35 protein-coding genes, 1 tRNA gene and 3 pseudogenes (2 of these 39 running past the window's edge) are annotated in these 57,671 nt (G+C 71.7%); 23 read left to right on the top strand and 16 right to left on the bottom strand.

Annotation, left to right across the window (positions count from 1 at the left end; all coding sequences use genetic code 11):
• A protein-coding gene (locus ACLJOU_RS27410) for an amino acid adenylation domain-containing protein (RefSeq protein WP_410571114.1) crosses the window boundary here: on the bottom strand, window positions 1-15,708 show its 5' portion. It extends 2,481 nt beyond the left edge of the window; the window shows 15,708 of its 18,189 coding nt (coding positions 1-15,708); its start codon is at window positions 15,706-15,708; the stop codon falls past the left edge of the window.
• Between the two features lie 135 nt (window positions 15,709-15,843).
• Between ACLJOU_RS27410 and ACLJOU_RS27405 the strand changes: the two genes are divergently transcribed.
• The 4 genes from ACLJOU_RS27405 (at window position 15,844) to ACLJOU_RS27390 (ending at window position 19,477) form a co-directional block, all read left to right on the top strand.
• On the top strand, window positions 15,844-16,881 hold the full coding sequence (locus tag ACLJOU_RS27405; RefSeq protein WP_410571113.1) for a FecCD family ABC transporter permease: 1,038 nt from the start codon (window positions 15,844-15,846) through the stop codon (window positions 16,879-16,881).
• A complete protein-coding gene (locus ACLJOU_RS27400; RefSeq protein ID WP_410571111.1) occupies window positions 16,881-17,939 on the top strand; it encodes a FecCD family ABC transporter permease in 1,059 nt (352 codons plus the stop codon). The genes ACLJOU_RS27405 and ACLJOU_RS27400 overlap by 1 nt, the downstream gene beginning before the upstream one ends.
• 4 nt (window positions 17,940-17,943) lie before the next feature.
• Window positions 17,944-18,747, top strand: a complete 804-nt coding sequence (locus ACLJOU_RS27395; protein WP_410571110.1) for an ABC transporter ATP-binding protein — start codon at window positions 17,944-17,946, stop codon at window positions 18,745-18,747.
• Window positions 18,748-18,991: 244 nt separating this feature from the next.
• A complete protein-coding gene (locus tag ACLJOU_RS27390) occupies window positions 18,992-19,477 on the top strand; it encodes a DinB family protein (protein WP_410571108.1) in 486 nt (161 codons plus the stop codon).
• Here the strand turns inward: ACLJOU_RS27390 and ACLJOU_RS27385 are convergent.
• Window positions 19,464-20,762, bottom strand: coding sequence for a lysine N(6)-hydroxylase/L-ornithine N(5)-oxygenase family protein (locus tag ACLJOU_RS27385; RefSeq protein ID WP_410571107.1), 1,299 nt, complete (start codon window positions 20,760-20,762; stop codon window positions 19,464-19,466). The two genes, ACLJOU_RS27390 and ACLJOU_RS27385, sit on opposite strands and share 14 nt — an antisense overlap.
• A 113-nt stretch (window positions 20,763-20,875) precedes the next feature.
• Between ACLJOU_RS27385 and ACLJOU_RS27380 the strand changes: the two genes are divergently transcribed.
• From ACLJOU_RS27380 to ACLJOU_RS27360, 5 genes are all read left to right on the top strand, one after another.
• A complete protein-coding gene (locus ACLJOU_RS27380) occupies window positions 20,876-21,820 on the top strand; it encodes a methionyl-tRNA formyltransferase (protein ID WP_410571105.1) in 945 nt (314 codons plus the stop codon).
• Between the two features lie 55 nt (window positions 21,821-21,875).
• The gene (locus ACLJOU_RS27375) at window positions 21,876-23,966 is read left to right on the top strand and encodes an alpha-galactosidase (protein ID WP_410571103.1); all 2,091 of its coding nucleotides are present in this window, start codon (window positions 21,876-21,878) and stop codon (window positions 23,964-23,966) included.
• A gap of 112 nt (window positions 23,967-24,078) precedes the next feature.
• Window positions 24,079-25,347: an extracellular solute-binding protein gene (locus tag ACLJOU_RS27370; RefSeq protein ID WP_410571102.1), complete on the top strand. Its 1,269-nt coding sequence runs from the start codon at window positions 24,079-24,081 to the stop codon at window positions 25,345-25,347.
• Window positions 25,329-26,285 (top strand): carbohydrate ABC transporter permease, encoded by a 957-nt coding sequence (locus ACLJOU_RS27365; RefSeq protein WP_410571100.1) that lies wholly within the window; start codon window positions 25,329-25,331, stop codon window positions 26,283-26,285. The genes ACLJOU_RS27370 and ACLJOU_RS27365 overlap by 19 nt, the downstream gene beginning before the upstream one ends.
• Window positions 26,282-27,103, top strand: coding sequence for a carbohydrate ABC transporter permease (locus ACLJOU_RS27360; RefSeq protein WP_410571098.1), 822 nt, complete (start codon window positions 26,282-26,284; stop codon window positions 27,101-27,103). The genes ACLJOU_RS27365 and ACLJOU_RS27360 overlap by 4 nt, the downstream gene beginning before the upstream one ends.
• Before the next feature lie 268 nt (window positions 27,104-27,371).
• Here ACLJOU_RS27360 and ACLJOU_RS27355 read toward each other — a convergent pair whose 3' ends face one another.
• Both ACLJOU_RS27355 and ACLJOU_RS27350 read right to left on the bottom strand, forming a co-directional pair.
• Window positions 27,372-27,854: a GNAT family N-acetyltransferase gene (locus ACLJOU_RS27355; protein WP_410571096.1), complete on the bottom strand. Its 483-nt coding sequence runs from the start codon at window positions 27,852-27,854 to the stop codon at window positions 27,372-27,374.
• Window positions 27,851-29,488 carry an ABC-F family ATP-binding cassette domain-containing protein gene (locus ACLJOU_RS27350; protein ID WP_410571094.1) on the bottom strand — a complete coding sequence of 546 codons (1,638 nt, stop codon included), beginning with the start codon at window positions 29,486-29,488 and terminating at the stop codon, window positions 27,851-27,853. The genes ACLJOU_RS27355 and ACLJOU_RS27350 overlap by 4 nt, the downstream gene beginning before the upstream one ends.
• 146 nt (window positions 29,489-29,634) lie before the next feature.
• On the opposite strand from ACLJOU_RS27350, the gene ACLJOU_RS27345 reads away from it, so the two are divergent.
• The 5 genes and pseudogenes from ACLJOU_RS27345 to ACLJOU_RS27325 all read left to right on the top strand — a co-directional run bounded on the left by ACLJOU_RS27345 (window position 29,635) and on the right by ACLJOU_RS27325 (window position 34,717).
• Window positions 29,635-30,546 carry a PaaX family transcriptional regulator C-terminal domain-containing protein gene (locus ACLJOU_RS27345; protein ID WP_410571092.1) on the top strand — a complete coding sequence of 304 codons (912 nt, stop codon included), beginning with the start codon at window positions 29,635-29,637 and terminating at the stop codon, window positions 30,544-30,546.
• Window positions 30,547-30,548: 2 nt separating this feature from the next.
• On the top strand, window positions 30,549-31,328 hold the full coding sequence (locus tag ACLJOU_RS27340) for an enoyl-CoA hydratase/isomerase family protein (protein ID WP_410571090.1): 780 nt from the start codon (window positions 30,549-30,551) through the stop codon (window positions 31,326-31,328).
• A 160-nt stretch (window positions 31,329-31,488) separates the two neighbouring features.
• A pseudogene (locus ACLJOU_RS27335) lies at window positions 31,489-33,701 on the top strand (glycosyl hydrolase family 18 protein).
• 120 nt (window positions 33,702-33,821) lie between these two features.
• A tRNA-Pro gene (locus tag ACLJOU_RS27330) sits at window positions 33,822-33,895 on the top strand.
• Between the two features lie 243 nt (window positions 33,896-34,138).
• Window positions 34,139-34,717, top strand: coding sequence for a type II toxin-antitoxin system HicA family toxin (locus ACLJOU_RS27325; protein WP_410571088.1), 579 nt, complete (start codon window positions 34,139-34,141; stop codon window positions 34,715-34,717).
• A gap of 407 nt (window positions 34,718-35,124) precedes the next feature.
• On the opposite strand, the gene ACLJOU_RS27320 is transcribed toward ACLJOU_RS27325, so the two are convergent.
• Entirely contained in the window at window positions 35,125-35,871 is a 747-nt protein-coding gene (locus ACLJOU_RS27320; protein WP_410571086.1) for a pentapeptide repeat-containing protein, read from the bottom strand.
• 913 nt (window positions 35,872-36,784) lie between these two features.
• On the opposite strand from ACLJOU_RS27320, the gene ACLJOU_RS27315 reads away from it, so the two are divergent.
• From ACLJOU_RS27315 to ACLJOU_RS27295, 5 genes are all read left to right on the top strand, one after another.
• Window positions 36,785-38,182, top strand: a complete 1,398-nt coding sequence (locus tag ACLJOU_RS27315) for a pentapeptide repeat-containing protein (RefSeq protein WP_410571084.1) — start codon at window positions 36,785-36,787, stop codon at window positions 38,180-38,182.
• 527 nt (window positions 38,183-38,709) lie between these two features.
• A complete protein-coding gene (locus tag ACLJOU_RS27310; protein WP_410571083.1) occupies window positions 38,710-39,183 on the top strand; it encodes a nuclear transport factor 2 family protein in 474 nt (157 codons plus the stop codon).
• A 27-nt stretch (window positions 39,184-39,210) separates the two neighbouring features.
• Window positions 39,211-39,831, top strand: coding sequence for a TetR/AcrR family transcriptional regulator (locus ACLJOU_RS27305; protein ID WP_410571081.1), 621 nt, complete (start codon window positions 39,211-39,213; stop codon window positions 39,829-39,831).
• Window positions 39,832-40,257: 426 nt separating this feature from the next.
• Window positions 40,258-40,662, top strand: coding sequence for an STAS domain-containing protein (locus ACLJOU_RS27300; RefSeq protein WP_410571079.1), 405 nt, complete (start codon window positions 40,258-40,260; stop codon window positions 40,660-40,662).
• 97 nt (window positions 40,663-40,759) lie between these two features.
• Window positions 40,760-41,200: an ATP-binding protein gene (locus ACLJOU_RS27295; protein ID WP_410571077.1), complete on the top strand. Its 441-nt coding sequence runs from the start codon at window positions 40,760-40,762 to the stop codon at window positions 41,198-41,200.
• On the opposite strand, the gene ACLJOU_RS27290 is transcribed toward ACLJOU_RS27295, so the two are convergent.
• Window positions 41,161-41,988 (bottom strand): NAD(P)H-binding protein, encoded by an 828-nt coding sequence (locus ACLJOU_RS27290; protein WP_410571075.1) that lies wholly within the window; start codon window positions 41,986-41,988, stop codon window positions 41,161-41,163. The genes ACLJOU_RS27295 and ACLJOU_RS27290 overlap by 40 nt on opposite strands.
• Window positions 41,989-42,070: 82 nt before the next feature.
• Here ACLJOU_RS27290 and ACLJOU_RS27285 point away from each other — a divergent pair, with 82 nt between their 5' ends.
• A complete protein-coding gene (locus ACLJOU_RS27285) occupies window positions 42,071-43,048 on the top strand; it encodes an AraC family transcriptional regulator (protein WP_410571074.1) in 978 nt (325 codons plus the stop codon).
• Window positions 43,049-43,171: 123 nt separating this feature from the next.
• On the opposite strand, the gene ACLJOU_RS27280 is transcribed toward ACLJOU_RS27285, so the two are convergent.
• From ACLJOU_RS27280 to ACLJOU_RS27270, 3 genes and pseudogenes are all read right to left on the bottom strand, one after another.
• Window positions 43,172-44,623, bottom strand: a complete 1,452-nt coding sequence (locus tag ACLJOU_RS27280) for a DUF6351 family protein (RefSeq protein ID WP_410571146.1) — start codon at window positions 44,621-44,623, stop codon at window positions 43,172-43,174.
• 97 nt (window positions 44,624-44,720) lie between these two features.
• Window positions 44,721-45,461, bottom strand: a pseudogene (locus ACLJOU_RS27275) (DUF6351 family protein); the annotation flags it as partial.
• 74 nt (window positions 45,462-45,535) lie between these two features.
• A complete protein-coding gene (locus ACLJOU_RS27270; RefSeq protein WP_410571072.1) occupies window positions 45,536-46,408 on the bottom strand; it encodes an AraC family transcriptional regulator in 873 nt (290 codons plus the stop codon).
• Between the two features lie 88 nt (window positions 46,409-46,496).
• On the opposite strand from ACLJOU_RS27270, the gene ACLJOU_RS27265 reads away from it, so the two are divergent.
• Complete coding sequence (locus ACLJOU_RS27265; RefSeq protein WP_410571070.1) at window positions 46,497-47,402, top strand: MBL fold metallo-hydrolase; 906 nt, start codon at window positions 46,497-46,499, stop codon at window positions 47,400-47,402.
• 91 nt (window positions 47,403-47,493) lie between these two features.
• Here the strand turns inward: ACLJOU_RS27265 and ACLJOU_RS27260 are convergent, their stop codons facing one another.
• The 5 genes from ACLJOU_RS27260 to ACLJOU_RS27240 form a co-directional block, all read right to left on the bottom strand.
• Window positions 47,494-47,880: a hypothetical protein gene (locus tag ACLJOU_RS27260; protein WP_410571069.1), complete on the bottom strand. Its 387-nt coding sequence runs from the start codon at window positions 47,878-47,880 to the stop codon at window positions 47,494-47,496.
• Window positions 47,881-47,937: 57 nt separating this feature from the next.
• Window positions 47,938-49,185: a GDSL-type esterase/lipase family protein gene (locus tag ACLJOU_RS27255; protein WP_410571068.1), complete on the bottom strand. Its 1,248-nt coding sequence runs from the start codon at window positions 49,183-49,185 to the stop codon at window positions 47,938-47,940.
• Between the two features lie 124 nt (window positions 49,186-49,309).
• Window positions 49,310-50,137, bottom strand: coding sequence for a GH25 family lysozyme (locus ACLJOU_RS27250; RefSeq protein ID WP_410571066.1), 828 nt, complete (start codon window positions 50,135-50,137; stop codon window positions 49,310-49,312).
• Window positions 50,138-50,228: 91 nt separating this feature from the next.
• Window positions 50,229-51,677: a radical SAM protein gene (locus ACLJOU_RS27245; RefSeq protein ID WP_410571064.1), complete on the bottom strand. Its 1,449-nt coding sequence runs from the start codon at window positions 51,675-51,677 to the stop codon at window positions 50,229-50,231.
• Window positions 51,677-54,262, bottom strand: coding sequence for a glycosyltransferase (locus tag ACLJOU_RS27240; protein ID WP_410571063.1), 2,586 nt, complete (start codon window positions 54,260-54,262; stop codon window positions 51,677-51,679). Before ACLJOU_RS27240 ends, ACLJOU_RS27245 begins: the two co-directional genes overlap by 1 nt.
• Window positions 54,263-54,264: 2 nt before the next feature.
• Here ACLJOU_RS27240 and ACLJOU_RS27235 point away from each other — a divergent pair.
• Window positions 54,265-55,065, top strand: a pseudogene (locus tag ACLJOU_RS27235) (sensor histidine kinase); the annotation flags it as partial.
• A gap of 146 nt (window positions 55,066-55,211) precedes the next feature.
• Here ACLJOU_RS27235 and ACLJOU_RS27230 read toward each other — a convergent pair.
• Window positions 55,212-56,519 (bottom strand): cytochrome P450, encoded by a 1,308-nt coding sequence (locus ACLJOU_RS27230; protein WP_410571062.1) that lies wholly within the window; start codon window positions 56,517-56,519, stop codon window positions 55,212-55,214.
• A 38-nt stretch (window positions 56,520-56,557) separates the two neighbouring features.
• Window positions 56,558-56,893, bottom strand: coding sequence for a hypothetical protein (locus ACLJOU_RS27225; RefSeq protein WP_410571145.1), 336 nt, complete (start codon window positions 56,891-56,893; stop codon window positions 56,558-56,560).
• A 195-nt stretch (window positions 56,894-57,088) separates the two neighbouring features.
• Between ACLJOU_RS27225 and ACLJOU_RS27220 the strand changes: the two genes are divergently transcribed.
• Window positions 57,089-57,671, top strand: partial view of a cation:proton antiporter gene (locus ACLJOU_RS27220; RefSeq protein ID WP_410571061.1) — the 5' end (the start) only. It continues 683 nt past the right edge of the window; the window shows 583 of its 1,266 coding nt (coding positions 1-583); the start codon lies at window positions 57,089-57,091; the stop codon falls past the right edge of the window.

Raw genomic sequence — 57,671 nt, 5'->3', positions numbered from 1 at the left:
CGGGAGCGCCAGCTCGTCGGGGAGTCCGGCGAGGGTGTCCCGCCAGAACGCCGCCTGGCGGCCGAGGAGGCTGGCCGGGTCGTCGGCGCGGCCGAACATCTCCCGCTGCCACAGCGTGTAGTCCGCGTACTGAACCGGCAACGGCGTCCACTCTGGACGCCGGCCGTGCAGCCGGGCCGCGTACGCGGTGTCGAGATCCCGCTTCAGCGGCGGCAGCGACCAGCCGTCGCCCGCGATGTGGTGCACCAGCAGCACCAACACGTGCCGGTCGGGCCCGGCCGAGACGAGCGTCGCCCGGATCGGGATCTCCGCGTCGAGGGTGAAGCAGTACGACGCGGCGGCGGTGACACGCTCGTCGAGGCCGGCCGCGGTCACGGTCTCGGTGACCAGCACCGGCTCGGCGTGGCCGAGCACGACCTGCCGCGGCGTGCCCTCCTCTTCGACCAGCAGGGTCCGGAGGACGTCGTGGCGCGCCACGACGTCACCCAGCGCGGCCCGCAACGCGCCGGCGTCGACCGGCCCGGTCAGGTCCCAGGCCCACGGGATGTTGTAGGTCGCGGACGGCCCGTCGAGGCGGTCGAGGAACCACAGCCGCTGCTGCGCGAACGACAGCGGCACCACCTCGGGGCGCGCCGCCGGGACCAGCGCCGGGCGGCGGCCCCGGCCCGGGTCCAGCGCGTCGGCGAGCCCGGCCGGGGTCGGCGCGTCGAACACCGCCCGGATCGGCACCTCGACGCCGAGCAGCGCGCGGATCCGGCTGACCAGCCGCGTCGCCAGCAGCGAGTGCCCGCCGAGAGCGAAGAACCCGTCGTCCGGGCCGACCGCCGGAACCCCGAGGACGTCGGCGAACAGCTCGCACAACGCCTGTTCGGCCGGGGTCCGGGCGAGCCGTCCGGCCGCGCGCCCCCGCGGGTCGGGCAGGGCGGCGCGATCGAGCTTGCCGTTGGCGTTGACCGGCAGCTCGGGCAGCAGGACGATCGCCGACGGCACCAGGTACTCCGGCAGCCGCGCCGCGAGCGACGCGCGCAGCGCGACCGGGTCACCCGACGGCGCCACGTAAGCGATCAGCCGGTTCTCCCGGGCGATCACGGCCGCGCGGGCCACGGAAGCTTCCGCCGTCAGCGCGGCTTCCACCTCGCCCGGTTCGATCCGGAACCCGCGGATCTTGATCTGCTGGTCGGCGCGGCCGAGGAACTCGAGCGCCCCGTCGGCGCGGCGGCGGACGAGGTCGCCGGTGCGGTACAGCCGCCGGCCCGGCTCGAACGGCGAGGCGACGAACCGCTCGGCGGTGAGCGCCGGCCGGCCGAGATAGCCCCGGGCGAGCCCGGCGCCGGCCAGGTAGAGCTCTCCGCGGACCCCCGGCGGCACCGGCCGCAACGCGGCGTCGAGGACGTGGGCGCGGGTGTTCGCGATCGGCCGCCCGATCGCGACCGGGCCGCAGACCTGCGCCAGGCTGTCGCCGGCGACCTCCGAACAGCCGTAGAGGTTGACCAGCTTCGCCGACGGCCAGCGGGCCGCGACCTTCCCGGCGACGCCGGCGGAAAGCGGCTCCCCGCTGGTGATCCACGTGGTCACCGAGGCGAACGCCCCGGCCGGAGCGTCCTGCGCGAAGGTCTCGAGGAGGCTCGGGACGACGGTGAGCACCTGCGCGCCGGACTCGCGCACCAGTGCGGCGAGCGCCACCGGGTCGGTGGCCGTGGCGTCGTCGGCGAGGACCACCGGATCGCCCGCGACGAGGCCGCCGAGCAGCTCGGTCGAGCCGTCGATGAACGTCAGAGCGCTCTTCGCGACGCGCACGCCCCGGGCGAGGTCCCGGCCCCAGTGCAGGCGGTTGGCCAGCGCGCGCTGGGTGCCGGCGATGGCCTTCGGGCGCCCGGTGGAACCGGACGTGAAGATCACGTACGCCGGGTGGTCCGGACTGACCGAGGGCCAGGCCGGTTCGGTCCCGGTCTCGCCGGGCCGGACCAGCCGGTCCCCGAAGCCGGCTTCCGCGACGACCAGGTGCGGGGCCGCGTCGGTGAGCATCAGCTCGAGGCGGTCCGCCGGGTGGTTCAGGTCGAGGGGCAGGTAGGCGGCGCCCGACTTGAGCACCGCCAAGAGGGCGACGACGAGGTCCGCCGACCGCGGCAGCGCGACCGCCACCACCCGTTCCGGCCCGGCGCCTCGCGCGAGCAGGGCCCGGGCGAGGGCCGTGGCCCGCGTGTCCAGTTCGGCGTAGGTGAGCCGCTCGGCGCCGGACACCAGCGCCGGGGCGTCCGGGGTCCGGGCGACCTGGGCGGCGAACAGTTCCGCGGCCGTCTCGGCGGGCAGCGGTGTCGCGGGTGCCGGGGCGAGCTGGTCGCGCTCGGCGGCGGTGAGCAGGTCGACGGCACCGATCCGGGTGTCCGGCTCGGCGACGACGGCGGCCAGGAACGTCCGGAGCCGCTCGAGGATCGCCTCGACGCTCCCGCGGTCGAAGACGTCGCTGTTGTACTCGGCCGTGCCCCGGATCCCGGCCTGGTGCCCGGGCCGCTCACCGACGAAGAACGTCAGGTCCGCCCGCGCGGTGCCGGTGCGGACCGGCTCCTCCGCGACGGTCAGCCCCGGCAGGGCGAGGTCGGCGACGGCGTTGTTCTGCCAGGCCAGCATCGTCTGGAACAGCGGGTGGTAGGCCGGCGACCGGACCGGGTTCAGCGCCTCGACCAGCCGCTCGAAGGGCACGTCCTGGTGGGCGTAGGCGTCGAGGCTGCGCTCGCGCACCCGGGCGACGAGGTCCCGGAACGACGGGTCGCCGCCGGTGTCGACGCGCAGGACGAGCGTGTTGACGAAGAACCCGACGAGGTCGTCGAGCGCGGCGTCGGTGCGGCCGGCGATGGACGTGCCGAGCGGGATGTCGGTGCCCGCGCCGAGCCGGGTGAGCACCGCGGTGAGCCCGGCGTGCACGACCATGAACACGCTGGCGCCACACGCGCGGGCGAGCTCGAGCAGTCCACTGTGGAGCCCGGGGTCCCAGCCGAAGGCGAACTGCTCGCCGCGGTAGGACGCCTGAGCCGGGTGCGGCCGGTCGGTCGGCAGCTCGATCCGCTCGGGCAGGCCGGCGAGGGCTTCGCGCCAGTAGGCCAGCTGCGGTTCGATCACCGGCTCGCCGAGGGAGTTCCGCTGCCACAGCGTGTAGTCCGCGTACTGCACCGGCAACGGCGTCCACTGTGGAGCGTCACCGGCCCGGCGGGCGGTGTAGGCGGTCGCGAGGTCCCGCCACAGCGGCGCGGTCGACCAGCCGTCCGAGGCGATGTGGTGGAACACCAGCACCAGGACGTGCTCGCGGGCGCCGAGCCGGAGCAGCTGCGCCCGCAGCGGGATCTCCGACTCGAGCTCGAACACCGTGCCCGCCGCCGCGGAGACGGCGTCGGCGAGCGCGTCTTCGGTGACCGGCTCCACCGGCAGCGGGACGGTGACGTCGTCGAGGACGAGCTGCCGGGCCTCCCCGTCGACCTCCGGGAACACCGTGCGCAGGGCTTCGTGCCGCTCGACGACGTCGGACAGCGCCGTGCGCAGCGCTTCGACGTCGAGGGCGCCGGTCAGCCGGACCGCCGTCGGCATGGTGTAGGTCGCCGACGGGCCGTCCAGGCGGTGCAGGAACCACAGCCGCTGCTGCGCGAACGACAGCGGCAGCACGTCCGGCCGCGGATCGGCGCGCACCAGCGCGGGCCGGGCGGGCGAAGCGCCGGAGGTGGCCAGCAGCGCGGCCAGCCCGGCGACCGTCGGCGTCTCGAACACCGACCGCACCGGCAGTTCGACGCCGAACACCGCGCGCAGCCGCGCGACCAGCCGCGTGGCCATCAGCGAATGTCCGCCGAGGGCGAAGAAGTCGTCGTCGACCCCGACGGAGGTGTCGAGGACCTCGGCGAAGAGCCCGCAGAGGACCTCTTCGACCGGGGTTCGCGGGGCCCGGCCGGCGGTGGCCGCCTGCCTGTCCGGGCTCGGCAGCGCACGCCGGTCCAGCTTGCCGGACGCCAGCAGCGGCAACCGGTCGAGGAGCACGAACGCCGAGGGCACCATGTACTGCGGCAGCCGGTCGCGGACGTGCGCCCGCAGCGACGCCACCAGCGCGCTCGCGTCCCGTTGCCCGGCCGGGTGGTTGCCCAGCGCGTCGAGGGCGGCCCGGACCGGCCCGGCGCGGTGGATGCCGGTCGGCTCGCCGGTCGTGAACACGGCTTCCAGGACGCCCTCCTCCGCGGTGAGGGTCGCGTACACGCGGTAACCGTGCCGCTCGCCGAGGTCGTGCAGGGTCTCGGGATCCACTCCGTCGCGCCGCTCCAAATAGGACAGTGCTGCCTCGGCGTCGCCCTGGGCGAGCGCGGTCACGGCGGCGAGTTCGCCGGACAGCCGGGCGTCGGGCACGCCGGTCACCCGCAGCCGGGCCGGGCGGGCGGCCAAGGCCTCTTCCAGGTCGTCCGGTGCGACGACCAGTTCTTCGGCGGGTTCGGGTCGCGGCGCCTTCCGCAGCACGACGTCGTAGCGGTGCCGGGTCAGCTCGTTGTGGGCGTGGCCGCGCTTGACCCACAGATCCACGTCGTCGAAGCCGTCGAGTTCCCGTGCCCGGAAGAAGTCCGGGTCGAGCACCAGCTCACCCTCGCGGGCGATGGCCTGGTCCACCGCGGCGGGGTCCCGGCGGCCGTGGCGCAGCTCGGTCGCGGTCCGGAACGCCCGCAGCGAGCGGAGGTTGCGGATGTCGCCGAGGAAGATGACGCCGCCGGGCCGGACGTGCGCCGCGGCCGTGCGGAGGACTTCGGCGAGGTAGCCGACGCTCGGGAAGTACTGGGCGACGGAGTTGATGATCACCGTGTCGAACTGCGGCAGCTCCCCGAGATCGTGCGCCGGGCGCGCGGCCAGGTGGACCTTGCTCGCGAACGGCGTCGCCGCCAGTCCACGCCGCAGGTTGGCGATGGCCCGCTCGGAGAGGTCGACGCCCCAGTACTCCTCGGCGTCCGGCGCGATCCGCGACAGGATCAGCCCGCTCCCGACCCCGATCTCCAGCACCCGCCCGAACGGGGCACCTTCACGTGGAAGTGCCCTCCGGGTGGCCACGGAACGGAGGCGGTCGATCGTCGCCGCGTGCCACTCGCGCATCTCGTCGAGGGGGATCGCCGAGCCGTCGTAGCTGGAGTTCCAGCCGGTGAAGTTCTCCTCCAGCCCGCCGGACGCCGCCTCGGTGAAGACGTTCTCGTGCAGTTCGCGCCACTCGCCGACGTGGTCCAGCTCCGCTTCTTCGTCCCGTCCCGCCGACGGCACGGCGTAGGCGATCAGCCGCCCGTCCCGGGCGACGACGACGGACTGCCCGACGGCCGGGTGTTCGGCCAGCACGGACTCGATCTCGCCGAGCTCGATCCGGTACCCGCGGATCTTGACCTGGTCGTCGGCCCGGCCGAGGAACACCAACCGGCCGTCCGGCAGCCACCTGACCAGGTCACCGGTGCGGTAGAGGCGGCCACCGGAACCGAACGGGTCGGCCACGAACCGCTCGGCCGTCAGGCCCGGCCGCCCGAGGTAGCCGCGGGCCAGGCCGCTTCCGGCGAGGTACAGCTCCCCCACCACCCCGGGCGGCACCGGCCGCAACCGGGCGTCGAGCACGTACGCGCGGGTCCCGGGGTCGGGGATGCCGATCGGGACGACCGTCGCGTCCGCCAGTTCGCCGGGGTCGCTTTCGCCGAGGGTCGAGTTCGTGGTCGCCTCGGTCGGGCCGTAGGCGTTGAACATCCGCCGCCCCGGCGCCCAGCGGCGCACCAGCTCCGGCGACACCCGCTCGGTCCCCGCCAGCAGCACGCTGTCCCGCGGCAGGTCGAGGTCCGCCGGCAGCGCGTCGAGCAGGGCCGGCGGCAGGATCATGAAGTCGACGGCGTGCCGGTGCGCGTACTCGGTCAGCGCCGGGCCCGCGACCCGCCGCTCGGCCGGGACGACGACCAGGCGGCCGCCGGAGAGCAGGCCGAGGCACAGGTCCCAGAAGGCGACGTCGAAGCTCGGCGACGCGAACTGCAGCACCCGGCTGTGCGGCCCCACGCCGAAGCGTTCGACCTGGGTGGCGACCAGCTTCGCGACGCCCGAGTGCTGCAGCACGACCCCCTTGGGCCGCCCGGACGAGCCGGACGTGTAGATCACGTACGCCGCGTTCTCCGGGGTGATCGTGACGTCCGGGTCCTCCGTGGACATCCCGGCGAGCGCCGCGTCCGCCAGGAGCACCCGGGGCAGGGCCGGCGGCAGCTTCGCCTCGATGTCCGCGGTGGTCACCACGCACACCGGCGCTGCGTCTTCGACCATGTAGGCGATGCGGTCGCCCGGGTAGTCGACGTCGATCGGCAGGTAGGCGGCGCCCGCCTTGAGCACCGCCAGCTCGGCGATGATCATGTCCACCGACCGCGGCACGGCCAGCGCGACGACCCGCTCCGGCCCGGCGCCGCGGTCGAGCAGCAGGTGCGCGAGCCGGTTGGCGCGGGTGTTCACCTCGGCGTAGGTGAGTTCGAGGTCTTCGAACACGAGCGCCACCGCGTCGGGCGCCTCGGCGACGCGGCGGCCGAACAGCCCCGGGAACGTCTCGGTGCCCGCCGGTTCGAGGGACCCGGCCCACTCGGTGAGCACCCGCTCGCGCTCGTCGCCGTCGAGGAGGTCCAGGGCGCCGACGGGACGGTCGGGCTCGGCCACGGCTGCGCCAAGCAGCACTTCGAGGCGGCGCAGGATCGCGTGCGCGCCGGCGTGGTCGAAGACGTCGGCGTTGAACTCCAGCACGCCGTCGATCCCGGCGGCGCGCTCGGTCAGCGAAATCGACAGGTCGAACTTCGACGTCCCGGTGGTGACCGGGATTTCGGTGACGGACAGGCCGGGCAGGGTCACCTCGGCGCGGGCGGTGTTCTGCCCGGCGATCATGACCTGGAACAGCGGGTGGTACGACAGCGACCGCGCCGGGTTGAGCACCTCGACCAGCCGCTCGAACGGGACGTCCTGGTGGGCGTAGGCGTCCAGGTTGCGCTCGCGGACGCGGGCGAGCAGCTCGCGGAACGTCGGCTCGCCGCCGGTGTCCACGCGCAGGACCAGGGTGTTGACGAAGAACCCGACGAGGTCGTCGAGCGCGGGGTCGGTGCGCCCGGCGATGGGAGAGCCGATCGGCACGTCGGTGCCGGCGCCCAGCCGGGTGAGCAGCGCGGCGAGGGCCGCGTGCACCACCATGAACACGCTGGCGCCGCTGTCGCGGGCCAGCTCGGCCAGGCGCGCGTGGAGGCCGGCGTCCCAGGTGAAGGTGTGCAGCTCGCCGCGGAAGGTCGCGGTGGCCGGGTGCGGCCGGTCCAGGGGCAGCTCGATCCGGTCGGGCAGGCCGTCGAGCGCCGTGCGCCAGTAGTCCAGCTGGGCGCTCAGCAGGCTGTCCGGGTCGTCTTCGCGGCCGAGCAGGTCCTGCTGCCAAAGCGTGTAGTCGGCGTACTGCACCGGCAGCGGCGTCCACTGTGGAGCGTCACCGGCGCGGCGGGCGGCGTAGGCGGTGGCGATGTCGCGCCACAGCGGGGCCATCGACCAGCCGTCGGAGGCGATGTGGTGGAACACCAGCGCGAAGACGTGCTCGCGGGCACCCAGGCGCAGCAGTTCCGCGCGCATCGGCACCTCGCGCTCGAGGTCGAACGAGCCGCGGACCAGCCCGGTCAGCGCGTCGTCGAGGGCGGTGACCTCGCGGACCGGCAGTTCGAGTTCCCCGGGCGGGAGGATGTCCTGGTACGGCAGGCCGTCCCGCTGCGGGAACCGCGTGCGCAGCGCTTCGTGCCGGGCGACGACGTCCGACAGCGCCCGGCGCAGCGCTTCGACGTCGAGTTCGCCGTCGAGGCGCATGATCAGCGGGACGTTGTAGGTGGCCGAGGGTCCTTCGAGGTGGTGCAGGAACCACAGCCGCTGCTGGGCGCCGGACAGCGGGACGAGGTCCGGACGGCGCGCGGCGACCAGCGGTGGCCGCGCGGTGCCGCGCGCGGTGGCCAGCACCGCGGCCAGGCCCGCCGGGGTCGGCGTCTCGAAGACCGCCCGCACTTCGAGCTCGGCGTGCAGCGCGGTGCGGACGCGGGCGATCAGCCGGGTGGCCAGCAGCGAATGGCCGCCGAGGGCGAAGAAGCTGTCGTCCGGGCCGACCCGCGGCAGGCCGAGGACGTCGGCGAACAGCTCGCACAGCCGGCGTTCGACCGGCGTGCGCGGCTCGCGGTCCGACACCGGCGCGGTCAGCTCCGGCGCCGGGAGCGCGCGGCGGTCGAGCTTGCCGTTCGCCGTCACCGGCAGCGCGTCGAGGACGACGATCGCCGAGGGCACCATGTGCTCGGGCAGCCGTCCGGCGGCGAAGGTCCGCAGCTCCGCCGGCAGGGCCGCGCTCCGGCGCGATCGCCGGGGGTTACCGGTGTAGGCCAGGATCGGGTCCGGGCCGGGCCGGAAGGCGCCGGCCGGGTCGCCGCTGGTGAACAGGACGTCGACCGAGCCGTCGCCGGCCGCCGACCAGGTGACGACCGCACCCAGTGCGTACCAGTCCTCGGGGTCGACGCCGTCGGTGATCCGTCCGTTCGGGACACCCTCGACGCGCAGGCCGTCGCGCACCCGGGCGAGCACTTCGTCCACCGAGGACACATCGGTGCCCCAGGTCAGCGTCTCGACCGGCCGTGGCTGGGCGGTGCCGGGGCGCAGCACGACGTCGTAGCGGTACCGGGTGAGCTCGTTGACCGCCCGGCCGCGCTTGACCCGGATGTCCGCGGCCACCCCGTCGAGGCCGGCGAAGAACTCCGGCGCGACGAGCAGCTCCTTCTCCCGCAGCAGCCGCTGCTCGACGTCACCACCGCGCGCCTGGGCCACGGCGGTGTGGAACGCCCGGACCTGCCGCAGGTCCCGGACGTCCCCGACGAAGAGCGAGCCACCCGGCGCCAGCAGCGCCAGGGCCTTGCGCACGACGTCGAGGAGGTAGGTCCCGCTCGGGAAGTACTGGACGACGGAGTTGAGCACGATCGTGTCGAAGAACTCCGGCGGCAGGCCGGTGAAGTCGGCGGCGTCACCGGTGCGCAGTTCGACGCGCCCGGCGAGCGCGGGATCCGCCGCGACCCGCTCGCCCAGCGAAGCGATGACCTCGGCGGAGAAGTCGGTACCCCAATACGCCTCGCAGTCCGGGGCCAGCTCGGTCAGCAGCAGGCCGCGGCCGACGCCGATCTCGAGCACCCGCCGCGGCCGCAGCTCGCGGAGGCGGGTGACGATGGCGTCACGCCACTCCCGCATCTCCGCACGCGGGATCGGCTCGCCGGTGTAGCTGGAGTCCCAGCCGGCGAATTCGGCACTGTCGTCGGCGTACACCGAGTCGTACAGCTCGCGCCACTCGCCGACCTGCTCGGTCTCCTCCTCGGCCGAGCCGGCGCCGTCGGCGGGGACGACGTACCCGACCAGGCGGACGTCACCGGGCCGGTCTTCGCGGGCGACGACGACGGCGTGGGCGACGTCGTCGTGCGCGGACAGGGTCGCGGCGATCTCACCGGGCTCCACGCGGAACCCGCGGATCTTGATCTGCTCGTCGCCGCGGCCGAGGAACTCGAGGACGCCGTCGGTGCGGAAGCGGGCGAGGTCGCCGGTGCGGTACATCCTCGTGCCGGGCGCGCCGAACGGGTCGGCGACGAACCGCTCCGCGGTCAGCCCCGCCCGGCCGAGGTAGCCGCGGGCGAGCTGGACACCGGCGAGGTACAGCTCGCCGGGGGTACCCGGCGGCACCGGGCGCAGGGCGGCGTCGAGGACGTAGGTGCGGGTGTTCCACACCGGACGTCCGATCGGGACGGAACTGTCCTCTGTGGACGTACGCCACGACGTGACGTCGACCGAGGCCTCGGTCGGGCCGTAGAGGTTGTGCAGCTCGGCGTCGAGGACCCGCCCGAACTGCGCGACGGCGTCGAGGGGCAGGGCTTCACCGCTGCAGAGCACGCGGCGCAGGCTCGTGCACTCCCCCGCCGCCGGTTCCTGGAGGAAGACCTGCAGCATGGACGGGACGAAGTGGACGGTCGTGACGGCGCGGTCGCGGATCAGCCGGGCCAGGTAGGCCGGGTCCTTGTGCCCGTCCGGGCGGGCAAGCACCTCGGTGGCGCCGGTGAGCAGCGGCCAGAGGAACTCCCACACCGACACGTCGAAGCTCGACGGCGTCTTCTGCAGCACGCGGTCGTCGCCGGTGAGGCCGTATTCGCGCTGCATCCAGAGCAGCCGGTTGACGATCCCGGCGTGCGGGACGACGACACCCTTGGGGCGGCCGGTCGACCCGGACGTGTAGATGACGTACGCGGGGTTCTCCGGCCGGAGCACGACGTCGAGGGGCGCGTCGGGGACGCCGGCGAGGGTGGCCGGGTCGTCCAGCAGCAGCGCGCCCGGGACGGCGGTGTCCGCGACGGCCAGCACCAGGGCCGGATCGGCGTCTTCGAGCATGAACGCGATCCGGTCGGCGGGGTAGCCGGGGTCGAGCGGCAGGTAGGCCGCGCCCGTCTTCAGCACGGCCAGGATCGCCGTGACCAGGTGCGTCGAGCGGGGCAGCGCCAACGCGACCACGCGCTCGGGCCCCGCGCCCCGCGCAGCCAGCACCCGCGCGAGGCGATCCGAGACGGCGTCGAGTTCGGCGTAGCTGAGTTCTTCGTCCTCGAAGACCAGCGCCGGGTGCTCCGGCGTCCGCGCGACCTGGGCGGCGAACAGCTCGGGCACGGTCACCGCGGGCACGTCCTCGATCGCCCCGGACCAGGTCTCGCCGAGGCCGTCGCGCTCGGCCGGGGTGAGCACGTCGAGCGAGCCGAGGCGCCGGTCCGGGGCGGCGACGACCTGCCGCAGCAGCGTTTCGAGGCGGTCGAGCAGGCCGGTCACGGTGGCCCGGTCGAAGACCTCGGCGTTGAACTCGGCCTGGCCGTGCAGGCCGTCCAGACGCTCGGTGAAGGAGAACCAGAGGTCGAACTTGGCCGTGCCGGTGCCGACCGGCTGCCCGGTCACGGTCAGGCCGGGCAGCTCGACGCCGGCGCCGGGGGTGTTCTGCCAGGCGAGCATGGTCTGGAACAGCGGGTGGTACGACAGCGACCGCGCCGGGTTGAGCGCTTCGACCAGGCGCTCGAACGGGACGTCCTGGTGGGCGTAGGCGTCGAGGCTGCGCTCGCGCACCCGGGCGACGAGGTCCCGGAAGGACGGATCGCCACCGGCGTCCACCCGCAGGACCAGGGTGTTGACGAAAAACCCGACGAGGTCGTCCAGCGCCGGGTCGGTGCGCCCGGCGATCGGCGTGCCGATCGGGATGTCCGTGCCCGCCCCGAGGCGCACCAGCAGGGCCGTCAGTGCCGCGTGCACGACCATGAACGGGCTGGCCCCGCAGGCGCGCGCGAGGTCGGTGAGCGCGGTCCGGAGCCCGGCGTCCCAGGTGAAGGTGAGGAAGCCGCCGCGGTAGGCCGACACGGGCGGGTGCGGCCGGTCGAGCGGGAGCGGGATCCGGTCGGGCAGGCCGTCGAGGGCGTCCCGCCAGTAGGCGAGCTGGGCCGCCTCTTCGGTGACCAGGAGTTCTCGTTGCCAGAGCGTGTAGTCCGCGTACTGCACCGGCAGCGGCGTCCACTGTGGAGCAGCACCGCGCAGGCGGGCGCGGTAGGCCGTGGCGATGTCCTGCCACAGCGGGGTCAGCGACCAGCCGTCGGCGGCGATGTGGTGCACGACGAGGACCAGCACGTACCGCCGCGGGCCGACGGCGAGCAGCTCCGCACGCACCGGCACCCCGGCACCGAGGTCGAACACCGCACGCACGAGCGCAGCCACCTCGGCGTCCGCGTCGGACACCGTTCGGACGGCGAGCTCCACCGTCCCTTCCGGCAGGATCCGCTGGTACGGGACGCCGTCCACGACCGGGAAGACGGTCCGCAGGGCCTCGTGCCGGGCCACGACGTCGTTGAGCGCCGACCGCAGCGCGTCGACGTCGAGCTCCCCGGCCAGCCGCATGACGAGCGGGACGTTGTAGGTCGCGGAGCCGCCTTCCAGCCCGTGCAGGAACCACAGGCGCTGCTGGGCGAACGACAGCGGCAGCCGGTCCGGTCGCTCGGTGACGCGGACGAGCGGAGGCCGCCCGGTCGCGGTGACGGCCCCGGCGAGGAGGTCCGCGAGCGCGGCCGGCGTCGGGGCGTCGAACACCGCCCGCACTCCCACCTCGGCGCCGACGGCCGCGCGGATCCGCTGGATCAGCCGGGTGGCGAGCAGCGAGTGGCCGCCGAGGGCGAAGAAGTCGCCGTCCGGCCCGGCCTGCGGCACGTCGAGGACGTCGGCGAACAGCTCGCACAGCAGCTGCTCGACGGGGTTGCGCGGCGCCCGGCCCGGCCCGGCGGCGAACCGCTCCGGGCTCGGCAGGGCCTTCCGGTCGAGCTTGCCGGACGCGAGCACCGGCAGCTTGTCGAGCACGACGAACGCCGACGGCACCATGTACTGCGGCAGCCGGTCCCGCACGTGCGCGCGCAGCGACGCCACGAGCGCCCCGGTCTCCCGCCGGGCCGCGGGGTTGTTGGCGTACGAGCCGGGTGCGCCCGTCGGACGGACCGGCCGGTACGCAGCGCCCCCCAAGCGCCCCAATGTGGCCTTCGGTGCGTCTGACGCACCGAAGGCCGCCTTGGGTGCGTCAGACGCAACCAAGGCCACATTGGGGCGTGTGAAGACGGCGTCGAGCTCACCGGCTTCGGCCGCCGGGGTGACCGCCACGCGGTAGCCGGCGCGCTCGCCCAGGTGGTACAGCGCTTCCGGGTCGACGCCGTCGCGGTGGCCGAGGGCGGCCAGGGCCGCTTCGGCGTCGCCGGTGTCCAGCGCGCGGACCGCGGCCAGCTCAGCGGCGAGCCGCGCGTCCGGGATCGCCGTGACGCGCAGCCGTTCCGGCGCCTCGGCGGCCAGGAACCGTTCCACCGCGGCGAAATCGCCGAACGCGACGACCTGTTCGGCGGCCGCGTCGGGCGCGGGCGCCTTCCGCAGCACGACGTCGTAGCGGTGCCGGGTCAGCTCGTTGTGCGCCTCGCCGCGCTTGACCCACAGGTCGACGTCGCCGAAGCCGTCGAGGCCACGGGCCAGGGCCGGGAAGAAGTCCGGGTCGAGGACCAGCTCGCCTTCGCGGGCGATCGCCTGGTCGACCGCGGCGACGTCGGTCCGGCCGCGGTGGAGCTCGACGGCGGTCCGGAACGCCCGCAGCGACCGCAGGTTGCGGATGTCGCCGAGGAAGATCGTCCCGCCCGGCCGCACGGCACCCGCGACCGTCTTGACGACTTCGGCGAGGTAGTCCGCGCTCGGGAAGTACTGGGCGACGGAGTTGATGATCACCGTGTCGAACTCCGGCAGCTCGCCCAGGTCGTGGGCGGGCCGGGCGGCCAGGTGGACCTTGCCCGCCAGCTCCGGCACGGCGGCGACCTCGCGCCGGACGTTCTCGATGGCGCTCTCGGAAAGGTCGACGCCCCAGTAGGTTTCGGCGTCCGGGGCGATTCGCGACAGGATCAGCCCGCTGCCGACGCCGATCTCCAGGACGTGCTTCGGGCGCAGCGCCCGGATCCGCTCGATCGTCGCCGCGTGCCACTCGCGCATTTCGCCGAGGGGGATCTCGGAGCCGTCGTAGCTGGAGTTCCAGCCCGCGAAGTTCTCCTCGATGCCGTGGGAGCCGGCGAGCATCTCCTCGTGGACGGCGTGCCATTCGTCGACGTGGCCCTGCTCGGCCGCCGGGTCGCGGTCGGGCACCGGCACGGCGTAGGCGATCAGCTCCCCGTCCCGGGCGACGACGACCGACTGCCCGACACGCGGGTGTTCGGCCAGCACGGCCTCGATTTCGCCCGGCTCGATCCGGTAGCCGCGGATCTTGACCTGGTCGTCGGCCCGGCCGACGAACACCAGCCGCCCGTCCGCCAGCCACCTGACGAGGTCGCCCGTGCGGTAGAGCCGTCCGCCGGAGCCGAACGGGTCGGCCACGAACCGCTCCGCCGTCAACCCGGGCCGCCCCAGATACCCGCGCGCCAGGCCGCTTCCCGCCAGGTACAGCTCGCCGACGACGCCGACCGGCACCGGCGCCAGGTGCGCGTCGAGGACGTACGCGCGGGTGCCGGGGTCCGGCACGCCGATCGGGACGGCCGAGCCGGGGGCGATCTCCGGGTCGCAGCGGCCGAGCGTCGAGTTGGTCGTGGCCTCGGTCGGGCCGTAGGCGTTGAACATCCGCCGTCCCGGCGCCCACCGCCGGACCAGCTCGGGCGACACGCGCTCGGTGCCCGCGAGCAGCACGCTGTCGCGCGGGAGGTCGCAGTCCTCGGGGAACTCGGCGAGCAGGGCGGGCGGCAGGATCATGAAGTCGACGCCGTGCGCGTGCGCGTATCCGGCCAGTTCCGGGCCGGGCACCCGCCGCTCGGCCGGGACGATCACCAGGCGCCCGCCCGAGAGCAGGCCGAGGCACAGGTCCCAGAACGCGACGTCGAAACTCGGCGAGGCGAACTGCAGGACCCGGCTCTGCGGGCCCACGCCGAACCGCTGCGACTGCGTCGCGACCAGCTTCGCCACGCCCGCGTGGGAGACGACGACCCCCTTGGGCCGTCCCGTGGATCCGGAGGTGTAGATGACGTAGGCGGCGCTGGCCGGGACGATCGCGGCGGCGGGGCCGGTCGCGGGGACGTCGTCCAGGCCGAGTTCGTCGAGGTCGAGGACGCCGCCCTCGAGGACGCCGCCGTCGAAGCGGCCGGCGAGTTCGCCGGTGGTCACCACGCACACCGGGCGGGCGTCGGCCACCATGAACGCGATGCGCTCGGCCGGGTGGTCCGGGTCCAGCGGCAGGTAGGCGGCGCCGGCCTTGAGGACCGCGAGTTCGGCGACGATCATGTCGATCGAGCGGGGCACGGCCAGCGCGACCACCCGCTCGGGCCCCGCGCCGCGTCCGATGAGGACGTGGGCGAGCCGGTTCGCCCGCGCGTCGAGCCCGGCGTAGGTGAGTTCTTCGTCCTCGAAGACGAGGGCGACCGCGTCCGGCGCTGCCTCGACCCGGGCGGCGAACAGCTCCGGCAGCGTCGCCGAAGGCGCCGGGAGGTCGGTGTCGTTCCACTCTTCGAGGATGCGGCGGAGCTCCGGCGCCGGCATGAGGTCCAACCGGGACACTGGCCACTGTGGACGTTCGACCGCATCGGCGAGGAGACACCCGAGGTGGTCCAGCATTCGATCCACAGTGGATTCGTCGAGGACGTCGGCGCGGTAGTCGGCGACGAGCAGGGCACCGGCGAGGGTCAGGTTCAGGTCGAGCGGCAGCACGGTCTCCGCGCCGAAGCCGACGTTGACCAGGACCGATCCCCCGCGGCCGGGCTCGGGCGCCAGCTCGGCGACCAGGTCGCCGAACGGGATTTCGTGCGCCAGGGCTTCTTCCCGCGCTTCGCGGACACGGGCGACGACGTCGGCGAACCCGGGCGCGCCCCCGAGATCCACGCGCAGGGGCACCAGCGCGCCGATGCCGAGCACAACGTCCGCGGTGCCCGCGTACCGGGACAGCAGCACGGCGAAGGCCGCCAAGAGGGTCGGCTCGTCGGCCGCGGGTGCGGGCCGGGTGACCCGCGCTCGCGCCGAGCCGGGCTGGGCCGGATACGGCCGGTCGACCGGGAGCGGCAGCTCCTTCGGCGCCGAAGCGAGGCGGTCCCGCCAGAACCCGGCCCTCGACACCTGCTGCTGCACAGCGTCACCCTTGCTCACCGGTAGACCAGCCTCCCGCTGCTCACGGCACCCCGACCGAGGTGCTGACTTAGGTGACCCTAACAAACGGATGGTGAGGATGCACTCCTGTACCATCGGTTAGCCTTACCTAAATCAGTACCAGTCGGAGGTGCGGTGCGAACAGACCCCGGAGGCATCGCTCTCGAGCGACGCCCGCCACACACGGGCCGCGCACTCGGTCTGCTGGCCGCTTTCGGCGTCCTGGTTTTCCTGTGCCTGTTGAGTGTCTGGCTGGGGTCGAAGGAGATTTCGTTCGCCGCCGTCTGGCAGGTGCTGTGGCACGACGACGGCTCGGCCGACGCCGTGATCATCCACAGTGTCCGGTTGCCGCGCACGTTCCTGGCCGTCCTGGTCGGCGCCGCGCTCGGCCTCGCCGGCACCCTCATGCAGGCGCTGACCCGCAACCCGCTGGCCGAGCCGGGACTGCTCGGGATCAGCGCCGGGACCGCGTTCGCCATCGTCTTCTCGATCACCGTGCTCGGCGTCGGTTCCCTCTACGGCTACATCTGGTTCGCGTTCGCCGGCGCGCTCGCCGCGACCGCGGTCGTCTACTTCCTCGGCACCCGCGGCCGCGCGGGCTCGAGCCCGGTCAAGCTCGCCCTCGCCGGGGCCGCCGTCACGGCGTTGCTCGGCTCGTTCACCAGCGCGATGGTGCTGTCGGACCCGGTGGCGCTCAACCGGTTCCGCTTCTGGTCGGCCGGCTCGCTCGCCGGTGTCGACAGCGGTTCGCTGCTGCGGATCCTGCCGTTCCTGCTCGCCGGCGTGGTCCTGGCGATCACGAGCGGGCCGGCGTTGAACAGCCTCGCGCTCGGCGACGACGTCGCGGTCGCGCTCGGACGGCGGCTCGGCCCGCTGCGGCTGCGCGGCGCGCTGGCCGTCACGCTCCTGACCGGCGCGTCCGTCGCGGTCGCCGGGCCGATCGTGTTCCTCGGCCTGATCGTCCCGCACGCCGTGCGGTTCGTCATCGGGCCCGACCACCGGTGGCTGCTGCCCTACACCGCGGTCCTTTCCCCGTGCCTGCTGCTGGCCGCCGACATCCTCGGCCGGGTCGCGGCGCGGCCCGGCGAGGTCCGCGCCGGCGTGATCGTCGCGTTCCTCGGCGCGCCCTTCTTCATCTGGCTGGTCCGCCGCCGCAAGCTGGTGGAGTCCTGATGAGCCTGCTGCAGGTGCGGCGCGGCCGCGTCACCTTCCGCCTCGCGAAACCCGCGGTGTCCGGGCAGGTCCGGCTCCGGCTCGTGGCCGTCTCGCTCGTGCTCGCCGTGCTCGCGTTCGCGTTGTTCTGCGTGGGCACGACGATCGGCGACGTCCCGCTGAGCGTGTCCGACGTCCTCTCCGCGGTGTTGGGCGGCGGCGACAGCGGGACCGGCTACATCGTGCGGGAACTGCGGCTGCCGCGGGCGCTGACCGGGCTCCTGGCCGGGCTCGCGTTCGGCGCGTCCGGTGCGGTGTTCCAGACCATCACCCGCAACCCGCTGGCCGGCCCGGACATGATCGGCATCAACGCGGGCGCGGCCACCGCCGTCGTCGCCGGGATCTCCTTCGGCTTCGGCGGCGGCCTCGGCACCACCACGCTCGGCCTGCTGGGCGGGCTGCTGACCGGCCTGCTCGTGTACGCGCTCGCGTGGCGGCGCGGGACCACCGGTTACCGGATCATCCTGGTGGGCATCGGGATCTTCGCCATGTGCACCAGCCTGACCGACTACCTGCTCAGCCGCGCGCAGATCACCGAAGCGCAGGCGTCGATCGGCTGGCTCGTCGGCAACCTCGCCAACCGCGGCTGGGACCACGTCGTCCCGCTGGCCGGCGCCCTGGCGGTGCTGCTGCCGCTGGTGCTGGCCCTGTCGCGCTGGATGCGCACCCTGCAGCTCGGCGACGACGTGGCGGCCGGGCTCGGCACGCCGGTGCAGCCGGTGCGGCTGGGGCTGCTGCTGGCCGGCGCCGGGCTGGTGGCCTTCGCGACGGCGTCCGCGGGCCCGGTCTCGTTCGTCGCGCTCACCGCACCGCAGATCGCGCAGCGCCTGGCGCGCCAGGCGTCCCCGCCGCTCACCGCGTCCGCGCTCACCGGCGCGGTCGTCGTCCTGGGCAGCGACATCCTGGCCCGCACGCTCACGGCGTCCCCGCTGCCGGTCGGCATCGTGACCGGCGCGCTCGGCGCCCCGCTGCTGCTCTGGCTGCTGGCCAGGGCCAACCGATCCGGCTCCGGAGGCTGAGAAGATGACACCGTCCCTGCGCGTGCAGGACCTGCGCGTCGCCTACGACGACCGGGTCGTCATCGACGGCCTCGACCTCGACATCCCGCCGGGGAAGATCACCGCGATCGTCGGCCCGAACGCGTGCGGGAAGTCGACCCTGCTGCGCACGCTGGCCCGGCTGCTCACGCCGAAGGCCGGCGGGGTGTACCTGGACGGCCGGTCGATCCACGACCTGCCGACCCGCCAGGTCGCCCAGCGGCTCGGCATCCTGCCGCAGTCGCCGGTGGCGCCGGAGGGCATGACGGTGGCCGACCTCGTCGGCCGCGGCCGCGCCCCGCACCAGAGCTGGTGGCGCCAGTGGTCCACATCGGACGAAGACGCGGTGCGCGCGGCCCTGGCAGCGACTTCGATGACCGAGCTGGCCGACCGCCCGGTGGACGAGCTGTCCGGCGGCCAGCGCCAGCGCGCGTGGATCGCGATGGCGGTCGCCCAGAGCACGCCGGTGCTGCTGCTCGACGAGCCGACGACGTACCTGGACCTGGCCCACCAGATCGACGTGCTCGACCTGGTCGTCGACCTCAACCGCGCGGAGGGCCGCACGGTGGTGATGGTCCTGCACGACCTCCCGCAGGCGTGCCGCTACGCCGACCACGTGATCGCGATGAAGGCGGGCCGCGTGGCCGCCGCGGGCGAACCGGCGTCGGTGATCACGGCGGAGCTCGTCGACGAGGTGTTCGACGTCCGCTGCCAGGTGACCCCGGACCCGGTGAGCGGCACCCCGCTGGTCATCCCGATCAGCCGCCACCACCCGGCGCCGGCCGGCTAGTACCACCGGGTCCCAAGCGCCCCAATGTGGCCTTGGTTGCGTCTGACGCACCGAAGGCCGCCTTGGGTGCGTCTGACGCACCGAAGGCCGCCTTGGGGCGCTTGAGCCGGCCGCCGCGGAAACCGGATCGCCAAGATCAGCCGCCACCACCTCGCGCCGGCCGGCTAGCGCTATCCTGGGGCCCGGCCCGCCTCACCGTCCCGAGGCCCATCCGGCCGGACCCCCACCGAGAAAGCTGACTGCCGTGTATGCGCTGCCCGAAAAGACCACCGGCTCCGAGCGCGAACTGCTGGAGGCCATGCTGGACCGCAACCGCCGAGCGCTCGTCGAGAACACGCGCGGGCTGTCGGAAACCGAGGCCAGGCAACGGCTGGTGCCGTCCCTGACCACGCCGATCGCCCTGGTCAAGCACGCCGCCGTCGCCGAGCGCCGGTGGTTCCAGTGGCTGGTCGCCGGGCTGGACGAGGCCGAGATCGACGGGCCCTCGACGCCCGGGGACGCCAGTTTCGCCGTCGGCGACGACGAAACCGTCGACGACGTCATCGCCGAATACGAGCGCGCCAGTGCCCGCTCGCGCGAGATCGCGGCCGGCCGCTCGCTCGACGACCGGTGGACGCACCCGGTCGTCGGCGAGGTCACCCTCCGCTTCATCTACCTGTTCCTGATCGAGGAGTTCGCCCGCCACACCGGCCACGGCGACATCCTGCGGGAGCAGCTCAGCGCCCGCTGATCGCGTACTCCCCCACCGGCTCGGCGACGATCCTGCGGTCCACCACGGACTGCAGGATCTCGCCCACCCGCACCGCGGTGTTCGACAGCAGCGACGACGTGATCCCGTGCGTGTGCTCGGTGCCGCCCTGCAGGTAGATCCCGCCGCGCAGGGGGAAGTCCGTCGTGATCCGGTAGTCGCGTTCGACGCGCAGGCGGCCGGACCCGTCGCGCAGGCACCGCGCGCCCAGCTCGCCGAGCAGCGGTGTCGGGTCCGCGGGCCGGTAGCCGGTGGCGTAGACGACCGCGTCGGCGGCCAGGACCGTCTGCGCGCCCGTCGTCAACGACTCGACCGTCACCGTGCCCGCGTCGGTCACCTCGACCGGGCGCGAGACGTTGAACAGCCGCAACCGTTCCACGCCGAGGACCTTCTCGCGGTAGACCCGGCGGTAGAGCTCGTCGATCAGGTCGAGGTCGACTGCCGAATAGTTCGTCGCGCCGTGGTAGCGCATCAGGCGGTCCTTCACCGGCTCCCCCGCGCGGTAGAACTGGTCCACCGCCTCGGGGTCGAAGATGCGGTTCGCGAACGAGCTGTCGTCGGCCGGGCTGTAGCCGTAGCGGGCGAACACCGCGCACACTTCGGCGCGCGGGAACTCGTCGTGCAGCAGCGCCGCGACCTCGGCCGCGCTCTGGCCCGCGCCGACGACGACGAACCGCTTCGGGTCGGCCGCGCGCAGGGCGTCCACCCGGAACAGCAGCTCGCTGTTGTGCCAGATCTGCGGCCCGGCGGTGACCCCCTCGGGCAGCTGCGGCCGCAACCCGGTGCCCACCACGAGGTTGCGCGCCCGCAGCGACGAGCCGTCCGACGCCTCGACGTCGAAGTACGCGACCTCGGGGCCGTCGTACACCGGCGTCACCGAGACGACCTCGGTGCCGTAGGAAACGACGTCGTCGACCTTCGCCGCCGCCCACTCGAAGTAGTCGTGGAACTCCACGCGCAGCGGGAAGAGGTTCTTGTGGTTGATGAAGTCGACCAGCCGCCCGGCGGCGTGCAGGTAGTTGAGGAAGCTGAACTCGCTGGTCGGGTTCCGCATGGTGACCAGGTCCTTGAGGAACGACACCTGCATGGTCGCCGTGTCGATGAGCATGCCGCGGTGCCAGCCGAACCGGGGCTGGCGCTCGAGGAAGTGCGCGGTCACCGGCTCGCCGGAGCCGGCGTTGTGCTCGGCGAGGGCGATCGCGAGGGCGAGGTTCGACGGCCCGAAGCCCACGCCGACGATGTCGTAGATCGGGACCTCTGCAGTCATCTTGCTCCCTCGCGCGCTCCGGTACGGTTCAGGGAACCCTAACCTAACTTAGGCCAGCCTGTCCTAGTACGTTCGTGGTGATGTTCGTCCCCGATCATGAAAGGCACTCTCGAATGCGCGTGGCGATGTTCGGCTACCAGACCTGGGGGCACCGGACCCTCCAGGCGCTCATCGACGCCGGCCACGAGGTCGCCCTCGTGGTCACCCACCCGAGGAGTGACCACGCCTACGAGCGGATCTGGGCCGACTCGGTCGCCGACCTCGCCGAGGCGCACGGCATCCGCGTCCTGCTGCGCAACCGCCCGGACGACGCCGAGTTGCCGGCCGAGCTCAAGGCCGCGGACCTCGACCTGATCGTGGCGAACAACTGGCGGACCTGGCTGCCGCCGGAGATCTTCGAGCTGCCGCGCCACGGCACCCTGAACATCCACGACTCGCTGCTGCCCGCGTACGCCGGGTTCTCGCCGCTCATCTGGGCCCTGCTCAACGGCGAGCCGGAGGTCGGCGTCACCGCCCACATGATGGACGGCGAACTCGACGCCGGAGACATCGTGCTGCAGCGCGCGATCCCGGTCGGGCCGGCCGACACGACGACCGATCTCTTCCACCGCACGGTCGACCTCATCGCGCCGATCACCGCCGAAGCCATCTCCCTGATCGAGACCGGCTACACGCCGGTGCCGCAGGACCGGTCGAAGGCCAGCTTCTTCCACAAGCGGGCCAAGCGCGACAGCCTGATCGACTGGACGCTGCCGCCCGCCGACCTCGAGCGGTTCGTGCGCGCCCTCTCGGACCCGTACCCGAACGCGTTCACCCACCACCGCGGCCAGGAGCTGCGGATACTGAAGGCGTCGGTGTCGCAGGGGCACTACGGCGGCACACCGGGCCGGATCTTCATCCGGGAAGGCGACGGCGTGGTGATCGTCGCCGGGCCGGACGCCCGCCGCGGGCAGTCCCCCGGCCTGCTCGTCGAGCGCGTCCGCACCGCCGACGGGACCGACCTGCCCGCGGCCGAGTACTTCAAGGTGATGGGCGGCTACCTCACCGACCGCCCGTGACCGGTGAGCGGGACATCCCTTGGCGGCGGCCGCGCCGGTGAGCAGGATGTCCCGCATGGCCGGGATCAGCTTCCTCGAGGAACACCGCACCTGGGTGCTCACCGGGGACTCGAGCACGTACGCGTTGCGGCTCGGCGAAGACGACGTCCCGGCGCACGTCTACTGGGGACCCGCGCTGCCCGAAGCCGCCGTCGCCGAGCTGACCGGGGAAGCGCTTCCCTGGTGGGACGGCTTCAACGACCCGAACGAGGGACTCGCCGAACTCGCCGTCGACGGCGGCACCCGGTACTGGACACCCGCCCTGCAGGTCCGCTTCGCCGACGGGACGCGGGCCCTCGAATGGCGGTACGAGCACCACGAAAGCACGGCCGATCACCTGCGGCTGGTGTTCGCGGATCGGCACTACTCGCTGCGGATCACCCTGCACTACCGCCTGCGCGGCGCGGTCCTCGAACGCTGGACCGAGCTGAACGCCGGCACCGACGTCGAAGTCGTCCGCGCCGATTCGGCCACCTGGGCACTGCCGGTCTTCGATGACTACCGGCTCAGCCACGTCACCGGCCGCTGGGCGGCGGAAACCCAGTTGCTCCGGACGCCGGTGCCGCACGGGGAGACCGTGTTCGGCAGCCGACGCGGGATCACCAGTCACCACGCCAATCCGTGGGTGATGGTCGACGACGGCACGGCGACCGAGCGCCACGGCGAGGTCTACGGCGTCGCGCTGGCCTGGAGCGGGTCGTGGCGGCTGACCACCACGCGCTCGTCGACCGGCCGGCTGACGGTGAGCGGCGGGTTCGGCCAGGACGGCGTCGTCCACCGCGTCGGCCCCGGCCGCCCGCTCGTGACGCCCGTTTCCGCCGGGCTCTACACCGACGGCGGGTTCGGCGCGGCCAGCCGCGCGTGGCACGCGTACACCCTCGCGCACGTCCTGCCGCACCCGGGCGAGCTGCGTCCGGTGCTCTACAACTCCTGGGAAGCCACCGGGTTCGACGTCACCGAGGCCGGGCAGCGGGCCCTCGCCGAACGGGCGGCGGCGCTCGGAGTCGAGCTGTTCGTGCTGGACGACGGCTGGTTCGGCGCCCGCACCGGCGACCACGCCGGGCTCGGCGACTGGCACGTCAACCGCGCGCGCTTCCCCGACGGGCTCAAGCCACTGGCCGACGCGGTGCACGGTCTCGGCCTGAAGTTCGGCCTCTGGGTCGAGCCCGAGATGGTCAACCCCGACAGCGACCTCTACCGCGCGCACCCGGACTGGGTGCTGCACCACCCGCACCGGCGCCGCTCGGAACTGCGGCGGCAACTGGTGCTCAACTTCGCCCGCCCGGACGTGGCCGCCTGGGCGCACGACTGGCTCGACCGGCTCGTCGGCGAGCAGGGCGTGGACTTCCTCAAGTGGGACATGAACCGGCCGTTCAGCGAAGCGGGCTGGCCGGGCGAACGCGACCAGGACCGGTTGTGGGTCGAGCACACGCGCGCGGTGTACGCGCTGCTCGACCGGCTGCGCGCGGACCACCCGGACCTGCGGGTCGAATCGTGCGCGGGCGGTGGCGGGCGGATCGACCTCGGCGTGCTCGCCCGGACCGACCAGGTCTGGACCTCCGACAACACCGATGCGCTCGACCGGCTGCGGATCCAGCACGGCTACGGCCAGCTCTACCCGGCGCGCGCGATGTCGGCGTGGGTCACGGACAACCCGAACTTCGTGACGGCCCGGTCGGTGCCGCTTCGGTTCCGCTTCCACGTCGCCATGGCGGGCGTGCTCGGCCTCGGCAGCGACATCCTGCACTGGCCCGGCGACGACCTCGCGCTCGCCCGCGACCTCGTGGCGCTGTACAAGGACATCCGGCCGGTCGTGCAGCACGGCGCGCTGTACCGGCTGCGGCCGCCGGTCGACGACGGCGTGACCGCGCTGGAGTACGTGCACGGCGATCGCGTCGTCGTGTTCGCGTACCGGCAGGCCGCGCACTTCAACGCGCCGGACCGGCCGCTGCGGCTCGACGGCCTCGACCCGGCCGCGCGGTACCGCGATCCGGATTCGGGCCGCACGCACAGCGGGGCCGTGCTGCTCGCCCGCGGGCTCCCCCTCGACCTGCCCGCCGGCGACTTCGCCAGCGCCGTCGTCCGCCTAGACCGCCTAAAGATCTGATCTATTTCGCCTTCTTCGGCGTTTCGCGGCCTCCTGGTGGTTGACATCATCGAATAGGTCCGATGAAATGCGTCATACATCACATATGGTGGGTCGAGGAAGGTGGCTGGACATGAGAAGGTCCCTGGCGCTGGGAGCGGCGGCGCTCCTGGCGGTGAGCGCGTGCTCGGTCGGGTCGAACGCCGGCGGCAGCGGCGCGGAGATCACCTTCCTGACGTTCGAAACCCCGAACCTCACCCCGGCCTACTGGGACGCCGCGATCAAGCGCGTCACCGACAAGAACCCGGGGATCAAGGTGAAGAAGCTCGTCGCGCCGACCGCCGACGGGCGGACGTCGTACGCGAAGCAGCTCCTGCAGTCCGGCCAGTTCCCGGACGTGATGATCGCCGTCGACTCGGCCGGCTTCGCCGAAGCGGGCAACCTCTACGCCTGGACGCCGGACGAGCTGAAGGACTTCCAGTTCCCGCAGGCCAACCCGGTCAACGGCAAGTACTACCAGCTGCCGGCGAACACCCAGACCATCCCGCCGGTCTACTACAACAAGAAGATGTTCGCCGACGCGGGCATCGCGGCGCCCCCGAAGACGTGGGACGAGCTCGTCGCCGACGCCGGCAAGCTCAAGGACAAGGGTTTCTCGCCGTTCACCATCGGCGGCGGCAAGGACGGCTTCCCGTCGTCGATGATCCTCTCCGGCCTGGTGAGCACCGAGGTCTACGACACGGTGCCGGACTGGCTGACCCAGCGCCGCCAGGGCAAGGTGAAGTTCGCCGATCCCGCGTTCCAGCACGCGTTCTCGAAGCTCGCCGACCTCGCGGCGAAGGGGTACGTGGACAGGACCAGCGTGTCCCGCGACTACGCCGCGACCGAGCAGGCGTTCCTGGACGGCCAGAGCGCGATGTACCCGATGGGCAACTGGTTTTCGGCCAACGCCGATGCGAAGAAGCACGACTTCGAGGTGGGCGTGTTCGACTTCCCCACCGAGGACGGCAAGCTCGTCGTCCCGGCCTACACCGGCGGCGGGATGATCGTCAACGCGAAGGCCGCGAACCTCGACGCGGCCCGGAAGTTCGCCCTCGGCTTCCAGCTCGACAAGGACCAGCTGGACGCCTCGGTGAAGGCCGACGGCCTGTTCCCGGCGATCAAGGGGTACACGCCGCCGCCCGACGTCGGGGCGACGTTCAAGGCGGGCTACGACCTGTACACCCGGGCGGTGCAGGAGAACGCCGTGGTGCACGCGTTCCGCTGGGAGACCGCGGACGACGGGTTGCTGCCCGGGATGAAGGACAAGGTCGACCAGGCCGCCCAGGACGTCATCACCGGCCGCAAGTCCGTGGCGGAGGCGTGCGCGTTCCTGGACACCGAGTGGGCGAAGGCGGGCTGACGTCCTTGACCGCCGTCATTTCGCGCCCGTCCCCGCCCTCGGCTGCCACCGCCCGCCGACGCCCGGTTCTGCCGCGGCTGGCGCACTTCGCGTCGTTCGGCGCGCCGGGTGTGCTCGTGTACCTGTGTTTCGTGCTGGCACCGATCCTGATCAGCTTCGGCTACAGCCTGACGAACTACAACCCGTTCAACCCGCCGGTGAAGTTCGTCGGCCTGGACAACTACCGGCTGCTGTTCACCGATGCGCAGTTCCTCACCGCTCTGCGGGTGACCACGGTCCTGACGGTGATCGTGGTGATCGTCCCCAATGTCCTCGGCCTCGGCGTGGCGTTGCTGCTGGACCGGAAAGGCTGGCTGTACAACACTTTGCGGAGCGTGTTCTTCACACCGGTGATCCTGAGTTCGGTCGTGGTGTCGATCGTCTGGTCGCGCCTGCTCGACGACCGGGGGCCGCTGAACGGCTTGCTACGCGCGTGGGGTGTCTCCCACCCGCCGGGCTGGCTGTCCGATCCGGACGTGGCGTTGTACTCGGTGGCGTCGATCGTGTGCTGGCAGATGCTGGGGTTTTGCGTGGTCGTCTACCTGGCCGGTCTCCAGGGCGTGCCGGCCGAGTTGCTGGAGGCGGCGGAGATCGACGGCGCCGGACCGCTGCGCCGGTTCCGCGCGGTGACGTGGCCGCTGCTGGCGCCGTCGCTGACGATCAACACGGTGGTGCTGCTGATTTCGGCGTTCAAGACCTACGACAACGTCAAGGTGATCACCAACGGCGGCCCGGGTTCCGGAGCGACGGCGACGATCGCGTTCGACGTCCTCCAGACCGGGTTCGACTCGAACCACGTCGGCTACGCGTCCGCGATGGCCGTGCTGATGCTGGTGATCGTGGCGGTGGTGACGACGGTGGTGCTCAACTTCCTGCGCCGCCGGGAGGTGGACCTGTGACCCGCGCCTGGCTGCGCCCCGCGGTTGCCCTGCTCGTGAGCGCGGTGTTCTTCGTCCCGTTGTACTTGGTGCTGGCCAACGTGGTCAAGGACGGTTCCCTGATCGCGAAGTCACCGGCGTCGCTGCCGGTGCCGCCGACGCTGGCGAACATCCGGGCGGTGCTGACCCGCCCGGACGGGCTGTTCTGGGTCAGCCTGGCGAACAGCGTCGTGGTGACGGTGTTGTCGATCCTGGTGCTGACGGTCCTGTCGGCGATGCTGGGCCACTACCTGGCGCGCTCGGGCAAGCGGTGGACGAAGGTGCTGACGCTGGTGCTGCTGGCGGGGTTGATGATCCCGCCGCAGGTGATCTTGATCCCGATCACCGACGTCCTGCGGGTGACGCACCTGATGGCGACGCTGCAGGGGCTGATCCTGTTCAACGTCGGGTACTACGTGCCGTTCGGGGTGTTCGTGTTCACGGGGTTCATCCGCGGGGTGCCGGTGGAGCTGGAGGAGGCGGCGCTGCTGGACGGGGCGAGCCGCATGCAGGTGTTCTGGCGAGTGGTGTTCCCCCTGCTGCGCCCGGCCACGGCGTCGGTGTTGATCTTCCTGGGCGTGTGGATCTGGAATGACTTCATCGACCCGCTGATCATCCTGGGCCCGAGCCAGGGCACGACGATCACGACGGGGATCTATCGGTCGATCGGGCAGTACCAGGCGGATCTGGGGAGCGTTTTCGCGTTGATGTTCCTGGCGACTTTGCCGGTGTTGATTTTCTATCTGGCGCTGCAGAAACAGTTCGTGAAGGGCCTGACAGGAGGGGCGACGAAGGGGTGAGCAGTGCTCTCGTGTTGGATCGGTGACCACCTGGGGCGCGCGTGCGGTGCTCACATCGGAGAGCAGTGCTCTCGCTGCCGAGGCGGGCAGTGCTCACGTTCGAGAGCACTGCTCACACCCGACTGCGAGCACCGCGCCAACTCGAGAGCACCGCTCACACGCGCGTGCAAGCACTGCCCCAACTCGAGAGCACCGCTCACCGCCAACCGGCAGGCATGCTCTCCTTCGAGAGCACCGCTCACCCGCCACAGCCGGCGGCGAGCAGCGCTCAAAGCACCTTGACCATGGTGTCCGAGTCCCGCGACCCCGCCCCCACGACCTCATACCCCTCCGCGAGATAAAGCCGCTGAGCGAAGTTCACCCGCTCGACGCTGAGGCTGATCCGCCGAACCCCCGCGGCCCGAGCCCGGGCTTCGACGGCCCGCAGCAACGAGCGCCCCACTCCCCGGCCACGCCAACCCGCAACGACCCCGATCGTCAGCTCCGGGACATCACCGGCCACGAACCCGTACCCCGGATCATCAGCCGGGAAGAAGCGCAGCCAGGCACCACCGACCGGCGTCCCGTCGGCCTCGGCCACCACCCCGAGATCGCCCGAACGCGGCCAACCCGCGATGTAGTGCCCGGTGTCCGGAGCCGCCAGCACCCGGCGGCGTGACTTCTCCTTCCACTCCGGTGACCAGTTGACCGCCGCCACGAGCACGTCCGTCAGGAAGTCCGCGTCCGCGGGCGTTGCCTCGCGGAAGATCACCGCTCGGTGACCTTGCCGCCGTCGACCTCCAGGCGGCGGGTCACGTGCACCGCGTCGAGCATGCGGCGGTCGTGCGTCACCAGCAGGAGCGTCCCCGGGTAGCTGTCCAGCGCCGCCTCCAGCTGCTCGATCGCCGGCAGGTCCAGGTGGTTCGTCGGCTCGTCGAGGACCAGCAGGTTCACCCCACGCGCCTGCAACAACGCCAGTGCCGCCCGCGTGCGCTCCCCCGGCGACAGCGTCGCCGCCGACCGCAGCACGTGCGCCGCCTTCAGGCCGTACTTGGCCAGGAGCGTCCGGACCTCCGCGTCGGCGAGCTCCGGCACCTCGCGCGCGAACGCCGAAGCGAGCGGGACGTCACCGAGGAACAGCCGCCGCGCCTGGTCGACCTCGCCGACCACGACACCCGGCCCCAAGGCCGCGGCCCCCGCGTCCAACGCGATCCGGCCCAGCAGCGCCGCCAGGAGCGTCGACTTGCCCGACCCGTTCGCCCCGGTGATCGCGACCTTGTCCGCCCAGTCGATCTGCAGGTCGACCGGCCCCAGCGTGAACCCGCCGCGCCGCACCACCGCGCCGCGCAGGGTCGCGACCACCGCACCGGCGCGCGGGGCCGCGGCGATCTCCATCCGCAGCTCCCACTCCTTGCGCGGCTCCTCGACGACCTCCAGTCGCTCGATCATCCGGTCGGTCTGCCGGGCCTTCGACGCCTGCTTCTCGGTCGCCTCGCTGCGGAACTTGCGCGCCGCCTTGTCGTTGTCGGGCTGCTTCCGGCGGGCGTTCTTGACGCCCTTTTCCATCCACGCCCGCTGCATCCGCCCCCGCGCTTCCAGGGACGCCTTCGTATCGGCGTACTCCTCGTAGTCCTCACGCGCGTGCCGGCGCGCGACCTCGCGCTCCTCGAGGTACGCCTCGTACCCGCCGCCGTAGACGTTCACCTGCTGCTGGGCCAGGTCCAGCTCGACGACGCGGTCGACCGTCCTGGCCAGGAACTCGCGGTCGTGGCTGACCAGCACCGTCGCCGCGCGCAGGCCGGACACGAACCGCTCGAGCCGCGCGAGGCCGTCCAGGTCGAGGTCGTTGGTCGGCTCGTCGAGCAGGAAGACGTCGTAGCGGCTCAGGAGCAGGGAGGCGAGCCCCGCGCGCGCCGCCTGGCCGCCCGACAGCGACGTCATCGGCTGGTCCAGATCCACCGCCAGGCCGAGCTCCGCGGCCACTTCGGCGGCCCGCTCGTCGAGGTCGGCGCCGCCGAGGGCGAGCCACCGGTCCAGGGCGGTCGCGTAGAGGTCGTCCGCGCCCGCGGCACCGTCGGTCAGGGCCGAAGTCGCCGAGTCGAGCTCGGCCTGCGCCGCCGAGACGCCGGTGCGCCGGGCCAGGAAGGCCCGCACCGACTCGCCTTCGCGCCGTTCCGGCTCCTGTGGCAGGTGCCCGACGGTCGCGGCCGGCGGGTTCAGCCGGACCTCGCCGCTGTCCGGTTTCGCGAGCCCGGCGAGGGTCCGCAGCAGCGTGGACTTGCCGGCGCCGTTGACCCCGACCAGGCCGACGACGTCCCCGGGCGCGACGACGAGATCGAGGCCGGAGAAGAGGGTGCGGTCACCGTGGCCCGCGGCCAGGTCCTTCGCGACGAGAGTTGCACTCATGAGGTAGCCGAGTCTACGACCTCGTGGTGAACTGTCAGATCAAGGTCAAAACCACCGACGGTGTGTGTCCCGTGGCGCTTTGATCACTCACTGTGGGTACCCTGTTCGGTTGTCAGTCCAGCAGCGCAGTGAGGTCGGTGAACAACATGGGCGAGCCCGCTCCCCCGGTCACCCTCGGCCGCAGGCCGAAGCCGAGGGAAAGCCGCCCGTCCGCGCCGCGGCCCACCGTGAGCCGCCGCCGGGAGGTCAGTCACGCCAGCGCGCGGTCGCTGCTGATGACCGTCCTCGGCGAGTACGCGCTGCCGCGCGACAAGCCGGTCTGGACGTCGATGCTCGTCGAGGTCCTGGGCATCCTCGACATCGAGGAGAAGTCGGCGCGCCAGGCGCTGGCCCGCTCCGCCGCCGAGGGCTGGGTGGTCTCCGAGCGCGTCGGGCGCCGAGTGCGCTGGTCGCTGACCCCGCCGGGGCGCCGCCTGCTGACCGAGGGCGCCGACCGGATCTACGCGTTCGGCCGCGAAGAACGCCGCTGGAACGGGCAGTGGCTGATGCTGATCGTCTCCGTCCCGGAGGCCAAGCGCGACCTGCGGCACCGCCTGCGCACCCGGCTGACCTGGGCGGGCTTCGGCTCGCCCGTGGCCGGCGTGTGGGTCAGCCCGGACCTGTCGCGCCAGCGGGAGGCCCAGCAGATCGTCAGCGAGCTCGGCCTCGACGCCCAGGCCATGTCGTTCACCGCCGCGTACGGCGAGGTCGGCGAGCAGGAGTCCATGGTCGCCCGGTCCTGGGACCTGACCGACCTGAAGGACCGCTACGAGGACTTCATCGACCGGTTCACCGGCCTGCACCCCACCGGCGGCCGCGCGGTGCTGCGCGCGCAGACCGAGCTGGTCCACGAGTGGCGGCGGTTCCCGTTCCTCGACCCGCAGCTGCCGGCGGAGCTGCTCCCGGCGAAGTGGAGCGGGACGAAGGCGGCGGAACTGTTCCATCACAAACACGTCGACTGGCGCCCCGAGGCCCAGCAGTATTGGGACGACATCGTCGAAGCCGAAGAAGCAGGGTGAACATGACTCAGCAGGTCCGCCTCGATCGTGACGGCGGGCTCGCCGTCCTGACCGTCGACGCTCCGCCGTTGAACCTCTACACGGCTTCGCTGCAGTCCTCGCTCGCCTCGGCGATCGGCGAGCTGGAGGCCGAGCCCGCCCGGGCGCTGCTGATCCGCGCCGAAGGCAAGATCGTCAGCGGCGGCGTGGACGTCTCGCTGTTCGACGCCCAGGGCTCGCCCGCCGAGGCGAAGGTGCTCTTCGACGAGATGCTGGCGGTGCCGGACCGGATCGCGGCGCTGCCGTTCCCGACGGTGTTCGCCGCGCACGGCCTGTGCCTGACCTGGGCGTTCGAGGTCGCCGTGGCTTGCGATGTCATCCTCGCCGCTTCGCGCGCGAAGTTCGGGCTGGTCGAGAAGGTCGTCGGGCTCACGCCGACCATGGGCGGCACCCAGCGGCTGGCCGCGCGGGCCGGCGTCGGGCGCGCCAAGGAGTTCGTGATGACCGGCGACACCTACGACGCGGCGACGCTCGAGCGCTGGAACGTCGTCAACCGCGTCCTGCCGGACGAGGGGTTCGACGAGGCGGCGCGGGCGTTCACCCGGCGGCTGGCCGAGGGCCCGACGCGTGCCCACGCGGCGACCAAGCGCGTCCTGGACCACTTCGCCGCGGGCGGCGTTCCCGAGGCGAACGCGCACATCACGACGATCGCGGCCGAGCTGTTCGAGACCGAGGATCTCCGCAACGCCGTGAAGTCGTTCCTGGCCGACGGACCGGGCAAGGCGACGTTCTCGGGGCGTTAACAGTCCGTTCGGACAGCGCTTGCCGCCGTTCGGGCCTGCGCGGTTCTCCCCGCACCGGGTTACATTCGATGTGGTCTAGACCACGTCGTCCCCGCCTCGTGCCGCTTGGAGAACCGCCATGAGACGCACGCCCGTACGACTACGCTCCGCACTCGCCGCCTTGCTCATCGCACTCGGTGGCACCGCGGCGCTCGCGCCACCCGCCGCCGCAGCCGGTTCGCTGACCGCCACCCTGGCGCTGAACGGCACGACCGGCACCTACACCGTCGCCAACACCGGGACCGCCTCGGTGAGCAACTGGGCGATCACCTTCACGCTGCCCGCCGGGATCACCGCCTCGACCGGCGAAACGGCACGGTCACCCAGAACGGCACCCAGGTCACGCTGACCCCGGCGTACTACATCGCGACGCTGGCGCCGGGCCGGAACACCTACCCCTACAGCCCGACTTTCCGGCTCAGTGCCGCGGCGACGCCGACGCAGTGCCGCGTCGACAACGCCAACTGCGACGGTTCACCGGACACCCCGCCGGGCGCGCCGGCAAACCTGCGCCTGGTCGCGAAGACGACCAAGACGGTCGCCCTGGCGTGGAACGCCTCGACGGCCGATTCCCTCCCGGTGACCGGGTACGACGTCTACCAGGGAACCTCCCTGGCCGCGTCGGTGACCGGGACGAGCGCCACGGTTTCCGGGCTCACACCGGGCACCGCGTACTCCTTCACGGTCAAGGCCAAGGACGCCAAGGGGAACACCTCCCCGGCGAGTCCCGCTCTGGCCGTGACGACGAACAACCCCGCCGACGACACGCAGCCGCCGTCCGCGCCCGCCGGGTTGCGCTCGACGGCCGCCGATTCGGGCAGCGTCTCGCTGGCCTGGACGGCGTCGACCGACAACACCGGCGTGGTGAGCTACGACGTCTACCGCGGGGCGGTGCTGGCCACCACGGTGACCACGACGTCGGCCGTGGTGACCGGGCTGGCACCGTCCACTTCGTACACGTTCACGGTCCGGGCGCGCGACGGCTACGACAACGTGTCGGCGCCGAGTGCCGCGGTGACCGCTCGCACCGGCGACATCGTCTCCGGGTACGCGAAGGTCGGGTACTTCGTGCAGTGGGGCATCTACGGCCGCCAGTACTTCGTGAAGAACCTGGAGACGTCCGGGGCGGCGGCGAAGCTGACGCACCTGCTGTACGCGTTCGAGAACATCGATCCGGTGAACCTGACCTGCCTGTCCGGGGTCACGAAGGGCACCACGGCGGATCCCGAGGACCCGAACCAGGGCGACGGCGCCGGTGACGCCGAAGCCGACTACTCGCGGCCGTTCTCGGCGGCGCAGTCGGTGGACGGGGTGGCCGACACCGGCTGGGAGTCGCTGCGCGGCAACTTCAACCAGCTCAAGAAGCTCAAGGCGAAGCACCCGAACCTGAAGGTGCTGGTTTCGCTGGGCGGCTGGACGTATTCGAAGTACTTCTCGGACGTCGCGGCCACCGACGCGTCACGCAAGAAGTTCGTTTCGTCCTGTGTGGACACCTGGCTGAAGGGCAACATCGCGTCCTACGGCGGCGCAGGCGGCCCTGGCACCGCGGCGGGCCTCTTCGACGGCATCGACCTCGACTGGGAGTGGCCGGCCAGCGGCGACGGGCACCCGGGCAACCACTGGAGCCCGAACGACAAGGCGAACCTGACGGCCCTGCTGGCCGAGTTCCGCACGCAGCTCGACGCGTACGGCGCGACGACCGGCAAGCGGTACCAGCTGCACGCGTTCACGCCGGCGGACCCGGCCAAGGTGGCGGCCGGCTGGGACCTGCCTCGCGTTTTCGACTCCCTGGACGTGGCGAACGTGCAGGGCTACGACTTCCACGGCTCGGGCAGCGACAACTCGTGGGAGCCGAACCGCACGGGCCACCAGGGCAACCTGTACGCCGACGCGGACGACCCGTACCCGTTCCACTTCAGCGCGGAAACGGCGATCAACGCGTACACGAACGCGGGCGTCGACCCCCGCCGGCTGACATTGGGCCTGGCGTTCTACGGCCGAGGCTGGCAGGGAGTGGCGGACGGCGGCAAGAGCGGCGAGTGGCAGCCGGCAACCGGCGCGGCACCGGGCCAGTTCGCCGAAGAAGCGGGCACCCGCGGGTACGCGAACCTGGTGGCAAGCGTCCCGAACTGCACGGTCCACCACGACACGGCGGCGGTGGCAACATCGTGCTACACGGGCAACGGCGGCCAGTGGTGGACGTTCGACGACGCCTGGTCGATCGGCCTGAAGACGACGTGGCTCAAGTCCCGCGGCCTGCTCGGCGTAATGGCCTGGGAGATGTCGGGCGACACGGGCGCGCTGATGAACGCGGTGAGCGCCGGGCTGGGGTGAGGTCCTTGCTCCTCGGTCTCTCTGACCTGTTCCCGCAGGTCAGAGAGACTGGGGACCCTGCGTGCAGGGCCGTTCGGCGGGCACGATAAAGTACTTCCACGCACTCAGGGAGTGCGGGTCCGGGCTGTGGCGCAGTTTGGTAGCGCACTTGACTGGGGGTCAAGGGGTCGCAGGTTCAAATCCTGTCAGCCCGACGGACAAACTGGCAGGGCCCGTGAGCAGCATAACCGCTGCTCACGGGTCCTTTGTGCCGTAGTGGCCAGCTTAAGCACCAAGCCTCCGGCAACTCGTACGCGTGGACCATCCGTGGACCATCAAGCGAGTTCCACGCCTCCTCAGTCGCTCGCCAAGCTGCAAGCCAAAGCGACGTCGTGAGGCTCACCGATCCATCCGGACCTGGCCCAACCGGACATCCAAGCCTCAGGCACACTCAGTGCGTGAAGCAGCTCCCACCGTGGTCGTGGTACTTGGCATCCGTCGGCGCACTCATCGTAGGGCTCGGGGGGTTCCTCCCGTCAGGCTCCTACGCTCAGGCGACCGCTTTACAAGTCGGCAGCGTCTTTCTACTTATTATCCCCGTCGTTCTCGCCGAACGTGGAATGCTGAGCGCACTTCGTCAGAAAGTTGACGAGTCAATAGCGGTTCAGGAGCTTCTCATAGAAACGACCATAGATATGGCCGAGAATACCGCCCAAAATCACGAACCCATCCCCGAAACGGACACCTCACCTACCGCCGATGAGAATGACAGGCCAGACGAGCCGCCGACGGCCGGAAAATCGCGTCCGCGCCCGCAGACTTCATCTCGAATCATGTTGCGAGACCTTCTCCGCGTCCTCAAGGAAGAGGGCTGGGAAATGCGAAAAAGCCGAGGTACTCACGAAATCTGGGCGAAGGATGACAATATAATCGCCATTCCACTGACCCCAGCAAATCCCCAGAGCCTCATTAGACGAATCATCCGAATGTCCGCACTATCCGATGAGGGTCAGCGAAAGTTGTTGAAAGACTTCTAGATACAGCCGGCTTGGCGCACCGTGCCCAATGATCTGAGCTCAACGCTGGTTGCCAGGTTCATGGGACCCGGCAGCGAACTGGAGATCACATTCCGCGACCTCGGCGGGAATTGGTGGCGTCGCGTTGGCAGTCGCTCGCCAGTCCCGGACTGCAAGCCATGACCGTGACCATCGAGACCCGCCCCAGCGATCTTGCGCAATACGCGCATGGGAACAGCCATCGACGTGAGTCCGGTGTGACGAACGTCGTGGCGGCGAAGGTGCTCGGATCCGAGCTTTGCGACCTCCTCGTCCCCGTGATTCGCGTCCCGCAGGGTCGCCGCACTGGACAAGTACAGGTGCAAAACCGGACACGACAGGAACGCCGCCGAAGGGTCCGCGGACCGACGGGTACGGGTCCGACGAGGTCACCACCACTTCCCCCGCGTCTCCGCGTTAGCGGTCGCGTTCACCACCACAGCACCATCATGATCGGTATCACGAAGGTCTGTACCTTCGAGGTGCGCGCTGTCGAAGTTAGTATGAGTAAGTTTTGCGGCATCGAGGTTCGCGCTAGTGAGGTACGCATAATTTAGCAATGCATAGGTAAGGTCGGCGTGCGGTATAGATGCATTGTCGAAGTGCGCGAAAGTGAGGTTCGCGTAAGCGAGATCCGCGTTTTCGAGATATGCACCCGCGAGGTCTGCGTGATTTAGGTTCGCCTCGCTGAGATGTGCGTTGGTCAATTCGGCGTGCCTAATGCAAGTTTGACGAAGATCGACACGGGTGTCGTTGTCCTGCGTCGTGTCGCGGCGACCCAGAACCGTGAGAGCAGCCTGGACATCGGGAGCAACAGTTCGATCAGGGCAGGTACGTGGCGTACCGTCAAGAGGGTCAACCGCGGTCGGGGTGGCGGTGCGAATAAATGCGGAGAGAACTTCAATGATTGTTGACTGGTCACGCGCGGAGTCATGAGCCAGTCGCTCGAGACTGTAGATTCCTCCAAGTCGAGCTTGCAGATGCTCAGTGCCGACCTTGTCAAGTTCGTCAATAGCCTTCGTATAGCGGTCGGTGTACTGGCCCTGCTGCGTAGTGTTGAACGAGAGAGCAGTGACCGCCAGCGCGCCGATAGCAACTAACGCACTAGTAAGTGAGGTGACGGCGAGCCAGTTCACCTTTTTCGAGGCCCTGCGAAGATCACGCCTAGGCGGGCGCAAGCCTAGGCGTACACGCCGCGACGATGTGGCAGACGTACTTGATGCGGTAATCCGCCGTCGCGACGCTCTCAACCGTTGTTTGTTGATCATGCGGCTAAAGCTCTCCTCGGGTGTGCCGTTGCCACCAGCGACTTCTGATCGCGGCGTCAGACTAGTCGACGGCATGCTTCTGCTGCGGTCTATTCGCGGTTTACAGGTGTCGTACCAGACCGGCGAGCGGGCTATCGGCACCCTCGAAAGGTATTATGACCTGCGGTTTACCAGGTCCAATCGCCAAGTCGGACGCCTGCTGCCACGGATTCAAAACCCATCGAATGTGCGCTCGAACCTCACCAGGGCACCCCCGATGACTAGCGGTAGCCAGTCTCGCAACCAGGCAAAACCAGCCTAGGGTAGATCCGCTCTCGTCTGGGTGACCGTGCATGTAGCGCGTGAACGCGCTGCGGCGACTGACCGTCGGTGACGAGATGGAAACTGATGCTACCCCGCTCGCTTTGGCGCGGCTGGGCGCCGGCGCGTTGGGTGCTGGTGCTTAGTGGGCTGGCGCTGCTGGCCGGGATGACAGCACTGTTCGGGTGGGTGGACTGGCCGGCGCTGGGTCGGTGGGCCCGTCCCCTTGCCTTGCCACTGGTCCTGTTTGCCGTCGCCGGCGGCGGCATCCCGGTCGCCGTGGCACGGCGGAGGGGAGAGCGAGCGCCGCGGGCTCGGGTGTCGGTGACGAGCTGGTGGGTCGTGGTCGCCGCCGCAGTCGTGGTGGCTGCCGTGGGGTGGGTAGCTACCAGTTGGCTGCTTGACGAAGCCAATCAGGCGAGCGACCCGGACAAGAAGGCGTCGGCGCGAGTCGAGGCGGTTAAGACCGGACTCGGGATCGGTGCGGGTACCCACCGGAATCTTCGCGCTGCTACTCGCGGTACGGCGCCAACAGCACAACGAGAGCGACGCGACGGAGAAGAACGTCACCGAGCTCTACACTAAGGCCGCCGACCAACTCGGCTCCACTGAGGCTCCGGTGCGCCTGGCCGGGCTGTACGCCTTCGAGCGCCTTGCTCACAACGACCCCGGCCAGCGCCAGAGCATCGTCAACGTCATCTGCGCTTACCTGCGGATGCCCTTCACCCCGCTCGACGTCACGCCGTCGGCCGCGGCCGACGGCGCGCAGCAGAAGGAATACCAGGGCCAGCTACAGGAACGGGAAGTCCGGCTCGCGGCCCAGCGCATTCTTGCCGAGCACATCAAGCCCGACGTCCAACGGACGTTCTGGACCGATATCGACCTTGACCTGACCAACGCCTACCTGATCGGCTTCCATCTGGACGACTGCTTAGTTCGCCGCGCCGTGTTTGACGGCGCGACGTTCAGTGGGGACGCCTGGTTCCGCGGCGCAACCTTTACTGCCCAAGCATGGTTTAGCGGCGCAACCTTCACCCACCGCGCACGGTTCGACAAGGCGCGCTTTACCTGCGGCGCATCGTTTCACAACGCGCACTTCACCGACTACGCCTCATTTCGCGAAGCCGACATCGCGCGAGCCTGGTTCCACGGCGCGAGCTTCAACGACCACGTCGTATTCGACGGTGTCCGTTTCACCGGCGAGGACGCAGTATTCGACGACGCGACCTTCGCCGAGACCGCCAGGTTCGGCGATACAACTTTCACTGGCGACGCCAGCTTCCACCAAGTGACCTTCAATCACGCAGTCGACTACACCCGCGCAACTTTCGGTGGCGATGCTGTGTTTCTTAATGCCACCTTCGTCGGCGGCGTATGGTTCCGCGACGCAACCTTTACTCGCACCGCCGCATTCACCCGTGCAGCATTAACCGGAGACGCCACGTTCGACCACGCGAAGTTTACCGCCGCCGCTGTGTTCGACCGCGCCATCTTCACCGGCAGCGCCGCGTTTGATCGCGCCGTCTTCACCGGCGACGCCACGTTCGATCGCGCCGCTTTCACCGGCGAGGCCACGTTTGACCGTGCCCGCTTCGCCGGCGCAACCAGCGTTGACGGCGCCACCTTCGTCGGAGTCGCCATCTTCGATGGCACGACCTTCGCAGGCGCCGTTGGGTTCAACGGCGCCACCTTCGTTGGCGGCGTTGGGTTCGACAGCGCGACCTTCGCTCCGGATACAGTGTTCGTCGGCGCTAACTTCGCCGCCGACGCGGCGGACTCCGGCCTAATCGTAAATCCTCGCGAGTTCGACACCGTTACGGTTGATACGCGAGATACCGGAACGAGGAAAGCCAACGTGCAATTCTTGCCGACAGTTTGAGGACCGACTACGACGTTGAGCAGCGTCCAGTCAGCCTGCCATCTCTGGCTGACACGAGAACGCCGGTCAATCTGCGCTGGCCAACTCACGGCCATCGGGTGTTACATCGCGTGGGGTACCGTCCGGGATTCCGCTCACCAACTCGACGTCTGCGAGGTCAAGAGTCGGCGAGGCTCATCCGTCGACGACCCTGTGGACCAGCTGTGGACCAGCACAAGGGCGACTGCCGCGAAACCTGCAAGTCGCGTAGCAGCAACTTGACCGCTCATATCACTGTTTTGAGGTCACGCGTGCCGTCAAGTCCTCGGGTTCAAGGGGTCGCAGGTTCAAATCCTGTCAGCCCGACGGACAAGCCACGTTCACGCAGGTGAACGTGGCTTTCGTCGTTTCTGGACACGAATAAGCCCAGAACTTGGCCTCCATCAATGCATCCATCCGCACATGAGCCACCCTCGTTGAGTTTGGCGACAACTTGTCGTAATCTTTACGACAGATTGTCGCATCGATACCCGACGGAGGAGATTTCCATGGACCCGCTGAGCGATCGTGCCGAACTCATCGAGCTGCTCGGCCGGTATGCCGACATCGCGGACCTGAAGGAGTTCACCGAGCTGCCCGGCCGCGTCTTCTCCGACCCGCTGACGCTCGACTTCGGGTCCGTCGCCGACATTCCGCCGATGACCGTGCCGCTCGCCGACTACGTCGAGAACCTTCGTGGCGCCTTCGCCTTCTACACAGCCACGCACCACGCGATCACCGGCCACGTCATCGACGTCGACGGCGACCGGGCGACGATTCACGCGCACGTCCGCGCCGATCACTGGGTCTCCGACGAGCTTGCCGCCGGGGGGCCGAACCACTGGCTGGTGGTCGGCTTCTACGACAACGAGGCGGTGCGGACGGCGGACGGGTGGCGCCTCGATCGCGTCAAGCTGACCTCGACGCACCAGGACAACCCGCACCTGTCGAGCGTCTCCCTGGCCGCGGCGCTCGCACGCTGACGCGCGCGGCGGTGGGAAGATGATCCGATGCCACGGATCCGGGGAGCCAGCATCGAGGCCCACCACGAGGTCGTGTGGGCCGACCTCGCCGCGGCGACGCGGCAGGTGCTGCTCGAACGCGACTACGACTCGATCACCATGGGCCACATCGCGGAGCGGGCGGGACTCGCGCGCAACACGCTGTACAACTACGCCGGCGACAAGAGCGCGCTGATCCAGGCGCTTACGCAGCGGCTGGCGCGGCCCGCGATCGAGCGGGTGGCCGCGATCGCCGCGCGGTCGGCGGACCCGGCCGCGCAGCGGCTGCGCGAGATCATCGCGGCCGTCCTCGAGGCGTTCACCGATCCGGTCCTGCAGCTGATGTTCCGGCCCGCTTCCGGCCTGCCGTTCGCCGAGACGCCGAAGGGCCCCGACAGCCCGTTCCACGCCATCGTCGTCGAGGTCGAGAACGTCGTCCGAGCCGGCATCGACCGCGGCGAGTTCCGCGACGTCGGCGATGTGCCGCTCGCGGTGGAGCTGCTGTCCGGCGTCATGCGGGCCGGCGCCGAACGCATCGGCCGGGACCCGGGCGCCTTCGCGGCCACCGACCGCGCGGCGCGAGAGCTCGTCCTTTCGGCGCTGAGCCGCCTTCCCGTCGCCGGAAGCTGACGGGCACGGGATCAACGGCGGCTTTGCTCTTAACGGAAATTCGCGCCAGGACGATTCAACCCACCCGCGCGCTGGGTAGGTAACCCCTACTCGGGACGGGGTCTCGGGAACGGACGGCGGCCTGCCGCAATGACCGCCTCGCACCGTCGGGGCGGTGTTGGGCCATGACGGTCATCGCGGCAGGCCGCCGTTGTCGTGCCCGGGATTCCGGTCGGCGAAACCTGGTTGAGGTGCCGCCGGAGTGGGCAGTACCCGTTCGGCCCGGACGAACGCCTTGCGCGCCTTCAGGTCGTGACGCCGCCTTCGTGGCGGCGCAGCGGTTGAAACCACCAGCCGCCACCGAACCCGGTTCGGCCTGCCCACCCGGCGGCCGGCAGCGCGGGGGGCGCGGCGCACCGGGCCTCTCGCACCGACGAGAGGTCACCCATGCCCGGCATCGTCACCCCCAGCGACCTCGAAACACCGTCCCGCGCACGAACGCACATCACCGTGACCACCACCGTGGACGCCACGACGGTGACCGTCGCCGGTGATCTCGACCTGGCCACCACCCCGCGCCTGCGAGACCGGCTGGACGACGAACTCAAGTTCCGGCCCGCCGCCCTCATCATCGACCTCGACGCGGTCGGCTTCTGCTCCTCCTGCGGCCTGTCGGCCCTGGTCGAAGCCGTCACCGGCGCCCACGCCCGTGGGATTCCCTGCGCGATCATCGCCACCCAGCGCGCCGTGGTCCGGCCGGTCCGGCTGCTGCGGCTCGACCGCGTCCTGCCGCTGCACGCCGACCGCGCCGAAGCCGCGACCTGGCTCGCCCTGGTGGCCCGGCTGCGGTGAAGTCGCGTGCTTGGCCGGGGAGACATCCGGGTAGTCCCCCCGGCACCGGCGCCGCGGAACGGCCGTGGCGCCGCGAACAGGAAGGGGTCCGGCCCGGATGCCGACCGAACAGCAGTTGCCCCGGCTCGACGACTCGGTGCGCGTCATCGCCCTCGAGGTCACCGACGACCTCGCCGAGCTGGCCACCGTGCGTGCCTGGGCCGACCGCTTGCTGCAGGACCTGCCCGAGCACCAGCGGCTCGACGCGCTCATGGTGGTCGACGAGCTCACCTCCAACGCGCTCCGGCACGGGAAGCCCCCGCGCCAGGTGCGCCTGCTCCGCAAGCAGGACTGGCTCTCCGTGGAAGTCGACGACGCCTGCGTCGACCCCGCCTGCCCCCGGCCCCCGTCGGCCGCCGGCGGCCACGGGCTCGCCCTGGTCGGCGCCATGAGCGTGTCCTGGGGCCAGTGGCAACGTCCCACCGGGAAGACCGTGTGGGGCGAGATCGACCTCACCGGTCAGTCCCAGACCCCCGACGCGGCGGTCTCGGAGACGTAGTCCTCGAACGGCCGGGCCGGCCGGCCGAGGGCCCGCTCCACGCCGTCGGCGGGTTCGGGTGCCGAGCCGTCGCGGATGGCCGCGAAGATGCCGGTGAACAGCCGCGCGACCTCGAGCGGGACGCCGGCGGCGAGCTGGCGGGCAACGTGGGTTTCGGGCGCGATGTCGACGTACCGGACAGGGCGGCCGGTGGCCTGGCCGATGAGGTCGGCGGCCTCGCCGAAGCCGATGGCCCGCGGGCCGGTCAGCTGGTAGGTCCGGCCGCTGTGGCGGTCTTCGGTCAGCGCCGCCGCGGCGACCGCGGCGATGTCGTCGGCGTCGATGAACGGCGTGCGCCCGTCACCGGCGGGCAGGGACACGGTCCCGGCGAGGATCGACGGCAACCAGGGTCCCTCGCTGAAGTTCTGCGCGAACCAGTCCGGTCGCAGGATCGTCCAGTCGGCTCCCGAGGCGCGCACGGCTTCTTCGGCGGCCTTGAGCGGGTGGCTGTCGTCGGCCGCACCGACGCCGCCGGCCGACAGGAGCACCAGCCGCCGCACGCCCGCGGCGACCGCTTCGGCCACGAACGCCGGGATGCGGCCCCCGCCCGCCTGGAGGCTGGGTTCCACGACGTAGGCGGCGGTGACGCCGTCGAGGGCGGGTGCCCAGGTCGCCGGGGCGGCGAGATCGAACGGGGTGTTCCCGCCCGTGCGGGACGCCGTCCGCACCGGTCGGCCGGCGGCCTCGAGGCGCCGGGCGAGGCGGCGACCGGTCTTCCCGGTGCCGCCGAGGATGAGAATCTTCTGCATGACGGCCAGCCAACTCCCCCGCCGGGAGACGATCCATGGGACGACGTCGAAGATTCCTTTGTGATCGTCTAGCGTGGGCGCGGTGGACGTGCTGAGCGATCTGCTGGTCCGGGCCCGCGCCGGCCACACGCTGGTCCGGCAGCTGGTCCGCCGGCCACCGTGGTCGGTGACCTATGCCGACGCGCCGCCGCTGACCGTCGTGGCGACGCTCGGCGGGTGCGGTTCGGTCCGCTTCGACGACGCCGGTGCCCCGGCGGCGCGGCTCGCCCCGGGCGACATCGCCCTCATCCGGGGCCCGGGCCGGCACACGATCGCCGACGACCCGGCCACCCCGCCCGGCTTCGTGATTTCCCGGGGGAAGAAACACTTCCCCGACGGGCGCGAGGTCGCGGCGGCGGCCCAGCGGAACTCGGCGCCGCGCACCTACGGCGCCGGTTCGCCCGGGGCGACGACCATGCTGCGGGGCGCCTACGAGTTCCACGGCGCCGTCGGCGCCCGGCTGCTGGACATGCTCCCGCCGCTGGCGGTCGTACCCGCCGGGCCGCGCACGCAGGCGGCGCTGGACCTGCTCGCCGCGGAGATCGCGCGCGACGAACCCGGGCAGGACGCTGTCCTCGCCCGGCTGCTCGACCTGGTGCTCGTGCTGGCCCTGCGGGGTTGGTGCGCAAGACCGTCGACGGTGCTTCCCGCCTGGTACCGGGCGCTGGAGGACCCCGCCGTCGGCGACGCACTGCGCCTGATGCACGACGATCCCGCGCGCCGGTGGACCGTCGCCGCGCTGGCCCTGGAGGTCGGTATGTCCCGCGCCGCCTTCGCCGCACGCTTCACCGCACTGGTCGGCGAGCCACCGCTCACCTACCTCATCGGCTGGCGGATGACGCTGGGCGCCGACCTGCTGCGGGACACCGAGGAGACCGTCGCCGCCGTCGCCCGCGCCGTCGGCTACGAAGACGCCTTCGCCTTCAGCGTCGCGTTCAAACGCGCCCGCGGCGTCAGTCCCTCGGTCTGGCGTCGCGGGACGGCCCCGGCGACGCGGCGAGATCCGGCGGCCGACGGGTGAGTCCGGGTCAGCCCGGTTCGGAAGAATGACCGCCCGCACGCTGGCGGCATACCTGGACGCGGAGTCGTCGACCGCGGAGACAAGCGCGGAAACCCGGCCGAACCGGCCGGTGGCGCGGATCCCTCACGGCAGCTTCGTCGGCGGAGTGGTCCCGGTGCGTTCGTCGCCGTAGCTCAGCCAGGTGCCGATCGGCGCGCGCTGCCCGATGCCCGGGCGGCGGTAGTCGCACACGCCGCCGGGGAACGCCGTACGCAGGCGCTCCCGGTCCGCTGCGGTGAAGGTGACCGGGTAATCGCCGAAGTCGAGCGGCTTGAGCCGGCACTTGAGCACGTCCAGCGTCAAGCCTTCCCCCGCGACCGTCCGGGTGTTGCCGGCCACCGGGTACTGCGCGCCGCACCGGCCGCCCGCCGGGTACGTCAGGTGCTCGGTGATCCGCGAGGTGGGCGAGAGGTAGCAGCCGTCGCCGAGGTCGCCCGGCCGGTTCGCCAGCACCTTCTGCAGGCGGCTGCGGTGGGAGCGGTCGGCGTCGATCGCGGTCAGCCAGCGGTCCATCGCGTCGAGCTCGTAGCCGCTCGCCGCCGCCGCTTCGGCCGCGGTCGCGTGGTTTTCGATGATGACCTGGTTGCCCGCCGTGCCGTTGGCCCGCAGAAGCCGTTGCCGCAGCACGTAGGACCATTCGGTGGTGTGGATGTCGTTGCCCGGGCCGGCGAAGTCGAGGTCGGTCCGCTGGTCGATGATCGGCGTCTCCCGCAGGCCCTCCGACGCCGAGTTCAGGATGTCGTCGGCGTACGCCGCTTCCAGCGCCCGGGGATCGGCCGCCGTCCGTTGCGGCACCGGCTTTCCGGTGTGGTCGAGGCCGCCGATGGTGGCGTTGAGGTCGGCGAACTGCGCCGCGGTGATCGTGCCGGCCCGCAGCGCGGCCAGCCCGTACTGCACGCCGGTGCTGTCCAGCGGGCTGCGCACGAACCCGGTCCGCGGGTCCCGCCCGAGCTGGTTGGCCAGCTGCTCGTTCGAGTTGCACTTGACCCCGCCGGGGTTGGTGACCGGATCCCACCGCGCCGGAACCGGGATGGCCGCGTTGCAGCTGCCGGTCGCGGTCGCGCGGCTGGCGAAGGTGGCGTCCCAGGAAGTGCAGCTGTCATAGCTGGGGAAACCCGCGACGGCCTGCTTCTGCGCCGGGGTGAACGACGCACCCGGCCCGGCGAAGTACCGGTCGAGCAGGCGGCAGTCCGACACCGGGCCGCCCACGCTCAGCGGGTCGGGGAACGAGACGCCGGGGATGATGCCGTCGACGATGCCGGGGTAGTTCTCCGCGATGTCGTACTGCTGGATCGCCCCGCCCGAGCCACCCCAGCCGATGGTGTGGGCGACCGGGCCGTAGGTCTCGGCGAAGTGCTCCTTGACCATCATCGCCGCTTCGGCCGAGATGATCGGGCTGCAGTTGTTGTCGAGCACGTTCAGCGTCGACGACGCCACCGCGTACCCGCGGGCCAGAAACAGGTCGTTGACCACCCCGCCGGTCGAGCTGCCCTGGTGGTAGCCCGCGTTGCAGCCGCCACCGAAGGTGTAGACCAGCTTTCCGTTCCACGCCCGGGTCCGGCGTGACGGGCGACGGCGTGCCGTCGTAGAGCGCCGCGATCTCGTAGACGGCGCGGTCGATCGTCCCCCGTTCGACGCGGACGACGTACGGCACCGCGTGCCCGCCGACCGTGGCCGTCGCGAGGTCCGCGGGCCGGCTCGCCGGGTCCGCCAGCGGCGCGAACGCCCCGGCGGTCGTGCGGTACTGGTAGCTCACCTGCGTCGGCGCACTGCAGAACGGCTGCGCCGCCGGGGGCAGGCCGAACGCCGGGGTTTCGCAGTAGAACGGGCGCTGCTGTGCGCCGGAGAACACCGGCCCGGTGATCGGGTGGTTGGTGACGCGCAGGCTCGCCCGCCGGCCGAAGGCACCGGCCCGCAGGTCGTTGGCGCCGTCGCGCAGCCCGGTCACCAGGCCGAGCAGGCTGCCGTCGGGCTGGGCGCGGAAGCTCGAGGTGACGTCACGGCCGTTGGCGCTGACGGTGAGCCGCCCGGCCCTCCCCGGTGGCACGACCTTGACGAGCACCTGTCCCCCGCTGACGAGCGCGGGCCGCGGGTTCGACACGGTCTCGATGGTCAGCGGCCACCCGGGTGAGGCCACCGCCGGCGCGGTACCCAGCAGGAGGACGGGTGCGGCCAAGGCGGCCACCACGGCGGATGAACGCACAGCACGGTTCGCCACCGGAGACTCCGCTCGCTCGGGGCATCGCCGCGTCGCGACACCGGGCAGGTGCCGGTATAGCACCTGCGGCCGCGGGGGAACAACGGCATTCGCCTCGCGAAGTCGCCCGCCCGCGATCGATCCGGCGGACTGGTCGGTGACCGAGCACCTGGCCATCGACGCCCGCGTCACCGAACAGCAGGACCCTGACGACCTCGCCGCCGCGACCGTGGCGTCCATCGATGTGCGGTTCACCGGCCGGCGCGGAATCCACCCGGTGGCACGCCGAACTGGCGCTTGAACGCGTGCGAGAACGCGAACGGTGAGGCGTAACCCACCTTCGCGGCGACCGACGGCAACGGGAGGTCCGTGTCCTGGAGCAGGCGCGCCGCCGTCGTGAGGCGCCACCACGTCAGGTACGCCATGGGCGGCTGTCCCGTCAGCGTCGTGAACCGGCGGGCCAGGGTGGCGCGGGACAGGCCCACCCGGGCGGCCAGGTCCTCGATCCGCCACGGTGCTTCGGGGTGCTCGTGCAGGGCCTCCAGCGCGGCGGCGACTTCGGGGTCCCGCAGCGCCTGCGGCCAGCCCGTGCCCGGGTTGCCGTCGAGCCACGCGCGGATCAGGTAGACCAGCAGCAGGTCCAGCAGGCCGGTGAGGACCGTCGCCGAACCCGGCCGCGGGTCGCTCACCTCGCCGCCGAGCAGGTCGATGGCCGCGCGCAGTTCGGGGTGGCGGCCGACTTCGGCGGGCAGGTGCACGACCTCCGGGAGGCTCGCGAGCAGCGGGTGCCGCCGCGCGTGGGCCAGCCGGTACTTGCCGCACAGGAACTCGGTGCGGCCCGACGGCTCGGCCACCGCCGTTTCGAACGGCACCGCGCCGGTGGCGTCCGGCGTCGAGGACAGGACGTGCGCGCCGCCGTGCGGGACCAGGACCGCGTCGCCCGGGCCGAGCGGCACCGGCGTCCCGCCGTCCGCGAGCAGCCAGCCGCTGCCGCGCAGCAGCACGTGGAAACCCGCGCCTTCGTACGGCGCGAAGCGGTAGCACCACTGCGCACCGGCCCGGAGGCGGTTCGACGCCGGCTGCCCGATCCGCACCGCGGCGATCGCGTCACTGAGCACATCCACGTGGGCGAGCGTACTCCTGAGACGATCGCGCATCATTGTGAGCACTAAGCGCATGGAAGCGCTCAGTGTCCGGCCTTAGCGTGGAGTCATGCACATCGGAGAAGTGGAAGTCCTCAGGGTCATCGAGTGGCAGGGCGAGATCGCCCCGGCGCAGTTCATCGTCCCCGACAGCCCCGCCTCGATCTGGACGGACAACGCCGCCTGGCTCGCCCCCGACCACTGGAACCCCGAGACCGGCGGCTACCGCGGCGCCGTGCAGACCTGGGTGCTCCGCAGCGAAGGCCGGGTGATCCTGGTCGACACCGGCGTCGGCAACGACCGGGACCGGCCGCAGATCCCCCTGTTCGACCACCTGGCGACGCCGTTCCTCGAGCGGCTGGCCGCGGCCGGCGTCCGGCCGGAGGACGTCGACGTCGTCGTCAACACCCACATCCACTACGACCACGTCGGCTGGAACACCGAGCTGCGCGACGGCGAGTGGGTGCCGACGTTCCCCCGCGCCACCTACCTGATCCCGCGCGCCGACCAGGTGTACTTCGACCCGCGCAACGCCCACCGCCGCCCCGCTCCGCGGACGCCGCACGAGCAGCTTCGCCGCGAGGGCAGCCTGCTCGTCTACGCCGACAGCGTCACCCCGGTGCTCGGCCGGGCCGAGCTGTGGGAAGGCAGCCACCGCATCGACGGCAACCTCACCCTGGAAGCGGCACCCGGCCACACCCCGGGCTCGTCGGTCCTGCGCGTGTCGTCCGGCGGGGACCGGGCGGTGTTCGTCGGGGACCTGCTGCACAGCCCGGTCCAGATCCTCGCGCCGGAGCACAGCAGCTGCTTCTGCGAAGACCCGCACCAGGCGGCCACGACTCGCCGGGCGATCCTCGAACGCGCCGCGGACACGCGCGCGCTGGTTGTCCCCGCCCACTTCGGCGGACCGGGCGCCGCCGAAGTCCGCCGTGACGGCAGCCGGTTCGCCGTGCGCCGCTGGGCCGGGGCGGCCTAGAGGCACTCGGCCGTCAGATGCGACGGGCTCGAGCTGGGCCGCTCAAAGGTGGCCGAACCCGGACAGACAGCGCCGGGCCTGGGCGCTTCCCTCACAGACGCACGGGTTCGTCCGACATGAGGAAGGCCGACGTCCACTCGGCGAGCTCGGTCAGGCGGACCGTCAGCTCCTCGATCTCCGCCCAGCGGCGGTGCTCCCGTTCCAGGTCCGGCACCAGGAAGTCCTCCACCAGCAACAACAGCGTGGCGATTTCGTAGGCGACGTCGGCGAGCTGCAGGAACGGGCGGTACTCGGCCACGGTGCCCGCCCCGTGCCGCGCGGCCCAGTCGCGGGCGCCGTGGCCGGCGGTGCGGCAGACCGACACCACCGTCCGCCGCAGGTCGGCGCGGCGGGAGCCGGGCTGTCCTTCGGCCAGCGGGGCGACGTTCCAGGCCACCGACAGCAGGCAGCACCCGGCGTCGTCCATCGACTCGTTCATCACCCGGCGCACTTTGGGGCCCCGCGAGCACGGTTCCGCCGTTCCGACTCGCCCGGCTCAGCCCATCGTGTGAAGAACCGGCCCGGATCGGGCGAGCATCGGGACCGACACGAAGTCCGCGAGCGCCTGCTGGCCGGCGGCGTTCGCGTGGATGCCGTCACCGTTGTCGTACGCCGGCAGGATGCTGTTCGGCTTCAGCGGATCCGCCAGCACCGCGTCGAAGTCCACGACGCCCGCACACGTTCCCCCGCAGGTGTTCCAGCGCTTGACGAACAGGGCGATCTCGTGCCGGGCCAGGTTCGCCTGGTCGCCGTAGCCCGGCCGGGGCGTGCTCGGCGTGACGTACACCGGGATCCCGGCCGCGCGCAGCCGCGCGAACACCGCCCGGTAGCTGTCGAGGATCGTCGCCGCGTCGCAGCCGTACGCCAGGTCGTTGGTGCCGTAGTAGTAGATGACGGCCGTGACGCCGTGCAGGGCCAGGACGTCCCGGTCCAGCCGGCTCGCCGCGTCCAGGCCCGCCACCGACGGCGGCGTCCCCGGGCACGACCGGGCGCTCGTGGTGCCCGAGACGCCGGCGTTGGCCACCGCCAGTGGCGCGGCCGAGGCGGCGATCCGCCGCGCCAGGTCGTCGGTCCACCGGCGGTTCGCGCCGAGCTGGGTGCAGCCCGGGCCGCAGTTGGTGCTGCCGATGCCGTCGACGACCGAGCTGCCGAACGGGACGACCGTGCCCTTCAGGGCCGAGTTGTGCACGTCGACGGCGCTGACGACGTAGGTGGCCCCGACCGTCGAGGTGAAGGCGTCACCCGGGACGTCGGCCGCGTGGTCGCCCGAGCCCGGCGGCGACAGGTAGTTGTCCCGCAGGGCGGCGCCGTGCCGGCCCGGCACGGCGGTGCCCTCGACGGCCATGCTCACCGCGAGATCGGAATCCGGGCGCGTCACCAGCCGGGTTTCGTCGCTCCAGACCTCGCCCCCGGCGGGAATCGTCACCGCCGGACGGCCGGCGAAGGTCAGCTCACGCGCGGACGAGACCGCGGCGCCGCCCGTGCTCGGCCCGGCGGTGGCGTGCCCGATGGTCAGCGGCCCGGTGCCGAAGGTGTTCTGGAACCGGACGCGCACGGCGTCGCCGCCCTGGCTGAGGTGGGTGATCATGCGCAGCGACCGGTCGGTGACGGGCGTGTCGGCCCGGCCGTCCTGCGACTGCGCCCACGACGTGAACCACGCGCGCGGCGCACCGGCGGCCCCGGGCGCGGAGACGACGACGGCCGCGGCCACGGACACCGCAGCGAGAAGGGCGATCCTGCGCACGGCGCCTCCCGGGTCCACAAAGGACGAGCAACGAAGACCTGCCCGCCGATCGTAAGCAGCCGGTCACGGAAACGACAGGATTCTGTCCGATCTTGTCAGTGCCCGACCGGAAGCAGCAGCGCCGCTAACCCTTCGCCAGTGCCTGCACCCGGCCGAGCGGGCCGTTGTAGTAGTTCTGGTCCCCGGGCAGGGTGCCGCCGCGGGCGAACTGCCAGATGCTGTGCTTGTCCCAGCCCGCCGGCAGCTCGCCGACGTCCGGGCCGTACCGCGCCAGCCACAGCGGGTCCGTGTTGCCGAATCGGTCGGTGTTGCCCGTGCAGCGTTTCCACCACGCCGTGCTCGTGTAGATCAGCGCACTGCGTTTGGCCTTCGCCAGGTACGTGCGCGTGAAGTCCGCGATCCAGGCCGTCAGGTCGGCCGGGTTCTTGCCGTAGCAGACGTCGCCGTACGGGTTGTACTCGATGTCCAGCGCACCGGGCAGCGTCGTGCCGTCCGCGCGCCAGCCACCGCCGTGGGCGATGAAGTACTCCGCCTGCTCGGCGCCGCCCGAGACGTCCGGGCGGGCGAAGTGGTAGGCGCCGCGGATGATGCCCGCCGCGTGCGCGCCGTCGTACTGCTGGCCGAACTGCGGGTTGACGAACCCGGTGCCTTCGGTCGCCTTGACGTAGGCGAACTTCGCCCCGGCGCCGGCCGCGGCGGCCCAGTCGACCGCGCCCTGGTGCCCGCTGACGTCGTGCCCGAGCGTCTGGTCGACGACATCGGCGCGCGGACTCCCGTGGACGCCTTCGTGGCGCGCGATCTGCGTGCCGGCGTAGTTCGTGTCCGCCAGCGAGTAGTCGGGCGCCGCCCACGCGGGCGGGGCGGCGGCCACCGCGGCGAGCACGGCCAGGACACCGGCGAGCCGGGCCCGCCACCGCCGCTGTTCGTCGTGTCCGGCAACGGTTCGGCTCATCCACGCTCCGATCTCGGTACTGGCACGTCCGAGATCCATGGTGCCCGTCCTGCTCGCTCCCCGCGAGGCTTGTGTCACCCGATGTAGTGACTCACAGCTCGGTGGTGATGATCGCCTCCACGAGCGTCTCCCCCGGCGGGGTCAACCTGATCACGCCGTCGTCCGGGCGCACCTCGACGAGCCCGCGCGAGGCCAACGAACGGAACTTGCCCAGCCACGGTTCCGCGAACAGCGAGCGACCCGGGAACCGGGCGGTGTGCCGCGAATCGCGCAGCGGCTGCAACGTCGTCAGCGCCATCTTGACGGCCCGGGCCTCCTGCGCTTCGGGCGTGAACCGCGTCGCCGACCCCAGCGGGATCCGGCCGGAGAGCACGGTTTCGGTGTACCGGCGGGAGTTCACGTCGGTGATCGCTTCGGACGCGCGGCAGCTCGAACTGCCGCCGAGGCCGATCGCGACCTCGGCCTCCTGCTTGTCCTGGTCGACCATGATGGACTTCCACTTCTCCGGCCCGCGGCCGTCGCGCGCGAAGTACATCGTCGGGTGCTCGGCGTACCCGGCCGCGCGCAGGCCCTCGGTGAGCAGCTCCCGCATCTGGTACTGCTCGCCGAGCGTGGGCCAGCGGTGGCCGTCGCGCACCAGCTTGTCCCGGTAGGACGGCAGCTGCCAGGCCGCCGGCTTCTCGCCGGTGACGCCGGTGCGGGTGTCGCTGTAGGACGCCAGGTGCAGCTTCGTGCACACCACCGCCGTGACCTCGTGCTCGAGCACGACGTCCAGGTCGCGGCGGACGCTGTCCAGGCTCTGGTCGAGCAGGCCGTACATCAGGTCGATGCTGACCCACTCGAACCCCGCCGCGGTGGCGTTGCGCACGAAGTCGACGCACATCGACGCCGTGTGCTCCCGCCCGCACAGCTCCAGGACGTGGTCGTCGAACGACTGGACACCGCTGGAGAGCTTGGTGCAGCCCAGTTCCCGCAGCAGCTCGAGCTTGGCCGGGGTGAACGTGCTGGGGTCGCCCTCGAAGCGGATCGTCGTCGCGGGCGTGAACCCGAAGTTCGCGCGGTAGAACTCCAGCAGGCGGCGGATCTCGGGTTCCGGCAGCAGCGACGGCGTGCCGCCGAAGACGTTGAACTCGCCCACTTCGGCCCCGCGCAGGTGCGGCACGGCGTCGAGCCACAGCTGCGCCTCGGCGAGGTTGAGGTCGACCCAGGACTTCGCTTTCTCGTACGCCACTTCGGGTCTGCCCTTGACCAGCACCACCGGGTACTGGCAGAACCGGCAGCGGTAGGCGCACGTGGGGATGTAGGACCACAGGTGGATCGGCCCGGACGACGCCAGCTGCGCGTCCAGGTCGCGCAGGAACTCCGCAGGGGTGCCGGGGACGTTGCCCGGGAACACGTGCGCCCCGAAGGGATCCTCCTGCACGAAGTCGAGCAGGTGGCGGTTCTCGGGCGCTTCGAGGACGTCGAGCACGGCGGGGCGCGGCCACGCCGGATCGATCGTGTGCAGCGAGCCGATGGCCTGTTCGTAGCCGAGCGTCATCAGAACACCCCTCCGTTGCCGAAGTAGTTGTGGGCCTCGCCCGACTCGCGGTCTTCGCAGTAGTAGCGCGCGAACTCCGCGAACCGCTCTTCCGGCACCTCCGCCAGGCACGGCGGCAGCGGCGGCGGGAACCCGATGTCCTCGCCGACGTGGGCGCGCAGGCACGCGAACAGCTCGTCGGCGAATTCGAAGTACAGCCGGTACGCCGGCGTCTTGTAGGCGTGGATCGGGGTGAAGTCGACGACGCGCATCTCGTGGCGGATCTCGCTGATCCGCCGGGCCAGCCGCGCGGCCAAATCGGATCCGAAGAACGCGATGACGGCGTCGTCCTCCAGCAGCGCGGGGGTCAGCAGCACCGGCAGGATCGTGTTCTTCGGCGTGAAGTCCTTGATGGAAAACTCCCACGCCTGCCGCGCCTCGGCTTCGGTGAGGTCGACCGGTTCCGCCGGTGCCGACGGTCGGATGTCGCGCATGACGATGATGCCGTCGGAGCCGTAGGCGCGCCCGGCGATGACCTCGTCGATGGCGTGGTCGACGCGCCGCGGGTTGATCTCGACGCGCGAGCGCGGGGCGTAGGTGATCGCGTCGCCGCCGCTGGCGACCTTGATCCCGAAGTCCCAGTCGTCGGAGAGGTGGTTGACGAACTTCCCGTCCTGCAGCTGGTAGAAGATCTCGATGCCGCCGGCGCGCTCGTAGGCGTCGCGCTCGACGGCGAAGCCCTTGCCGTCGGGGAAGCCGCCGAAGAGCGCGAAGGTGACCGCACGGCACCGCAGCGTCCGCTGGATCGCGTCCCACAGCCGCGGCCGTCCGGTGAAGTGCCCGGCGTCGTAGTAGTAGTCGCAGACGCCGATGGCGGCCTTCGACGTCTCCATCGCGGCCAGGAGCTCGCTGAGCCAGTGCGGGTCGACCCGGCAGTCGGCATCGGCGGAGACGAGGTAGAACCGCTCCCCCGGGTCGCTGTCGGGCCGGTTGCGGCTGCGGGCCGCGGCGAAGTCCATGCCCGCCCGCCGCGCGCACGAAACGCCCTGCTCGGGCTCGTGGACGACGTGCAGCGCCAGGTCCGGGTGCGCCGCCGCGAAGGCGTGCGCGATGGCCACGGTGTCGTCGGTGGAGTTGTTGTCGACGAGCACGACCTCGTACCGGCTCTTGTCCAGGGGCCGGTCACCGTCGCGCTGGTCGTGCAGCGTCCGCAGCACCTCCGGGAGGTTCGCGGCTTCGTTGTAGACCGGCAGCACGACGCTCAGCCGCGTCGCCGCGCCCATCGGCGGCGGGTACAGCCGGCCGACCAGCTCGTCGACCACCCGCGTGCCGAACCGCGCCTGCCCCAGTTCCGAGTTCACCCGCACCACTTCCGCCCGTTTCCCTTCGTCGGTGATCAGCTCGGCGACTTCGCGCGCGAAGGCCGCGTCCGGCAGGTCGCGGGCCCGGATGTCCAGCACCGGGGCCCGGAAGCCCCGGCTGCCGTAGACGACGTCGTAGAGCTCGTACCCGCTGGTGATGTACGGCGTCCCGGACGCGATCGCCTCGCTGACCGGGTTGCCGTAGCTCTCATAGTCGTAGGAGGTCAGGAACGACACGACGGCCGCGTGCGCGAGCAGGTCGCGCACGGAGTACCGGCCGGGGACCCGGGTGTCGTACGGCGTCAGCCAGCCGCCGAACACGACGCGTCCGCGCACGCCGAGGCGGTCCGCCAGGCCGACGAGCCGGGCGTGCTCGGTGGGCGTCTCGTCGACGTCGCCGGCGACGAACAGCCACGCGTCCGGCAGCAGGGCCAGCAGGTGGAGGTCGCGGTCGATGCGCTTCTGCGGGATGATCCGCGTGATCCGCGCCAGCAGCGGGACGTCGTCGGGAATGCCGTGGTCGCGCCGGAAGGCCGCGTTGCGCTCGTCGATCCGCGCCGGGGCGATGGCGAAGGAGTTGGGCAGGACGTCGATGTTCGCCAGCCCCGGTACCCACGCCAGGGTTCGGGCCTTCGCCTGCTCGTGCAGGGCGAAGTAGTGGATGTGCGGGGAGTTGCGCGGCGCGGGGACGCCGGGGTACGGGAACGTGCCGTACTTCGCGATACCGGGTTCGCTCTGCCACATCAGGTCGTGGTCGCGCCAGAACACGAACCGGCCGAGCCGGTGGCGGGCGCCGTAGCGGCCGATCGCCCGGTACAGCGCCTCGGTGTAGGCCGGGTTTTCCGGCAGGGTCCCGTTTTCCACCATCACCACGGTCACGCCGAGGCGTTCCCAGGTGGCCACGATCCGGTCGGCGAGCTCACCGGCGACGCGGTCGATCTCGGGCCGCAGCGCGCCGTCGCCGCCCTGCACGACTTCGGTCAGGACCCGCTCGACGAACTCCCGGTCGTAGCCCCGGATCCGCTCGACGCCGTCGACGCGGTCGAGCGTGACCCACTCCGGCAGCAGCCGGGCCTCGTCGCGGTACGGGCGGAAGAACGCGCCCTTGTCGGCCTTGATGTCGTACCCGAGGTCGAGGTGGACGCGCTGACCGCGAGCGGCGAAGCGGTGCGCCGTCTTGAGGAACTCGACCACGACCCCGGACAGCGGAGTGGCGTCGAAGGACACGCCCCAGAGCACTGACATCGATGTCAAACCCCCGTATCGGCTTCGCCGTCGGTTCCAGGGTACGGGCCCGGACGCACCCCGGCCGGTTGACCGCGGGCGCTCCCAGCCACCACAGTGACCGCATGAACCGGGCCCTCGGGGTGCTGACCTGCGGCGCCTTCCTCTCGATCGTGCTCGGGGTCCTCGCGTCCGGGGAGCCCCGGCTCGCCCTGGTGCTCGGCGCGGTCTTCACCGTGCTCGCGACGGCGGTGTTCAGCCGGTTGCGCGACCGCGGACACCGGGCGTGGGGCGTGGCCTACGTCGCCGTCCAGCTGCCGCTGGCGTTCGTGCTCTTCACGATCGACGCCGGGGTCGGGACCACGCTGTTCCTCGTCGTGCTGGTCAGCCAGTGCGTGCTGCTGCGCCTGCCGCGGCCGGCGATCGCGCTCGTCATCGCCGTGGTTCCGCTCGTGCACCTCGGGATGTCGCTGGGCGAGGGCCTGCGCGAGGGCATCGGCACCCTCATGTCGGTGCTGTTCGCCGCGATCATCACCGAACTGCTGCTGCGGGAACAGCGCTCCCGCGGTGAGCTCGCCGAAGCGCACGCGAAGCTGCGTGACCACGCCGCCCAGGCGGAGCGGCTCGCGACGGCGCAGGAGCGCAACCGCGTCGCCCGCGACATCCACGACGGCCTCGGGCATTCCCTCACCGTCGTCCAGATGCAGGTGAAAGCCGCGCGGGCGGTGCTGCCGACCGATCCCGGCAAGGCCGACGAAGTGCTCGCGAAAGCGCAGGAGCAGGCCGAAACCGCGCTGGCGGAGGTGCGCCGCTCGGTGCGGACGCTGCGCGAACCGCGGCCGGTCCCGCCGCTGCCGGAGGCGCTGGAAGCCCTCGCCGAGGAGACGTGGGCCCACGGCGGTGCCGATCGTGCTCGTCCTGCTGGGCACGGCGGCGGTCGTCGCAGTCGTGCGGCTGCGGCGCAAGCGGCTCAGCGGACCTGCTTGAGCTTCAGGTGGAAGTTGTCCAGGGTGGCCGGCAGCGGGCGCTCCGGGGACAGCACCGGTCCCGACGCCGGCTCGAACCGGTGGTCGCGCACCAGGTGGGCCAGCGTCGTGCTCGCGCAGAACTGGACCAGGTCGCGGCCCGGGCAGACCGCCGGGCCCGCGCTGAACGGGACCAGCGCCGGGTTCTCCGCCGCCCGGCCGTCGAGCCAGAGGTCCGGTTCGAACCGGTCGGCGTAGGGCAGGGCGGGATCGCGGTGGAAGAACGGCGTGAAGATCAGCACCGTCGTCCCGGCCGGGCCCCACTCGGTCTCCTCCGTCGTCTCCCGCAGGATCATCGGGGTCGTCGGCCACAGCCGGACCGCGTCCAGCAGGCACGCGCGCAGGAACCGCAGCTGGTTCGGCTCGGCCAGGTCGACGCCCTCGAGGTCCGCGCGAGCGCGTTCCAGCTCGGCCGGGTGACTCGCCAGCAGCGCCAACGTCCGGAACGTCGCCATGCCCGCCGCGTCGAACGCGAACAGCCAGTGCGCCACCTGATCGGCGGCGTTCACCGCGTCGGACGCGGCGATCACGGCGGCCAGGCTGCCCGGCTCGGCGCGGTCCAGGTGCCCGCTCAGCCGCCGGTGGAACTCCTCGCGCAGCTGCTTGCGCTTCGGGTGCGCGTATGCCCAGTTCGCGTCGAGCCGCAGGCGTTCGAGCTGGTCGGTCAGCGTCGTGTCGTCGCGGGCGGCCGCGCCGAGCACGACCCTCCGGGCCAGGCGCCACCACGCGACGTTGAACGTGTCCCAGTCGAGGGTCGCCGAACCCGGCAGGCCGGCCGACTCCTCGGCGATGGCGCGGGCGAACGGCGCGGCCAGCTCGTGCAGCGGGCGGCCGGGCTGGAGCACGGTCTCGGTGAACCGGCGGCGGGCCGGCCGGTCGGCCGCGGCGGAAATCAGGACCCCGTGCGGCTGGAAGTGGCTCAGCGCCGCCCGCTTCTCCACTGTGGACGGACTGAACGGCGTCGGTGCGCCGGCCAGCACGCGTTTGACGTCCGCAGCGGACAGCGCCAGCTCGACCGACCGGCCGGGGACGCGCAGCCGTAGCGGACGGCCGTAGTGGCGGTCGCGCAGCCGCGTGAGCAGCTTGACGGCGGCTCGGTCGAACTGCAGCTTCCCGGCCAGCGCCACCGCCGCGGGACGGCGCTTGATGACCCCGCCGGCCAGTGTGGGCAACGCGACCTCGAGCGCGACACGCAGGGTTTCGGCCACCGAAGCGGTCTCCGGCTGCGTGCGGTGTTCCCGAGTGGACGTCATACGCCCGGCTACCCGCCGGCGCGGGGGCGGAAACGCCGTCAGCCGCGCAGGGCGACGTTCAGCACATCGCCGGCGTGGTCCAGGCAGTCCACGCAGATCACCGCGTCCCGCGCGGCGCAGTCCACCCGCAACAGCGGGCGCCGGAGCCCCAGGAACGTCCGTCGTTCGCGGCGGCCGCAGAAGTCGCAGACCGCCGCCAGCGGGGACGTCACCGCCGCCAGCACGTCACCCGAGCCGCTCTCGCGGTCCGCGCCGTCGCGGACCACCCGCAGGCCGGCCCGCACGCAGTCCACGCAGATCGGCCCGTTCCGGCCGGGCACCCGGGGGTCGCGCCGCCTGCCGCAGAACCGGCACGGCCCGCCCGCCCCGTTCATCGCCGTCACCGCGGCCTCCTCGTCGGTTTCGCCGCTCGCACGCCGGGAATCCGGGCCGCGGCGCGCCTTCCCCGGCCACGCTACCCGGCTCCCGGGTAGCCGGCCGATCGCGGTGCGCCCCGCGGATCCCGGATTCCACGCTCGGCCGGGCCTCCCGGCCGCGTGACGCGGGGACGAGCGGACAGGAGGAGATCGTTGTCGTCGTTGACGGTGTTGTTCGGAGTCGCGGGCCTGCTGGCGCTGGCCGCCGCGATCGTGCCGAAGCTGGTCGCCGACCGGCCGTTCTCGGTGCCGCTGGTGATGCTCCTCGCCGGCATCGTGCTCGGGGTGCTGCCGCTGCCCGAGCCCTACGGCGACGGCTGGAGCGACCCGGCGGCCCACCTCCACGGCGTCGAATCCTTCACCCAGCTGGGCATCCTCGTCGCGCTCGCCGGGGCGGGCCTGGCCGTCGACCGCCCGTTCGGCCTGCGCCGCTGGGGTTCGACGTGGCGGCTGCTCGCCGTCACCATGCCGGTGTCGATCCTCGCGATCGCCGCGCTCGGGTACTGGTGGCTCGCGCTCGCCCCCGGGGTCGCGCTGCTGCTCGCCGCGGCGCTGGCCCCGACCGACCCGGTGCTGGCGGGCGACATCGGTGTCCCGCACCCCGACGCCGAGCCGGAACTGGCCCGGGACAACGAGATCCGCTTCACGCTGACCACGGAGGCCGGGCTCAACGACGGGCTCACCATGCCGTTCGTGCTGCTCGGCCTGGCGCTGGTGGGCAGCGAACCCGAGATGG

The organism is Amycolatopsis sp. cmx-4-61, assembly GCF_046548775.1.
In the GTDB taxonomy this organism is placed as follows: Bacteria; Actinomycetota; Actinomycetes; order Mycobacteriales; family Pseudonocardiaceae; genus Amycolatopsis.
The sequence above is the reverse complement of the archived record's forward strand: the minus strand, read 5'-3'. Positions and strand labels throughout refer to the sequence as shown.

Excerpts from the sequence above, each read along its gene's own strand:
- ACLJOU_RS27400 (WP_410571111.1), top strand. The coding sequence starts at position 16,881 with ATGAGCCTGCTGCAGGTGCGGCGCGGCCGCGTCACCTTCCGCCTCGCG.
- ACLJOU_RS27230 (WP_410571062.1), bottom strand. The coding sequence starts at position 56,519 with ATGACGTCCACTCGGGAACACCGCACGCAGCCGGAGACCGCTTCGGTG.
- ACLJOU_RS27305 (WP_410571081.1), top strand. The coding sequence starts at position 39,211 with ATGCCACGGATCCGGGGAGCCAGCATCGAGGCCCACCACGAGGTCGTG.
- ACLJOU_RS27380 (WP_410571105.1), top strand. The coding sequence starts at position 20,876 with ATGCGCGTGGCGATGTTCGGCTACCAGACCTGGGGGCACCGGACCCTC.
- ACLJOU_RS27340 (WP_410571090.1), top strand. The coding sequence starts at position 30,549 with ATGACTCAGCAGGTCCGCCTCGATCGTGACGGCGGGCTCGCCGTCCTG.
- ACLJOU_RS27225 (WP_410571145.1), bottom strand. The coding sequence starts at position 56,893 with ATGAACGGGGCGGGCGGGCCGTGCCGGTTCTGCGGCAGGCGGCGCGAC.
- ACLJOU_RS27260 (WP_410571069.1), bottom strand. The coding sequence starts at position 47,880 with ATGAACGAGTCGATGGACGACGCCGGGTGCTGCCTGCTGTCGGTGGCC.
- ACLJOU_RS27295 (WP_410571077.1), top strand. The coding sequence starts at position 40,760 with ATGCCGACCGAACAGCAGTTGCCCCGGCTCGACGACTCGGTGCGCGTC.
- ACLJOU_RS27310 (WP_410571083.1), top strand. The coding sequence starts at position 38,710 with ATGGACCCGCTGAGCGATCGTGCCGAACTCATCGAGCTGCTCGGCCGG.
- ACLJOU_RS27350 (WP_410571094.1), bottom strand. The coding sequence starts at position 29,488 with ATGAGTGCAACTCTCGTCGCGAAGGACCTGGCCGCGGGCCACGGTGAC.
- ACLJOU_RS27370 (WP_410571102.1), top strand. The coding sequence starts at position 24,079 with ATGAGAAGGTCCCTGGCGCTGGGAGCGGCGGCGCTCCTGGCGGTGAGC.
- ACLJOU_RS27240 (WP_410571063.1), bottom strand. The coding sequence starts at position 54,262 with ATGTCAGTGCTCTGGGGCGTGTCCTTCGACGCCACTCCGCTGTCCGGG.
- ACLJOU_RS27290 (WP_410571075.1), bottom strand. The coding sequence starts at position 41,988 with ATGCAGAAGATTCTCATCCTCGGCGGCACCGGGAAGACCGGTCGCCGC.
- ACLJOU_RS27250 (WP_410571066.1), bottom strand. The coding sequence starts at position 50,137 with ATGAGCCGAACCGTTGCCGGACACGACGAACAGCGGCGGTGGCGGGCC.
- ACLJOU_RS27245 (WP_410571064.1), bottom strand. The coding sequence starts at position 51,677 with ATGACGCTCGGCTACGAACAGGCCATCGGCTCGCTGCACACGATCGAT.
- ACLJOU_RS27345 (WP_410571092.1), top strand. The coding sequence starts at position 29,635 with ATGGGCGAGCCCGCTCCCCCGGTCACCCTCGGCCGCAGGCCGAAGCCG.
- ACLJOU_RS27385 (WP_410571107.1), bottom strand. The coding sequence starts at position 20,762 with ATGACTGCAGAGGTCCCGATCTACGACATCGTCGGCGTGGGCTTCGGG.
- ACLJOU_RS27395 (WP_410571110.1), top strand. The coding sequence starts at position 17,944 with ATGACACCGTCCCTGCGCGTGCAGGACCTGCGCGTCGCCTACGACGAC.
- ACLJOU_RS27300 (WP_410571079.1), top strand. The coding sequence starts at position 40,258 with ATGCCCGGCATCGTCACCCCCAGCGACCTCGAAACACCGTCCCGCGCA.
- ACLJOU_RS27265 (WP_410571070.1), top strand. The coding sequence starts at position 46,497 with ATGCACATCGGAGAAGTGGAAGTCCTCAGGGTCATCGAGTGGCAGGGC.
- ACLJOU_RS27375 (WP_410571103.1), top strand. The coding sequence starts at position 21,876 with ATGGCCGGGATCAGCTTCCTCGAGGAACACCGCACCTGGGTGCTCACC.